General features: G+C 34.0%; 51 protein-coding genes (1 of these 51 running past the window's edge). 17 read left to right on the top strand and 34 right to left on the bottom strand.

Going from position 1 to position 57,671, the window contains the following annotated elements; genetic code table 11:
• A protein-coding gene (locus AC2D8I_RS12545; RefSeq protein ID WP_484706364.1) for a urocanate hydratase crosses the window boundary here: on the top strand, nucleotides 1–1,340 show its 3' portion. 646 nt of this gene lie to the left of the window's left edge; only the last 1,340 of its 1,986 coding nucleotides appear in the window; its start codon lies beyond the left edge, outside the window; it ends in the stop codon at nucleotides 1,338–1,340.
• Nucleotides 1,341–1,386: 46 nt separating this feature from the next.
• The gene (locus AC2D8I_RS12540; protein WP_484706363.1) at nucleotides 1,387–1,926 is read left to right on the top strand and encodes a DUF4136 domain-containing protein; all 540 of its coding nucleotides are present in this window, start codon (nucleotides 1,387–1,389) and stop codon (nucleotides 1,924–1,926) included.
• A gap of 56 nt (nucleotides 1,927–1,982) precedes the next feature.
• Here AC2D8I_RS12540 and AC2D8I_RS12535 read toward each other — a convergent pair whose 3' ends face one another.
• The gene (locus AC2D8I_RS12535) at nucleotides 1,983–3,002 is read right to left on the bottom strand and encodes a cytochrome d ubiquinol oxidase subunit II (protein ID WP_484706362.1); all 1,020 of its coding nucleotides are present in this window, start codon (nucleotides 3,000–3,002) and stop codon (nucleotides 1,983–1,985) included.
• A gap of 5 nt (nucleotides 3,003–3,007) precedes the next feature.
• Nucleotides 3,008–4,309, bottom strand: a complete 1,302-nt coding sequence (locus AC2D8I_RS12530) for a cytochrome ubiquinol oxidase subunit I (RefSeq protein WP_484706361.1) — start codon at nucleotides 4,307–4,309, stop codon at nucleotides 3,008–3,010.
• 281 nt (nucleotides 4,310–4,590) lie between these two features.
• Between AC2D8I_RS12530 and AC2D8I_RS12525 the strand changes: the two genes are divergently transcribed.
• A complete protein-coding gene (locus AC2D8I_RS12525; protein WP_484706360.1) occupies nucleotides 4,591–5,226 on the top strand; it encodes a DUF1906 domain-containing protein in 636 nt (211 codons plus the stop codon).
• Nucleotides 5,227–5,680: 454 nt separating this feature from the next.
• Here the strand turns inward: AC2D8I_RS12525 and AC2D8I_RS12520 are convergent, their stop codons facing one another.
• The 6 genes from AC2D8I_RS12520 to AC2D8I_RS12495 all read right to left on the bottom strand — a co-directional run bounded on the left by AC2D8I_RS12520 (nucleotide 5,681) and on the right by AC2D8I_RS12495 (nucleotide 11,892).
• Nucleotides 5,681–6,172 carry a hypothetical protein gene (locus AC2D8I_RS12520; protein WP_484706359.1) on the bottom strand — a complete coding sequence of 164 codons (492 nt, stop codon included), beginning with the start codon at nucleotides 6,170–6,172 and terminating at the stop codon, nucleotides 5,681–5,683.
• Between the two features lie 233 nt (nucleotides 6,173–6,405).
• Nucleotides 6,406–7,197 (bottom strand): DUF5694 domain-containing protein, encoded by a 792-nt coding sequence (locus AC2D8I_RS12515; protein ID WP_484706358.1) that lies wholly within the window; start codon nucleotides 7,195–7,197, stop codon nucleotides 6,406–6,408.
• Complete coding sequence (locus tag AC2D8I_RS12510; RefSeq protein ID WP_484706357.1) at nucleotides 7,178–9,235, bottom strand: alpha-ketoacid dehydrogenase subunit alpha/beta; 2,058 nt, start codon at nucleotides 9,233–9,235, stop codon at nucleotides 7,178–7,180. Before AC2D8I_RS12510 ends, AC2D8I_RS12515 begins: the two co-directional genes overlap by 20 nt.
• A 27-nt stretch (nucleotides 9,236–9,262) precedes the next feature.
• Entirely contained in the window at nucleotides 9,263–9,427 is a 165-nt protein-coding gene (locus AC2D8I_RS12505; RefSeq protein WP_484706356.1) for a hypothetical protein, read from the bottom strand.
• Complete coding sequence (locus tag AC2D8I_RS12500) at nucleotides 9,414–10,481, bottom strand: branched-chain amino acid aminotransferase (RefSeq protein WP_484706355.1); 1,068 nt, start codon at nucleotides 10,479–10,481, stop codon at nucleotides 9,414–9,416. The genes AC2D8I_RS12505 and AC2D8I_RS12500 overlap by 14 nt, the downstream gene beginning before the upstream one ends.
• Nucleotides 10,482–10,617: 136 nt before the next feature.
• Nucleotides 10,618–11,892 carry a dihydrolipoamide acetyltransferase family protein gene (locus tag AC2D8I_RS12495; protein WP_484706354.1) on the bottom strand — a complete coding sequence of 425 codons (1,275 nt, stop codon included), beginning with the start codon at nucleotides 11,890–11,892 and terminating at the stop codon, nucleotides 10,618–10,620.
• Nucleotides 11,893–12,091: 199 nt separating this feature from the next.
• Between AC2D8I_RS12495 and AC2D8I_RS12490 the strand changes: the two genes are divergently transcribed.
• Nucleotides 12,092–12,574 (top strand): Lrp/AsnC family transcriptional regulator, encoded by a 483-nt coding sequence (locus AC2D8I_RS12490; RefSeq protein WP_484706353.1) that lies wholly within the window; start codon nucleotides 12,092–12,094, stop codon nucleotides 12,572–12,574.
• A gap of 2 nt (nucleotides 12,575–12,576) precedes the next feature.
• Here AC2D8I_RS12490 and AC2D8I_RS12485 read toward each other — a convergent pair whose 3' ends face one another.
• The 14 genes from AC2D8I_RS12485 to AC2D8I_RS12420 all read right to left on the bottom strand — a co-directional run bounded on the left by AC2D8I_RS12485 (nucleotide 12,577) and on the right by AC2D8I_RS12420 (nucleotide 25,541).
• Complete coding sequence (locus tag AC2D8I_RS12485; RefSeq protein ID WP_484706352.1) at nucleotides 12,577–13,173, bottom strand: acyltransferase; 597 nt, start codon at nucleotides 13,171–13,173, stop codon at nucleotides 12,577–12,579.
• A 70-nt stretch (nucleotides 13,174–13,243) separates the two neighbouring features.
• Nucleotides 13,244–13,996: an enoyl-CoA hydratase/isomerase family protein gene (locus tag AC2D8I_RS12480; protein WP_484706351.1), complete on the bottom strand. Its 753-nt coding sequence runs from the start codon at nucleotides 13,994–13,996 to the stop codon at nucleotides 13,244–13,246.
• Nucleotides 13,997–14,095: 99 nt separating this feature from the next.
• Nucleotides 14,096–16,639, bottom strand: coding sequence for a phenylacetic acid degradation bifunctional protein PaaZ (paaZ, locus tag AC2D8I_RS12475; RefSeq protein WP_484706350.1), 2,544 nt, complete (start codon nucleotides 16,637–16,639; stop codon nucleotides 14,096–14,098).
• A 141-nt stretch (nucleotides 16,640–16,780) separates the two neighbouring features.
• Complete coding sequence (pcaF, locus tag AC2D8I_RS12470; protein ID WP_484706349.1) at nucleotides 16,781–17,995, bottom strand: 3-oxoadipyl-CoA thiolase; 1,215 nt, start codon at nucleotides 17,993–17,995, stop codon at nucleotides 16,781–16,783.
• Nucleotides 17,996–18,136: 141 nt separating this feature from the next.
• The gene (locus AC2D8I_RS12465; protein WP_484706348.1) at nucleotides 18,137–18,541 is read right to left on the bottom strand and encodes a PaaI family thioesterase; all 405 of its coding nucleotides are present in this window, start codon (nucleotides 18,539–18,541) and stop codon (nucleotides 18,137–18,139) included.
• Nucleotides 18,542–18,590: 49 nt separating this feature from the next.
• Nucleotides 18,591–19,748, bottom strand: a complete 1,158-nt coding sequence (locus tag AC2D8I_RS12460; protein WP_484706347.1) for a 3-hydroxyacyl-CoA dehydrogenase NAD-binding domain-containing protein — start codon at nucleotides 19,746–19,748, stop codon at nucleotides 18,591–18,593.
• A gap of 3 nt (nucleotides 19,749–19,751) precedes the next feature.
• On the bottom strand, nucleotides 19,752–20,531 hold the full coding sequence (locus tag AC2D8I_RS12455; RefSeq protein WP_484706346.1) for an enoyl-CoA hydratase-related protein: 780 nt from the start codon (nucleotides 20,529–20,531) through the stop codon (nucleotides 19,752–19,754).
• A 3-nt stretch (nucleotides 20,532–20,534) separates the two neighbouring features.
• Nucleotides 20,535–20,921: a VOC family protein gene (locus AC2D8I_RS12450; RefSeq protein WP_484706345.1), complete on the bottom strand. Its 387-nt coding sequence runs from the start codon at nucleotides 20,919–20,921 to the stop codon at nucleotides 20,535–20,537.
• 77 nt (nucleotides 20,922–20,998) lie between these two features.
• On the bottom strand, nucleotides 20,999–21,499 hold the full coding sequence (paaD, locus tag AC2D8I_RS12445; RefSeq protein WP_484706344.1) for a 1,2-phenylacetyl-CoA epoxidase subunit PaaD: 501 nt from the start codon (nucleotides 21,497–21,499) through the stop codon (nucleotides 20,999–21,001).
• 27 nt (nucleotides 21,500–21,526) lie between these two features.
• Nucleotides 21,527–22,282, bottom strand: coding sequence for a 1,2-phenylacetyl-CoA epoxidase subunit PaaC (gene paaC, locus AC2D8I_RS12440; protein WP_484706343.1), 756 nt, complete (start codon nucleotides 22,280–22,282; stop codon nucleotides 21,527–21,529).
• Nucleotides 22,283–22,419: 137 nt separating this feature from the next.
• Nucleotides 22,420–22,710, bottom strand: coding sequence for a 1,2-phenylacetyl-CoA epoxidase subunit PaaB (gene paaB, locus AC2D8I_RS12435; RefSeq protein ID WP_484706342.1), 291 nt, complete (start codon nucleotides 22,708–22,710; stop codon nucleotides 22,420–22,422).
• Between the two features lie 83 nt (nucleotides 22,711–22,793).
• Complete coding sequence (paaA, locus tag AC2D8I_RS12430; RefSeq protein ID WP_484706341.1) at nucleotides 22,794–23,750, bottom strand: 1,2-phenylacetyl-CoA epoxidase subunit PaaA; 957 nt, start codon at nucleotides 23,748–23,750, stop codon at nucleotides 22,794–22,796.
• Nucleotides 23,751–23,838: 88 nt separating this feature from the next.
• Complete coding sequence (paaE, locus tag AC2D8I_RS12425) at nucleotides 23,839–24,912, bottom strand: 1,2-phenylacetyl-CoA epoxidase subunit PaaE (RefSeq protein ID WP_484706340.1); 1,074 nt, start codon at nucleotides 24,910–24,912, stop codon at nucleotides 23,839–23,841.
• A gap of 59 nt (nucleotides 24,913–24,971) precedes the next feature.
• Nucleotides 24,972–25,541: a TetR/AcrR family transcriptional regulator gene (locus tag AC2D8I_RS12420; protein ID WP_484706339.1), complete on the bottom strand. Its 570-nt coding sequence runs from the start codon at nucleotides 25,539–25,541 to the stop codon at nucleotides 24,972–24,974.
• 120 nt (nucleotides 25,542–25,661) lie between these two features.
• Between AC2D8I_RS12420 and AC2D8I_RS12415 the strand changes: the two genes are divergently transcribed.
• Entirely contained in the window at nucleotides 25,662–27,419 is a 1,758-nt protein-coding gene (locus tag AC2D8I_RS12415) for an aromatic amino acid hydroxylase (RefSeq protein WP_484706338.1), read from the top strand.
• Nucleotides 27,420–27,422: 3 nt separating this feature from the next.
• On the top strand, nucleotides 27,423–27,728 hold the full coding sequence (locus AC2D8I_RS12410; RefSeq protein ID WP_484706337.1) for a rhodanese-like domain-containing protein: 306 nt from the start codon (nucleotides 27,423–27,425) through the stop codon (nucleotides 27,726–27,728).
• Here AC2D8I_RS12410 and AC2D8I_RS12405 read toward each other — a convergent pair.
• The 3 genes from AC2D8I_RS12405 to AC2D8I_RS12395 form a co-directional block, all read right to left on the bottom strand.
• A complete protein-coding gene (locus AC2D8I_RS12405; protein ID WP_484706336.1) occupies nucleotides 27,723–30,488 on the bottom strand; it encodes a CHAT domain-containing protein in 2,766 nt (921 codons plus the stop codon). The two genes, AC2D8I_RS12410 and AC2D8I_RS12405, sit on opposite strands and share 6 nt — an antisense overlap.
• Nucleotides 30,489–30,683: 195 nt before the next feature.
• Nucleotides 30,684–31,955, bottom strand: coding sequence for a S8 family serine peptidase (locus AC2D8I_RS12400; RefSeq protein WP_484706335.1), 1,272 nt, complete (start codon nucleotides 31,953–31,955; stop codon nucleotides 30,684–30,686).
• Nucleotides 31,956–32,033: 78 nt separating this feature from the next.
• A complete protein-coding gene (locus AC2D8I_RS12395) occupies nucleotides 32,034–34,067 on the bottom strand; it encodes a T9SS type A sorting domain-containing protein (RefSeq protein WP_484706334.1) in 2,034 nt (677 codons plus the stop codon).
• A gap of 161 nt (nucleotides 34,068–34,228) precedes the next feature.
• Here AC2D8I_RS12395 and AC2D8I_RS12390 point away from each other — a divergent pair, with 161 nt between their 5' ends.
• A complete protein-coding gene (locus AC2D8I_RS12390) occupies nucleotides 34,229–34,780 on the top strand; it encodes an RNA polymerase sigma factor (protein WP_484706333.1) in 552 nt (183 codons plus the stop codon).
• A complete protein-coding gene (locus tag AC2D8I_RS12385) occupies nucleotides 34,781–35,587 on the top strand; it encodes a tetratricopeptide repeat protein (RefSeq protein WP_484706332.1) in 807 nt (268 codons plus the stop codon). It begins immediately after the preceding gene.
• A gap of 138 nt (nucleotides 35,588–35,725) precedes the next feature.
• Here AC2D8I_RS12385 and AC2D8I_RS12380 read toward each other — a convergent pair whose 3' ends face one another.
• Both AC2D8I_RS12380 and alaS read right to left on the bottom strand, forming a co-directional pair.
• Complete coding sequence (locus AC2D8I_RS12380; protein WP_484706331.1) at nucleotides 35,726–36,682, bottom strand: GSCFA domain-containing protein; 957 nt, start codon at nucleotides 36,680–36,682, stop codon at nucleotides 35,726–35,728.
• A gap of 102 nt (nucleotides 36,683–36,784) precedes the next feature.
• Nucleotides 36,785–39,400, bottom strand: a complete 2,616-nt coding sequence (alaS, locus tag AC2D8I_RS12375; RefSeq protein WP_484706330.1) for an alanine--tRNA ligase — start codon at nucleotides 39,398–39,400, stop codon at nucleotides 36,785–36,787.
• Between the two features lie 134 nt (nucleotides 39,401–39,534).
• On the opposite strand from alaS, the gene AC2D8I_RS12370 reads away from it, so the two are divergent.
• The 5 genes from AC2D8I_RS12370 to AC2D8I_RS12350 are packed head-to-tail and all read left to right on the top strand — an operon-like array spanning nucleotide 39,535 to nucleotide 42,773.
• Nucleotides 39,535–40,506: a M23 family metallopeptidase gene (locus tag AC2D8I_RS12370; protein WP_484706329.1), complete on the top strand. Its 972-nt coding sequence runs from the start codon at nucleotides 39,535–39,537 to the stop codon at nucleotides 40,504–40,506.
• Complete coding sequence (locus tag AC2D8I_RS12365) at nucleotides 40,506–40,835, top strand: MerR family transcriptional regulator (RefSeq protein ID WP_484706328.1); 330 nt, start codon at nucleotides 40,506–40,508, stop codon at nucleotides 40,833–40,835. The genes AC2D8I_RS12370 and AC2D8I_RS12365 overlap by 1 nt, the downstream gene beginning before the upstream one ends.
• A 12-nt stretch (nucleotides 40,836–40,847) precedes the next feature.
• Nucleotides 40,848–41,456: a LemA family protein gene (locus AC2D8I_RS12360; RefSeq protein ID WP_484706327.1), complete on the top strand. Its 609-nt coding sequence runs from the start codon at nucleotides 40,848–40,850 to the stop codon at nucleotides 41,454–41,456.
• 5 nt (nucleotides 41,457–41,461) lie between these two features.
• Nucleotides 41,462–41,899, top strand: coding sequence for a TPM domain-containing protein (locus tag AC2D8I_RS12355; protein WP_484706326.1), 438 nt, complete (start codon nucleotides 41,462–41,464; stop codon nucleotides 41,897–41,899).
• A gap of 10 nt (nucleotides 41,900–41,909) precedes the next feature.
• Nucleotides 41,910–42,773 (top strand): TPM domain-containing protein, encoded by an 864-nt coding sequence (locus AC2D8I_RS12350; protein ID WP_484706325.1) that lies wholly within the window; start codon nucleotides 41,910–41,912, stop codon nucleotides 42,771–42,773.
• Between the two features lie 219 nt (nucleotides 42,774–42,992).
• Here the strand turns inward: AC2D8I_RS12350 and AC2D8I_RS12345 are convergent, their stop codons facing one another.
• Entirely contained in the window at nucleotides 42,993–43,259 is a 267-nt protein-coding gene (locus tag AC2D8I_RS12345; RefSeq protein WP_484706324.1) for a transposase, read from the bottom strand.
• Nucleotides 43,260–44,153: 894 nt separating this feature from the next.
• On the opposite strand from AC2D8I_RS12345, the gene AC2D8I_RS12340 reads away from it, so the two are divergent.
• The gene (locus AC2D8I_RS12340; protein ID WP_484706323.1) at nucleotides 44,154–45,545 is read left to right on the top strand and encodes a lactonase family protein; all 1,392 of its coding nucleotides are present in this window, start codon (nucleotides 44,154–44,156) and stop codon (nucleotides 45,543–45,545) included.
• Between the two features lie 139 nt (nucleotides 45,546–45,684).
• Here the strand turns inward: AC2D8I_RS12340 and AC2D8I_RS12335 are convergent, their stop codons facing one another.
• Nucleotides 45,685–48,444 carry an outer membrane beta-barrel protein gene (locus AC2D8I_RS12335; protein WP_484706322.1) on the bottom strand — a complete coding sequence of 920 codons (2,760 nt, stop codon included), beginning with the start codon at nucleotides 48,442–48,444 and terminating at the stop codon, nucleotides 45,685–45,687.
• Between the two features lie 637 nt (nucleotides 48,445–49,081).
• On the opposite strand from AC2D8I_RS12335, the gene AC2D8I_RS12330 reads away from it, so the two are divergent.
• Both AC2D8I_RS12330 and AC2D8I_RS12325 read left to right on the top strand, forming a co-directional pair.
• Entirely contained in the window at nucleotides 49,082–50,002 is a 921-nt protein-coding gene (locus AC2D8I_RS12330; protein ID WP_484706321.1) for a phosphatidylinositol-specific phospholipase C, read from the top strand.
• 39 nt (nucleotides 50,003–50,041) lie between these two features.
• Nucleotides 50,042–50,419 (top strand): hypothetical protein, encoded by a 378-nt coding sequence (locus AC2D8I_RS12325; protein WP_484706320.1) that lies wholly within the window; start codon nucleotides 50,042–50,044, stop codon nucleotides 50,417–50,419.
• Between the two features lie 154 nt (nucleotides 50,420–50,573).
• On the opposite strand, the gene der is transcribed toward AC2D8I_RS12325, so the two are convergent.
• From der to era, 3 genes are all read right to left on the bottom strand, one after another.
• Entirely contained in the window at nucleotides 50,574–51,887 is a 1,314-nt protein-coding gene (gene der, locus AC2D8I_RS12320) for a ribosome biogenesis GTPase Der (protein ID WP_484706319.1), read from the bottom strand.
• Between the two features lie 135 nt (nucleotides 51,888–52,022).
• Entirely contained in the window at nucleotides 52,023–53,537 is a 1,515-nt protein-coding gene (locus AC2D8I_RS12315; RefSeq protein ID WP_484706318.1) for a choice-of-anchor I family protein, read from the bottom strand.
• A gap of 84 nt (nucleotides 53,538–53,621) precedes the next feature.
• Nucleotides 53,622–54,506 (bottom strand): GTPase Era, encoded by an 885-nt coding sequence (gene era, locus AC2D8I_RS12310; RefSeq protein WP_484706317.1) that lies wholly within the window; start codon nucleotides 54,504–54,506, stop codon nucleotides 53,622–53,624.
• Nucleotides 54,507–55,443: 937 nt separating this feature from the next.
• On the opposite strand from era, the gene AC2D8I_RS12305 reads away from it, so the two are divergent.
• Nucleotides 55,444–55,800, top strand: coding sequence for a hypothetical protein (locus AC2D8I_RS12305; protein ID WP_484706316.1), 357 nt, complete (start codon nucleotides 55,444–55,446; stop codon nucleotides 55,798–55,800).
• Between the two features lie 706 nt (nucleotides 55,801–56,506).
• Here AC2D8I_RS12305 and AC2D8I_RS12300 read toward each other — a convergent pair.
• A complete protein-coding gene (locus AC2D8I_RS12300; protein WP_484706315.1) occupies nucleotides 56,507–57,151 on the bottom strand; it encodes a hypothetical protein in 645 nt (214 codons plus the stop codon).
• Nucleotides 57,096–57,617 (bottom strand): hypothetical protein, encoded by a 522-nt coding sequence (locus tag AC2D8I_RS12295; protein WP_484706314.1) that lies wholly within the window; start codon nucleotides 57,615–57,617, stop codon nucleotides 57,096–57,098. Before AC2D8I_RS12295 ends, AC2D8I_RS12300 begins: the two co-directional genes overlap by 56 nt.
• Nucleotides 57,618–57,671 lie beyond the last annotated feature (54 nt).

The raw sequence follows: 57,671 nt of genomic DNA, 5'->3' as shown, positions 1-57,671 counted from the left end.
GCATTGTACATGGCACAACAATTACAGTTTTAAATGGGTTTAGAAAAATTGGAAAATCGCCAAAAGGTCACCTTTTCGTAACTTCTGGTTTAGGAGGAATGTCTGGAGCTCAACCTAAAGCAGGAAATATTGCTGGTTGTATTACCGTTTGCGCCGAGGTTAATCCCAAAATAACACAAGTAAGGCTAGATCAAGGTTGGATTAATGAGAAAATAGAAGATTTAGATGCGCTAGTTGCACGGGTAAAAAAAGCTAAAGAAGCTAAAGAAGTTATTTCTATTGCTTATCTAGGTAATATTGTCGAGGTCTGGGAAAAATTTGACTCCGAAAATATTCATATTGACTTAGGAAGTGATCAAACCTCTCTACATAACCCTTGGGCTGGAGGTTACTACCCTGTCGATCTATCTTTTGAAGAAGCTAATGATATGATGGCCAACAATCCAGAATTATTTAAAACCAAAGTGCAAGCAACCTTACGTCGCCATACAGACGCCATAAACAAACACACAGCTAAAGGCACTTATTTTTTTGATTATGGCAACGCCTTTTTATTAGAGGCATCAAGAGCTGATGCAGATATTATGGCAGACAATGGAATAGATTTTAAGTATCCTAGTTATGTTCAAGATATTATGGGGCCTATGTGCTTTGATTATGGCTTTGGACCATTTCGTTGGGTTTGTGCCTCAGGTAACCCCAATGATCTCGCAAAAACAGATGCTATTGCTTGTGCTGTGTTAGAAGGTATTATGAAGGATTCTCCTAAGGAAATTCAACAGCAAATGGCCGATAATATTCAATGGATAAAAGGAGCACAAGAAAACAAATTAGTTGTAGGGTCGCAAGCAAGAATTCTATATGCAGATGCAGAAGGCCGTGCAAAAATAGCAGAAGCCTTTAATCAGGCTATAGCCAAAGGAGAGATCGATACTGTTATTTTAGGGCGTGACCACCATGACGTTTCAGGAACAGATTCGCCTTATCGTGAAACCTCAAATATTTATGATGGTTCTCGATTTACGGCAGACATGGCAATACAAAACGTTATTGGAGATAGCTTTAGAGGCGCCACCTGGGTAAGCATTCACAATGGCGGAGGCGTAGGCTGGGGAGAAGTGATAAATGGAGGTTTTGGTATGGTTCTTGATGGTAGTAAAGAAGCATCAAAACGTTTAAAATCAATGTTATTCTGGGATGTTAACAATGGCATTTCCAGACGAAGTTGGGCTAGAAATGAAGGTGCCCTCTTTGCTATAAAGAGAGCAATGGAAGTAGAACCCAACCTAAAAGTAACACTCCCTAATAATGTTGATGATGCCATTATAAACACATTATAAGTATTAATTAGGTTTCCCAAATAGGCAAACAAAAAAGCTTTTATCTATGAAAAAATCATTAAAAACATTATCGCTTTTGGTTCTACTCTTAATAGTAAGTTCTTGTACTTCTGTTCGCGTAGTTTCAGATTATGACAAGGACATCAACTTTAAGACATATAAAACCTTTGCTTTTTACAAGACAGGCGTCGATAAAGCGAAGATTAGTGATTTAGACAAACGCAGAATACTTCGTGCTATCGAAACCCAAATGCTAGCCAAAGGTTTCACTAAGTCTGAAACGCCAGATCTCTTGGTTAGTATTTTCACAAAATCTCGCGAAAACATAAACATATACAATAATGGCTTTGGCCCTTATGGTTATGGGTGGGGATGGAGTCCATACTACTCGAATAGCACAGTAAGCACCTCTACTGAAGGAAGTTTATATATAGACCTTATCGACGCTAAGAAAAAAGAATTAGTATGGCAAGGTAAAGGTTCTGGTTATTTAACGTCTTCCAACAGCATAGAAAAAAAGGAAGCCAGAATAAATGAATTTGTTGCCAAAATAATGGAGCAATACCCTCCTGAAGTGAAGCAATAAAAAATAAAAAAAGCAACTTTATAAGTTGCTTTTTTTATTTTTAAACAACAGAACTTCTATTGTTCTAAAATCTTAATCATCTTAAAAGATTTTAAAAGATGAAAAACTCCTGGAAGGATTAACGCCCCTCCAATAATAAGCGAAATCCCCAATACATTTATTGTCGTTTCAGACGCTAATCCATCTAAAATACTAATCTGCTCTTCAGTAGTGATTATAAGGTTTGGGTAATGCGTAATTAATGCTGCAAGCAATATCAGAACAACTTGTATTCCTGCATAAATACGACTAGAAATCTGCTTAGCCTTTCGTATACTAGATAATAAAGGTATTATTAACAGCCCTGAAAGCAAGACTAAACTCATAGCATAAATGTTTTCAATAAAGTCAATAACAAATAAAACATGAGTAAAAAACCCATAACATAAAATAACAAACCCTAATAATACTATAATTAAAGTGGCGATTTTAGATTTCTTTAAATACATATTGTTTTTAAATGCTCTTGCTTCTCCTATTAATAGTACCGAAGATAAAAAGGCACATAAGCCAGCAAAAAAACAACCTACTAAAATAGAAAACATATTTAACCAAGGTTCTACATACAATTCCATAAAACTAAAGTCCTCATATGTCTCTGTAATAATCATCTTTCCAGACACTATCGCTCCAAAGGTCATTCCTAAAAAAATAGGCGTAAACAAACTAGAAATTCTAAACATCCAGTCGTATAAAATCTGTGACTTATCCTTGTACGCATCATAATGCCTAAATACAAAAGCCACACCTCTTAATGTTATTCCTAATAAAATCAAGGTTAGCGGAATGTGCAGATACACCACAAGGATATTGTAAAATTTCGGAAATCCGACCCAAAGAATAACCATTGTTATAATAATCCAAATATGATTAGCTTCCCAAACAGGTCCCATTACCCGATATATTGTTTTCTTAGTTTTTTCTTGATTTTTCTTAGATGAAAATAACTCCACTATTCCCGCTCCAAAATCTGCTCCAGCCAATACCACATATAACAATATTGAAACCGCTAAAAAAAAGAGAACTACATATAACATATCGTTTAAAATTTAGAATTATTCAAAGCCTTTATTTGCCTAATCATTAACCAAGTTACGGCAACAGCTAATATACTGTAAACTACAACATACATATAAAAACTATAAATCATACCTGGCATAGGTGTTACAGCATCTTTGGTTCTCATAATTTTATGAATTATCCAAGGCTGCCTCCCAACTTCCGTTACAACCCAACCTGCTTCTAAGGCTACAAACCCCATAGGAGCCAACAGACTAAACAACAACCAATAGCGCTTATCATTCCACCAGTTTCGTTTCTTTAAACTAATAAAAAACAAGATTCCAACGCCTAACAATACCGTTCCTATACCAACCATAATTTGAAACGCATAATGCACTATAGCGACATTTGGGCGTTCGTCTTCTGGAAAATCATTAAGGCCTTTTACTTCTGCATTAAAATCGCCAAAAGCTAAAAAAGATAAAGCATTAGGGATTTCAATTTTATACTTTACTTCTTGTTTTTCTTGATTCACGATTCCTCCAATGTATAAAGGCGCTCCTTTTTTTGTTTCATAATGCGCTTCCATTGCTGCTAATTTAACTGGTTGGCGTTCTGCAATGTCTTTAGCAGACAAATCCCCACTTAAAGGCTGTAAAATAGCAGCGATAGCTCCAAAAGTAATTGCGATTTTAAAAGCTTTCTTATGCAACTCTGGCTGCCTTCTCTTATATACTTGATAGGCATGTATTCCTGCGACAGCAAAACCTGTTGCTGTAAATGCAGCCAACGTCATATGCAAAGCCTGTGTAAACCATGCAGGGTTCAACAACGCCTGTATAGGGTCTATATTTAAAAATGCACCATTAATATAATCAAAACCGGAAGGTGCATTCATCCATCCATTAGCAGATACAACCAAAATACCAGAAGAAACTCCAGCCACTCCAACTACAACTCCTGTAAACCAATGGAACTTTTCTGAAAGCCTATCCCAACCATAAAGATAAAAGCCAAGAGCTATAGCCTCTACAAAGAAAGCAGCGCCTTCTAAAGAAAATGGCATCCCTATTATAGGTCCAGCATGTTTCATAAATTCAGGCCACAACAAACCCAACTCAAAAGACAAAGCCGTCCCCGAAACCGCCCCTACAACAAAGAAAATAGCAACTCCTTTTTGCCAAGATTTCGTTAACGTAAGATAAATAGGGTTTCTGGTGTTTAACCATTTTTTATGAGACACAATCATAAAAAAAGGCATAACCATACCAATACAAGCAAATATAATATGAAAAATAAGTGTGAATGCCATTTGCAAGCGCGCTGCATCTATATTTTCCATAGTTTATATTGTTAAATTAAGTTATGTAAATATACAACACAGACTGTAAAAATAAGAAGAAGTTCCGCCCTAAATAGCAGAAGGATCTACCTGTTTTTTTTTAAACAATCCTTGATTATACAAAACAGTACTCCCTTTTTAAATATCTAAAAAAACACGTAGTTCTACGGATAGTAACTTTAAGCTTTTACTCTAACTTTCCCATTCCAACGCTAATGAATTACAAACATTAATAAGACAAAAAACATAACTTAAAAAACACAACAATACAAATTCCAAATATGAAAATAATAGACACATCAACAAACACATCAAATCACGTACAATGCATAGCTTCTAACGGCATACAAATCATTTTTAGGTACTATGCAACATCGGTAAACTGGAAAGTAATCACAAATGCCGAAGCACGAGCGATCTCTAGTGCAGGAATGCAAATAGGTGTTGTTTTTGAAGATGGTAATAATATAGACAGTTTTAATCAAAGTAACGGCTACAACAATGCTATTAGTGCCTATAAATACGCAACCGAAACTATAAACCAACCTTTTGGTTCCGCTATTTATTTTGCGATAGACCTAAATGTTACTGACGCACAAATTGAAAGTAATATTGTTCCGTATTTTAAAGGAATTCAAAAAGGATTTGAAGACTCTGGTGCTCTTGAGACAAACTTTAAAGTAGGTGCTTATGGCTGTGGCGCTGCTATAAATACGTTAAAGACATATAATTTATGTAGTTATAGATGGCTATCTAACTCCAATAGCTTTAACGGCAGCAAAGCAGCTCTAGAGCAAGGTCAATATGAGCTAGCGCAACAATTTAAATCTAATGCAGAAATATGTACTATTGGTATTGATCCCGACATCTTAAATGAAGGAGTTACAGATATTGGCGCCTTTACGCTTTTAAGTTAAAACAGATCTCATATTCTTTATTGTAAAAAAAGACTTTTAACGAAATTAGACCATCCAGTAGATTCTATTTTATAGAATTACTCTTTAATAGCGAGTTCCAAGGATACTCGAAATCAATAAAAAAAGGCATTAAGGTTGTATTCCTTAATGCCTTTGCTTTTATATCTATAGCCTACACACTCGTAAACATAACCCCAATAAATCGTTAATTTTTCATCTAAAAACAACTAAATATACTGAGTTAAACTCAGCAAAAAACAACACTTTACCTATTTGATAGGTTCCTATGGACTGGTAATAAAATTCAACAAAACCCACTTACTATAGTTAGCTTTCACCAAATGCTCTCATCCCTTTAAATAACGTCTCATTATTTATAATTCACTGTTCAATTTAATTTTATGTCCTGAAAAAATCGAGTTAATAATGTTAATGTAACATTTATATCCAAGCATTATCTAAAATACAACTGTACCTTTTGTTTATTTAAAAACCTAATTAATATGACTAGCGGAGTAGACCAAAAAAAGGCATTTATAATAGCAAAAACACCAAAGACTCCTACGCCTTCTTGTTTACTAAGAAAAATAGATTCCATTATCATAACGCTCCATATAATTACAATTAAAACGCCTGATAAAAAAGACACTAATTTACTTGCCCAAAGTTGTTGCTTTGCAATAAAGACCCCTCCAATTAAATAAACCCCTCCAAAGATTAACATGATTAGGCATACTTCTATATAATGACCAAACAAAAACGTGATAAAGTCTGCAGCCTGAGATTTATGCATTTTTTTTAAACCAGCCATATCCGTGGCCAACCAAATTAAAACGCCCATACCATTACAAAAAATTATAAAACTTGAAAAAACAGAAACTAAAAACCCAACCGTTTTAATTAATTTTAGCCTTTGGACATCCATTTCAGTTTTGTTGTTTTTCATAACATTAAAACACCTACTATCGTTAGATAATAGGACAATAAAAACAGGGATATTGTTTAATATAAAAATTTAAATGATAGCACACATACTTCTTGAGGCAACCACTAAATCCCAAAACGTTCTTTAGCGACATACACTGCATTCACAGTAGTAAGATACAAAAAGTCGGTACAATTATTCTATTTTTTTCGTATTTCCCTGTCTTTAAAATTTGTTTTACAACAACTTTAAACTTATAGGAATGGCTTCATATCAAGAAGTTTAATATCCTCGCGTTTACGCAATTCTCTTAAAAACCATCCTTTATGCCCAGCACCATATATAATCAAGAAACGCTTGCCTTCGTAACGATGCTTTTCTAAAGCTTTTTCTATTTTCCAATAATGTGCTATATTAATATTCTCCCATCCACCAAGTCCTAGCTCCGTATTAAACAAATGGTTATAAGTCTGCAAACTAATCTCTTGAATACTATCATAAGTATTAGTATGAATAAAATAAGGATCGTTAACTTTCCCTGTTGCTTCGTAAATAGAATCCGAACGTTTGTTAGCTTCTTGATACGCCTTCCACTCCTTTAATCGTGTTGAATCTTTCGCTATAGCTCTTAATTTATCGCGTCGCTCTAACGCCATTGAACGCGTCCAACCTGCTGTAGGGATAATTTTAAAATCCATCGTTTTACTTAAGGGGAATACAACATCTACGTACTCAGGAAAACGCATTACACGAGGCTCAGAGATACTATCGTCTCGTTTAAATCCTTCCATAGCCTTTGCCATTCTATCTGGCGGAATTTCAGCCAGGATATAATCTGGATTAATCTTTTTTATCACCTTTGTTAAATACGAAATATTATAAACACTATCGGTATAATGTGCACTATGTATTGTTCCTAGAACCAAAACCTCATTCTTTTTAAGTCCTGTCTCTTTTTTTACCGATTGATTACAACCAACGCAGATCGTTAAAAACAATAAAACCGTCCCTATACCTACTTTATTTTTAATAATCGAGTAGTTCATTTATTTTGTTTTTCACCTTTTCTGTTGAAGGGATCATGGTTTGCTCTAATGTTGAATTTAATGGGATGGCAGGCATATTTTCACTACCAATTGTCATGACTGGCGCGTCTAAATATTTAAAACATTCTTCTTGAATTTTACCAGATAATGCTCTTGCAAAGCTATTGTTTGAGGGTTCTTCTGTGACAACCAAACACTTCCCTGTTTTTTGTACAGATGCCATTACCGTATCTTCATCTAAAGGATATAGCGTACGTAAATCTATAACTTCTATTTGTTCTTTCATTCCCAATGCTTCTGAAGCATTCATTGCCCAGTGTACCCCCATTCCATAAGTAACAATCGTCAAAGTTTCTTGATTTTCTTGTTTCCAAATTTCTTGTAACACCCATGCTTTTCCAAACGGCAATACATAATCTGCACTAGGTTCTACAGAAGTTGCTCCTTGGGTGCCAGGCACTTTACTCCAATACAATCCTTTGTGCTCTAAAATAACCACTGGGTTTGGGTCATAATATGCAGCCTTCATCAGCCCTTTTAAATCGGCGCCATTGCTTGGATATGCTATTTTAATCCCTCTAATATTAGTAATCACACTTTCTACTGAAGAGGAATGGTATGGTCCTCCACTGCCATAGGCGCCTATAGGTACCCTAAGAATCATACTTACGGGCCATTTTCCATTTGATAAGTAACAGCTTCTACTTACCTCTGTAAATAATTGATTAAGCCCTGGCCAAATATAATCGGCAAATTGCACTTCTACAATTGGTTTTAAGCCTACAGCACTCATCCCTACTGTAGATCCAACAATAAATGCCTCTTGAATAGGCGTATTAAAAACACGATCGTCCCCAAACTTTTGAGCTAAGGTGGCTGCTTCCCTAAAAACACCTCCTAGGCGTCCTCCTACATCTTGCCCATACACTAAACATTCTTGATGCTTTTTCATTAATTCCTCAACTGCAAATAAGGCACAATCTACCATTACTACTTTATCTGCTCCTTTAGGAGAACGCTCTCCTTTCTCTTCGGTAATTGGAGTTGGCGCAAAATCGTTGGTAAACAAATCTTCAGGAGTCGGGTCTTGGGCTTTTAAAGCCTTCTCGAAATCGGATTGCACCTTAGTTTTTGCGGCATCTTCAATACTATTAATTTCTGCTTCGGAAAAACCGGCATCCAGTAATTGTTGTTTTAAAACAGGATAAGGGTCTCTTGATCTTGCTTCTTCTAAATCGTCTCGATACCACTCCATTCTTACACCTGAAGTATGGTGGTTTAATAACGGGACTTTAGCGTGTATCAAAAATGGGCGTCGCTCTTTACGTATTGTGTCTATAACTTTCGTTACAGCTTCATAACTTTCTGTAAAATTAGCTCCATCTATAGATATAGCCTCCAGACCGTTAAACCCTTGTGCATATTCGCATGCATTTTGAGCTCTTGTTTCTGCTGCATTGGCAGAAATATCCCATCCATTATCTTGCACTAGATATAAAATTGGCATTTGTTTTAAGGCCGCCATTTGGAAAGCTTCGGCTATTTCCCCTTCGGTTACAGAAGCATCGCCCAAAGAACAAACCACTAATGGTAACTCCTTAATCTCTTTATCATTTAAACCTTGTAATTCCTTATACTGCATCCCCATAGCCACACCTGTTGCGGGTATAGCTTGCATTCCTGTAGCCGAAGATTGGTGCGGTATTTTTGGTTTGTCATCGTCTTTTAAACTCGGGTGTGAATAATAGGTTCTTCCTCCAGAAAACGGGTCTTCTTTTTTAGCTAATAATTGCAACATTACATCGTATGGTTCTAAACCAAAGGATAACAACATGGCATCGTCTCTATAATATGGGAAGGCGTAATCCTGAGGCAATAATTGTAGCCCTAATGCTATTTGTATAGCTTCGTGTCCTCTTGAGGTCGCATGCACATATTTTGATACTTGTTTAAAGTTAGCTTCATATAACTCTGCCATTGCTTTTGCTGTACAAAGCTTTAAAAATCCTTTTTCTAATATATCTTTCTTCATATTCATTTCCCTACAAAATTGGGAGTCTATTAATTAAAACTTATTCTTATTATGGTAGGCCGAATAGCCATTTGATCTCTGCATTCTATTTTGCGTTAAGGATTGAGGCTTTGTTGGAGCTCCTCGTAGAGAGCGACTGCCGAAAGCCTGACTCCCTTTTTTAGGGAGTAACGCCACGAGATTTCTATACCATTTCATTTTCTACTTTAATCATCCAATTGAACTTATCTTCAATCTTCCCTGTTTTTATTGCATCTAAAGTCGAATTGACCGCATTACCAACAGGGCTTGCACTAGATACGTGAATAACCTCATCTGCGACACCTATTTCCTGTATATAGGCAATACCAACGGCAGTACCTGTTCCAAAGGCTTCTTCTAATGTTCCGTTTTGAGACGCTTCTTTGATTTCATCAATAGTTATTAGTCGCTCAACAACGTCGTATCCTTTATCTTTTAAAATAGCAATAACGCTTAGTCTTGTTATACCATCTAAAATAGAACCATCGCGTTTAGGTGTTATCATTTTCCCTCCTATTTTAAAGAAAATATTCATGGTTCCTACTTCTTGTATGTACTTATGTTCTACTGCATCCAACCACAATACTTGATCGTATCCTTTTGCTTTAGCTAATTCTGTAGGGCGTATTGCCGCAGCATAATTCCCAGCTGCTTTTGCTTCTCCTGTTCCGCCATTGGCTGCTCTTATATATTTTTTTTCTGCCCATAACTTTATACGTTTACTAAAAAATGGTCCTGCTGGAGAGGCCATTATTATAAACTTATAATGTGTTGCGGCACGCATGCCAATAAATGGCTCATCGGCATACATAAAGGGTCTTAAATATAATGCACTTCCATCTGTTGGCGGAATCCAATTGCGCTCTATATCTACCAATTGTTTTAACCCTTCTATAAATAATTCTTTAGGGAAATCTGGCATTCCCATACGGTCTGCACTAAAGTTTAATCGTGCTGCATTTTTATCGGCACGAAATAACATTGGATTTCCTTCTGTATCTACAGTTGCTTTCATCCCTTCAAAAACAGCTTGCCCATAATGTAAAGCCATTGCTGCTGGATGCGTAGGGATTAATTCTAAAGGTTCTATTCTGGGGTTTGTCCACGTTCCATCTTCAAAATCACAAATAAACATGTGGTCTGTAAATGTTGTTCCTAGTGGTATATTATTAAAGTCTAAAGTGCCTACTTTAGATTCTGTTACTTTAGTAATGTTAATGTTATGTGCCATCGTTTTATTTTTTTCGTCTATTCGAATGAAATTACTTTTTTAACAATTTTGTATCGAAAGCTTTTAATGCCTTCGCAATGAGACTGCTTCACTTCTCACAAAGCACTCGAAGTGACGTTCGTTTTATTCATTAATATTAAATTTCTCTATCTGCATCGAATTGCTCAAAATAATCGGCTACTCGACGTACAAAGGAGCCTCCTAAGAACCCATCGACAACTCTATGGTCGAAAGACAATGATAAGTACATCATACTACGTATCGCTATTTCGTCTCCATTTTCGGTTTCTATAACTTCTGCGCGTTTTTTTATAATTCCCAATGCTAGAATCGCTACTTCTGGTTGGTTAATGATTGGTGTTCCCATAACACTACCAAAAGTCCCTACATTAGATATTGTGAATGTGCTTCCTTTTATATCGTCTCCAGCCAGTTTATTTTCACGCGCTTTTCCTGCCAGTTCATTCACATTACTTGCGAGTGCTTCTAAATTTTTAGTATCTGCATTTTTTACTACTGGAACAATTAAGTTTCCACTAGGTAGCGCTGTTGCCATACCAATATTAATAGCTTCTTTTACAATAATGTTTGTCCCCGCTACCGAGGCGTTTATATTAGGAAAGTCTTTTATTGCTTTGGCTACTGCTTCTACAAATAGAGGTGTAAACGTTAAACGTTCTCCATACTTTTCCTGAAAGGCTTTTTTATTAGCATTTCTCCAATTTACCATATTCGTTAAATCGGCTTCTACATAAGCCGTTACGTGTGGTGATGTGTGCTTGGAATACACCATATGATCGGCAATCATTTGTCGCATTCTATCCATTTCTACAATCTTACCTTTGCCTTTATCGAAATTTAATTGTGGAATACGGTAAGCTGTTGGATCTTGTGGTGTTAGTGGTTGTGCAAATTTATATGGTCTGCCTTCTTCTATATATTGAAAGACATCACTCTTTCTTAATCGTCCTTCTGTTCCTGTAGAAGGAATACGTGCTAATTCCTCAAAACTAATGTGATGCTCTTTAGCTATTTTTAAAATTAAAGGGGAAAAGAATGTATTTGTATTTGCGACTGAAAACGAAGCTGAACTAGAACTAGCAGTTGCCTGAACTGGTTTGGGTTGTTTTGGAGCTTTAGCTTTTTCCTTTTTAACTTCAGTAGTTTTTGATCCCTCATTAGCTTTTGTTCCTGTTGCTTCTGAAACTTCTAATAATGCAATCACGGTTCCTACTGCAACGACAGCTTTAGCATTAAAAAACGTTTTAACTAAAGTTCCTGATGCTGGAGCTGGCACTTCATTATCGACCTTATCTGTTGCGACTTCTAATAAAATATCACCTTCTTCAAAACGTTCACCTTCATTAACTAACCAATTGATTATGGTTCCTTCTGTTATACTTTCACCCATTTTGGGCATTTTTAATTCAAAATCTTTCAAGTCTAATCTATTTAATTCAAAGAATTAAAATTAGTTTATTTATCAAAATACAACCGTTAAAATCTTTGATTTTTAACCAATACAGAATAATATTCCGCAAATAAACATTTAAATAGGTGTAAATTCTTTTATGTTTTATATTAGCATTCTAATACATAACATTTTTCTTATGCAAGGTATATTAGATAAAATAGATGCTAAAATTTTGTTTTTGCTTCAACAAAATAGCAATAGGACAACAAAAAGCATTGCTAATGAACTAGGAATGTCTACCACTCCTATTTTTGAACGTATTAAAAAATTAGAAAAACAGGGATATATAAAAAAATATGTTGCCTTATTAAATCATAAAAAGATAGGCTTAAAGCAAACTGTTTTTATTGGCATTACATTACAAGGACACACCAGAAGTTACCTTGAAAAATTTGTAACAGAAATTAACAGCTTCCCTGAAGTTATAGAATGTCATAGGGTTAGTGGTAATTATGACTATTTACTAAAACTCGTTGTTGAAGATATTGAAGCTTATGAAACTTTTATTATTTCGAAATTAACGCTTTTACCATATTTAGGAAATGTACAAAGCCTAATAACATTATCAACAAGTAAAGAAACTAACGAAATTGATATCGCTAGTATTATTAATCATTGATTTTATTTTTTAAACGTATCTCTCAAGGTTTTATAAGCTTCCTCTTGAGTAGGTAAATCTTTAGGCACTTCACGTAAAGGTGCTACTGCTTTTAATGTTTCATGACAATCGGCAGGTAATTGTTGGTATAATTGTGTTCCTTTTGTTTTCCATGCAATCATCTCATCGCTAACCTGTTTAATTATTTTTGCGGGATTCCCAACGACTAAACTTCTATTAGGAATTTTTGCTTCAGCTTTTACAAAAGCCATAGCTCCAACAATACTTTCATCACCAATCTCGGCATCATCCATAATAACGGTATTCATCCCCACTAATACGTTACGACCAATATTCGCTCCATGAATAATTGCTCCGTGGCCTATATGTGCACTTTCCTTAAGTGTTATAGATTTCCCAGGAAACATATGTACAGTACAATTTTCCTGTACGTTAACGCCATCTTCTAAAATAATTTGCCCCCAATCACCACGAATGGCAGCACCGGGACCAATGTAACAATTCTTTCCAATAATAACATTACCTGTTACGGCTGCCAATGGATGCACGAAACTACTTTCGTGAACTACTGGAATATATCCTTTAAATGAATAGATCATAATTTTATAAGTATGTATAAAATGTTGAAGCTGATAGAATAACTCAACCTCAACATTTTATTATTCATTACTATTTAAAGCCTTTTAATTTTTCCTTAGTAAACTCAGACAGCACCAATCTCCCGCTCGTTTGTGCGCGTTCTGCCAATAAGGCATCCCAGTCGTCTGTGCCTTTCCAGAATACTTTTTTCATTTCTAACATTGCTTCTGTATTGTATGTACATAAATGCTCTGCTGTTGCTCTTACAGCTTCATCTAACGCTTCATTGGTTTCAAAAACTTTTGTAAATAAACCTTTTTGCATTGCCCACTCTGCTGGGTAAAATGAATTCGCATCTATAGCTATTTGAGACATCGCGCTTACCCCCATTTTACGTTCTATGGCTGGTCCTACAACAAATGGCCCTATACCAATATTTAATTCACTAAGCTTGATGGCAGCATATTTTGATGCCATACAGTAATCGGTAGCAGCAGCTAAGCCAACGCCGCCGCCTACAGTTTTTCCTTGAATACGTCCAATAATAAACTTTGGACATTTACGCATGGCATTAATAACGTTTGCAAACCCCGAGAAGAATATTTTGCCTTTGGCCGCATCATCTATATTTATTAGCTCTTTAAAGCTTGCTCCAGCACAAAAAGTTCTGTCTTTTCCACTTTTTAAAACAATCACTTTAATAGCATCGTTTTGGCCTGCTTCTATTATTGTTTGCGCTAATTTTGCTAATACATCTCCAGGCAGAGAATTATGTGCAGGATGAAAAAATTCTATATATCCTACTTCGTTTTCTATGTCAATTTTAACGTATGGTTCACTCATCGTTTTAACGGTTCCACTAAAATGGAACTCTATTTTAAGGTTTATTTTTTTACAACTCACATATTATTACATGAGTTCTTTTATAATTTTAAGTTTAGTCTAAAGCAAATTAAATTGCTTGAAGTGATGATTCAAGTGTTTGCGTTCTAACAAATACGATTCGTATTTATTCAACTCTCCAAAAACCAAATTCTTTAAAACGGCATTTGGATTATCTTTAAAAAAAGCGAGATATTTAAATCGTTGTGCAATAAATTTATCTTTTGCCGTTTGTAAATCTGGATGTACTAAAGGGGCCAAACTATCTTTCTCTAATAATGGGAATTTGGAATTCTGTGGAAACGCTTCAAAATCATACAAACTGTCGTGTACTTTTTCTACTATTTTTTCGGGTGTAGCAATTTCAAAATCTTGTATTTCACCGCCAGCTATTTTATACGTATATTCTAAATGCTCTAACATATGTTGCGCTGTCATAATTCCCCATTTAGGTTTACTGTCTTCTTCAAGTTTAGCTAAACACGCTTTTATACTCTCTGAAGTCATTTCTGTAAATACCTCTTGTTTCTTTTCTACCATTGTTAAGATGGTAGCAACACATACTAATGGATCTTCTTTTTCGGCGCCATCTGGTAAAACAGCATTGGCAGCATCTACATTTGCATCAAAAATTTCTACATACCATTTTACAATTCCACTAGGATGTTCTTGCCCTCTACTATCTCTATCTACTTTTTGCTTACATGTTAAACGCACATATAAGGTATCATTATGGTAAATAGGGCGTAAAAACCTAATTTCTTCTAGGCCATAATTTGCAGCTACAGGGCCTTTATTTGGATACACAAATAATCCTGCTGCCATCGAAATAATAAAATACCCGTGTGCTGTTCGTTTTTCAAAAATACTCCCGTCTAAGCTAGTTATATCTGTATGCGCATAAAAATGATCCCATGTAATATTCCCAAAATTAACAATATCTGTATCTGTAATTGTTCGATTATGGGTCTTTAAAGACATTCCTGGTTGGATATCTTCCCAATGGTATGCAAAAGGATGCTTTGGAGATGCTTTATACATTGCTTTTGGCTGATATATTCCCGTTATCTCCGTTAATGTCGTTGGAGAACCTTGAATGGCGGTACGTTGCAAATAATGTTTAATACCACGCATGCCTCCCATTTCTTCGCCTCCACCAGCTCTTCCTGGACCACCGTGCACTAAACTTGGTAATGGAGAACCGTGACCTGTACTTTCTTTAGCCATATCACGATTAATAACCAAAATACGGCCATGGTGACTCGCAGCATTAACCACATAATCTTTAGCTATTTTGTCGTTGTTTGTTGCTATTGAAGACACTAGCGATCCTTTTCCCATTTGCGCTAAAGTAATCGCTTCGTCTAAGCTTTTATATGGCATTATAGTACTCACAGGACCAAAAGCTTCACGTTCATGAATACTTGTATTTTCAAAGGGATGGTCTGCCCTTAGCAATATTGGACTTATAAATGCTCCTTTATTAGCATCGGCTCCAATAGTTTTAATGCTATCAAGGCTTCCATAAACAATTTCTGCTTCTTTCGATAAATCGGTTACAGAGTTTCTTACTGCTTCTACTTGCTGTTTACTAATAAGCGCTCCCATTCTCACTTCTTTTAATCTTGGATCTCCTATAGTTACTTTATCTAATGCTTTCCCTAAAGCTATTTGCACGTCTTCTACACGGTTCTCAGGCACAATAATACGTCTAATTGCTGTACATTTCTGCCCAGCTTTTACTGTCATTTCTTTACGTACCTCTTTTATAAACAAGTTAAATTCAGGTGTTCCAGGTACAGCATCTTCCCCAAGAATAGAAGCATTTAATGAATCGGCTTCCATTGTAAATGGCACCGCTTCTTGTATGAGTCTAGGGTGTGCTTTTAACAAACGCCCCGTTGCAGCAGATCCTGTGAAGGTTACCACATCTTGAGATTCTACTGTATCTAAAATATTACGCACAGTACCGTTAATAATTTGCAATGCCCCTTCTGGTAAAATCCCCGAAGCTATAATTGTTCTTGCAACAGCCTCTGCTAAATAGGATGATGATGGTGCAGGCAATACTACTGCTGGCACACCAGCCATCCAGTTAACCGCACATTTTTCTAACATTCCCCAAACAGGAAAGTTAAAGGCATTAATATGTACTGCAACTCCTTTTTTAGGCACCATGATATGATGTGCCATAAAGCGCCCGCCTCTAGATAAATCTATGGGATCACCTTCTACATGATATGGTTGATTTGGAAATAATTTTCTTAGAGAAGCATTAGCGAATAAGTTGCCAAACCCTCCTTCGATATCTATCCAGCTATCTATTTTTGTAGCACCTGTTCTATAACTTAATTCATAAAAATCATTTTTACGTTTTGTTAAGTATAATGCTAATTTTTTAAGCATATTCCCACGCTCTTGAAAGGTCATTTTACGAAGTACTTCTCCTCCTTTTGTTCTTCCGTAGTTTAAAATTTCAGGAATGTCTAGACCTTCTGTAGCTACGCTTGTGAATGCATCTCCAGTAATCGCATCTAATATCGGAGTCCCTTCTTCTTTTCCTTCTGTCCATTGTCCTTGGACGTAATGTTGTATTTTTTTCATCGATAAATTTATTTATCGTTTCCACCATAGTGGAAATCTATGTTATTACTTCTAGATACAATTTAATTAAGCTCTAGTCTTGGTTGCTTCTGTAAAAATATAACAACACCTCTATTTTATTAACCATTTAAAATGATCTTATTATACGGTTACATTTTCTATAATTGCAGCATACCCTTGTCCAACACCAATACACATTGTAACCAATGCATATTTTTTATTTTGTTCTTGCAACTCTAAAGCTGCGGAGTAAGCAATTCTTGCTCCTGTTACGCCTAATGGATGTCCTATCGCTATTGCCCCTCCATTAGGATTTAATCTTGGATCATCGTCTGCTAATCCCCACGCTCTTGTACAGGCTAAAGCTTGAGCTGCGAATGCTTCGTTTAACTCTATAACATCTATGTCTTCCATTGTTAATCCTGCTTTTTCTAAAGCTTTATTTGAAGCTTGAACTGGTCCTATCCCCATTATTCTTGGTTCAACACCAACCACGGCAGAACTTACTATTCTAGCCAAGGGTTTTAGATTATATTTTTTTACAGCTGCTTCTGAAGCGATAATCGTTGCAGCAGCACCATCATTTAATCCTGAAGCATTTCCTGCGGTTACACTCCCGCCTTCTTTTTTGAAGGCAGCTCTTAATTTTCCTAATATTTCTAATGAGGTATTTGATTTTACAAATTCATCTTTTGAAAATTGGATTGGGTCTTTTTTACGTTGTGGAATTTCAACAGTAATAATTTCTTTTGCTAAACGCCCATTTTCTTGTGCTTTAGAAGCTTTCATCTGACTCCAGTAAGCAAATTTATCTTGATCTTCTCTAGAAATATTATACTTCTCTACTAAGTTTTCTGCCGTCATTCCCATACCATCTGTCCCATAAAGCTTTTGCATTTTAGGGTTTATAAATCGCCATCCAAAAGTAGAGTCATACATTTTAGAATCGCCTCCAAAAGCTGTTGATGGCTTAGCCATAACATACGGACCACGAGTCATATGCTCTACTCCTCCAGCAATAAACAGATCTCCATCTCCTGCTTTAATAGCACGATTTGCATGAATAATGGCCGACAATCCTGAACTACATAAACGGTTTACCGTTTCTCCAGGTACTGTAAATGGCAAGCCCGCTAATAATGACGACATTCTTGCTACGTTACGATTATCTTCTCCTGCCTGATTCGCACAGCCCATAATCACATCATCATAGGCTTCCTTTGGAATGCTAGAGTTCCGTTCTACAACTTCCTTAATTACTAATGCCCCTAAATCGTCTGTTCTAACAGCAGACAATGTTCCTTTGTAATTTCCTATTGGAGTTCTTACTCCATCTATGATATATGCGTCTTTCAAAATGTATTTATTTTTTATTTATTCCACTGTTATTGTTCTCTCATTTATTAGAGCAACAATATGCTCCTATTCTTTATGAACTAATATGGGTTTAACCTCTACTTCAATTTCATTATATAGTTAATATTATAATGATTTATATTATTCCCATTCTTTTTGTGTTCTATAAACGACTCCCTTAAAAAGAGCAACTAATTCCTCTCCTCTTTTTACTTCTATAATATTAAATCCTAGTTTATTATTCACTTTTTCTATTACAGATTCTGCCACGATATAATCTCCTTCATTTAATGCTTCGATATGATTGATACTAGTCTCAATAGAAACCGCATATTTGCCATGTGTATTGGCTGCAAATCCAAAAGCAGTGTCTGCCAACGAATAACTAATACCGCCATGGGCTTTATTCATACTGTTAAGCATTTCTCTACGAATAGTCATTCCTAGTTTACAACGCCCTATTTCACATTCTAAAATTTCTATTCCTAGCCAAGTACTATAGGCATCTTGAGACAGCATTTTATATGGAATTTCTTCACCTTTCATTATCTTTCTTGAAGTTTTATATCTTGTAATGTTACTCGCCTCTCTTTTCTTATAAAAAAAAGGTTTTTCCTTCTCTATTCATTTTACGTAATAATGGACTACAACGATATCTATCTTCATGATACTCATTATACATATCGTCTAATGTACTTACGCACCAACCTATTCCTTTTTCGTCTGCCCAAGCGAGTAATCCTTTCGGATAATTGACGCCTTTTGTCATTGCATTATCAATATCTTCTGCCGACGCTATGTTTAAGAACAATGCATCAGCAGCTTCGTTAATTAACATCACTAATACCCGATTAAAAATTTGTTTTGCCAACTCGTTATCTTTAGTAGGTTCAGGTTTTACCGCCCCTTCTGAATAATCGTAATAACCTTTTCCAGATTTTCTTCCTAAGTATCCTGCCTCCGAAAAACGCTTTTGAGTAAATGCTGGTTTATATCGTGGATCGAAATAAAAAGCTGTAAATACAGTTTCTGTTACTGTATAATTAACATCATTTCCTATAAAATCCATTAATTCAAATGGCCCCATGCGAAAGCCTCCTAAGGTTTTTAAACTATAATCTATAGTAGAAAAATCTGCGATACCTTCTTCATAAATTCGTAATGCTTCTCCGTAAAACGGGCGTGCCACTCTATTGACTATAAATCCTGGCGTATCTTTAGCTACAGCGACTATCTTTTTCCAATCGGAAATTATTTGTATAGATTGCGCTAATACGTCTTGAGATGTTTGAATCGCTGGTATAACCTCTACTAATTTCATTAATGGTGCAGGATTAAAAAAGTGAATTCCTACACAACGTTCTGGTTTCTCTAGAGATGCAGCTATGGATGCGATAGATAAGCTAGACGTATTAGAGGCTATAATACAATCGTCTGCCACATAACTTTCTAATTTTGAAAATACTGTTTTCTTAATTTCAAGATTTTCAATAATAGCTTCTATGGTTAAATTTGAATCTCCTAAATCTTTTAAATCATCTACGTAAGATATATTTTCTTGTATTCTTAATTTTTCACCTTCGTCGATTCTTCCTTTTTCTACAAGTCTAGATAATATTTTTTCTAAAGCCGCTTTCGCTTTATCTAATGCGTTTTGATTCGTGTCGTATAATTTTACTTTACACCCAGAAGTTGCAGCTACTTGTGCAATTCCACTTCCCATTGTTCCCGAACCTATTATTCCTACGTTCATAATTTAGTTTCCTTTAAATTCTGGTTTCCTTTTTTCAATAAAAGCGGCAACACCTTCAGCATAATCATTACTTTGTGCTGCTTCTATTTGTAATTTAGACTCTAAAGCCAATTGTGCCTCTAAATTATTCGTCATAGATTGATTAAATAATTCTTTAATCTTTCCTAATGCTGCGGTTGGCATATTGGCCATTTTTACAGCCAATTTATTTATAGTAGTTTCAAAATCTTCTAAAGCAACATATTTATATATCATCCCCATTTTTTCTGCTTCTTGAGCTGATATTTTATCGCCTAACATTGCCAATGCCAATGCTTTTTGGAATCCTATTAATCTTGGTAAAAAGAATGTTCCTGCACTATCCGGTACTAAGCCGATTAAACTAAACGCCTGTATAAAGCTTACTTTTTCGTGAGCAACTACAACATCGCAAGCTAGAGCGATGTTTGCACCTGCTCCTGCAGCGACACCATTTACTGCTGCTATTATTGGTTTTTTTATAGAACGAATTCTAGTAATTATAGGGTTATAGTGTTCTTCTAATATTTTTTTAAACCCTGGATTTAATTCTGGGTCTGTTACTTCTTTTAAATCTTGACCTGCGCAAAAAGCTTTACCACTACCTGTTAAAACAATTGCGCGAACCTCTGTATTTGTTTCGCAAGCATCTAAAGTATTTTGTAAGCTTAGAGCCATTTCCCTGTTAAAACTATTAAATACTTCAGGTCTATTTAAAGTAACGTATGCAACTTTATTTTCTATTTTTAATTCTATTGAATTCATTTTTTAATCTTCTATTTTAAACTCTGGATTATAAATTAATCCTATAATATTATTCCAAGGATCGTATAGGCTTGCTACCATTATCTCGCCTCCTACGTTATTAGGCTCCTCATGTGCTGTTGCTCCTAAACTAATAAAGTGCTGGTACGCTTTATGTATATCTTCTACGCCCCAATAGGAAAAGACGTTCTCTGTTTTTGTAACATTATCTCTTTGTTCTAGCTGCAATCCTAATTCGTAACCTTTAACATTAAAACCAACATAAAAAGGGGCATTAAAATAGGGTTTAACAAAAAAAGCTTCAGAATACCATTCTGTAGCTTTTTCTATATTATCGACCATATATATAGTGGTACGAAGTCCTAACATAAATGATTTACCTTTACTCATCTTATGTTCCTGCAAATACAGGATATTTATTAATTAAATTCATTTTCACTTAAAAAGCTTCTCTTTTGAGAGTTTGATTATTTTAAACATTTAAAATAATCAAACGGTTCTTGACAATCATCGCACTGAAATTGTGCTTTACATGCTGTTGAACCAAACTGACTTACCAACCTTGTGTTCTTTGATCCACAATTTGTGCATTTTACGATGCGTTTTCCATTTAGCAACACATCTTTATCATGTTCTGCTTCGAGCGGTGCTGCTATTCCATAATCTTCTAATGCTTTCCTGCCTTTTTTTGTAATCCAATCGGTAGTCCAAGCTGGAGCTAGAATCAATTCCACTTCAGAGTCATATCCTGCATCTTTCAGTGCTTTTTTTATATCATCGCCAATAACATCCATTGCAGGACAACCACTGTATGTGGGAGTTATTTGCACTTTTACTATAGTGTTCTCTATGATAGCCGAACGTACTACTCCCATTTCCATAATAGATAATACTGGAATTTCAGGATCTGAAACTTTCTCCAATATAGAGAAGAGTTTGGGGTTTATATTTTGTTCGATTGTCGTCAATATCAGTCTTATTTTATGGTATTTTAATTACCATTCCATATTCGGGTATGTCCGTTGCATGTATTGTAAATCACTTAATAAATACCCTAAATGTTCTGTATGAATTCCTTCTTTTCCTCCTTTTTGAAACCATTTAGATTCTGGCACATCCAGAGTAGCTGTTATTAAAACAGCCTGTACTATTTCGTAATATTTATCTTTAAGAGTTGTAACATTTACACCTATACTCTCGCTAACCATCACTTTATCTGCTTCTGTTTGATGAAACAATTCATCTGTATAGGTCCATAATGCATTGATTGCATCTTGCATTTTCATTTTACTTTCTGCTGTTCCATCGCCTAAACGTTTCACCCAATCTGAAGAAAATCGTTGATGATAACTAACTTCCTTTATTGATTTTTTGGCTATAGCAGACAGCGTTACGTCATGGCTTTTTTGTAGTTCTGTTAAAAATAACAAATGATACACATCAAATAAAAATTGGCGCCCTATAGTATAGGCAAAATCTGTATTTGGTTGTTCTACAAGTAAAACATTCAAGTATTCTCTTTCTTTACGTAAAAAGGCGATATCATCTTCTGTAGTTGCTCCTCCTTTTATTTTTGCTGCATATTGATAATAGCTTCTTACTTGCCCAAACAAATCTAATGAAATGTTTGTACAAGCGATATCTGTCTCTAAACTTGGCCCATGCCCTGTTAAGGCTCCTAACCTTTGTCCAAGAATCAAACTATTGTCTGCAACACCAAGAATATATTTATATAGATTTTCGTTTTTCATATTTCTTTCCTGTACAATATAGGAATTGTATTAAACTCTTTTTTTATTACTTATTAATCTCATCACTCTTCTCTACTAAAAAGCACAAAAGAGTTATTTTAGATTCAATTGATAGCGCTCCTGTTTGTTACAAGAATTTACATATATTTCACCTCATCTGGTAAATCGTAAAATGTTGGATGGCGATAGACCTTATCTTGAGCTGGCTCAAACATTTCACCATTATGTTTTGGATTTGATGCGGTAATGTTTTTAGATTCTACAACCCAGATACTAACACCTTCATTTCGTCTTGTATAGACATCACGTGCATTTTCCAAAGCCATTTCTGCATCTGCAGCATGAAGACTTCCGAAGTGTCTGTGCTCTAATCCATTTTTACTTCTTACAAACACTTCCCAAAGCGGCCAATTTTTTTTTGTTGACATAGTATTGCCCACCAGAGTGGGTATCTTATTAATTAAACGTTTTTCTTTATATAGTTTTCGATTGCACTTAGGCAAACAAATACTTAAACAATATGTTTTTCTTTTCTTTGCTGTTGTTTTTCAGAATAAGCCATAGCCGCATCTCGAACCCATGCGCCACGATCCCATGCACCCACTCTAGCACTCATTCGTTCTTTATTACAGGGGCCATGTCCTTTAACAACTTGCCAGAATTCATCCCAATCGATTTCACCAAAGTCATAACTTTTCCGTTCTTCATTCCATTTTAAATCGGGATCGGGAATTGTTAACCCGATTAAATCGGCTTGTGGGACTGTTTGATCTATAAACTGTTGACGCAAATCATCGTTAGATTTCCGTTTTAATTTCCACTTCATAGATTGCGCTGTATGTACTGATTCTGCATCTGTTGGGCCTAACATCATTAACGATGGCCACCACCAGCGATTTAAGGCATCTTGAGCCATTTCTTTTTGTTCTGGTGAACCTTGCGCTAGTTTCATCATAATTTCAAACCCTTGGCGTTGGTGAAAACTTTCTTCTTTACACACCCGAATCATCGCTCTAGCATAAGGGCCGTAAGATGTGCTACACAAAGGGACTTGATTAATAATCGCTGCACCATCTACTAACCATCCTATTGCTCCCATATCTGCCCATGTAATGGTTGGATAATTAAAAATACTTGAATATTTAGCTTTGCCTGTATGCAACTGCTCATAAAGCTCATCTCGAGAAACGCCTAAAGTTTCACACGCACTGTATAAATACAAACCGTGTCCTGCTTCATCTTGCACTTTAGCCAACAAGGCCACTTTTCGTCTTAAAGACGGCGCTCTAGTAATCCAATTACCTTCTGGTAACATCCCTATAATCTCAGAATGCGCATGCTGAGACATTTGCCTAATATGCGTTTTACGATACTTTTCTGGCATCCAATCTTTAGGCTCGATCTTTTCATCTCGCGCAATACGTTCTTCAAATTGGGCTTCTAAGTTTTTTATTTGTTCTTCACTCATAACTTATACTATTTGGTGAATGGTAATTTATATTTTAATGCATTTAACATAATGACTTCTTCTTTAATAACTCTTAATACCTTAAGCATTAAACATCGAAATCGACCACTACTTTCTTTGATGTTGGTACTGCTTGACAACTTAACACTAAGTTTCTAGCAACTTCTTTTTCATCTAATGCATAGTTTATTTTCATTTCTACTGTGCCGTCTTTCACTTCACATTTACAAGTACTACAAACGCCTCCTTTACATGCGAATGGGAGATCGGCACCTGCCGCCAACGCACCGTCCAAAATATTATCGTGTTCAGCTTCCATAGTAAAATGAAATTCTTTTCCGCCATCTATTATGGTTACTTCTGTCCCCTCGGTTTTATGTTCTAAAACCTCAGCAATATGTTTATTTTCCGCGTCGGTATTGCCAGAGAAAAACAATTCATAATGTATTTTATCTTTTTCTAACCCAGCCTTTTCCAACGCATCGCGAATTAAGAAAATCATTTCCTGCGGGCCACAGATAAAACAACTACTGGTATCATCTATATCGATAAAAGTTTTCGATAAAACTTGGAGTTTTTCTTCATTAAATCTCCCGTTTAACAATGGGATATCGCGTTGTTCTTTTGTTAAAAAATAGAACACCTGAAAACGCCCAAAAAACTGATTTTTAAGCTGTTCTATTTCCTCCTTAAAGATAATCGATTTTACAGTACGGTTCAAGTAAAATAACTTGAATGTACTATTAGGTTCTGCGATTAAGTGTGTTTTTATTATAGATAACATTGGCGTAATACCACTTCCTGCTGCAAAAGCAATATGATTTCTAGAAGATGTTGGCTCTATATCTATATAAAAATGACCAGACGGTTCCGCTATTTCTAGTGTATCGCCTACTTTTAACCTTATGTTTGCATAGGTCGAAAATACGCCTCCTGGTATTTGCTTAATTGCTACTTTCCATTCGTTATCCAATGGACTAGAACACAATGAATACGATCGACGCACATCTGCTCCATCTATTATTTTTCGCAATGTAAGGTGCTGTCCTTGCTTGAATTTAAAAGTTGCTTGTAAATTTTCTGGGATATCAAAAGTAACCACAACACAATCTTTGGTTTCCTTATAGATATCTTTAACGTGTATATTATAAAATTCTGCCATCTGTAAATTTCAACTAACACTTGTTAGTTTGGATAGCAAATATACAAAACTTTTAAGAATTATACTTTCACTCCGTTTATAAGGACTTGAGTCAAGTTTTGCGCCAAATCTTCAGGCTTTAGGTCTTCTTTTTTTGGAATCCACAAATATAGCGATCGCAGTGTAGATAGTATTGAAAATAGCATTACCTCGGGGTTATTATTAATAATCTCTTTATGCTCTATACCGCAGATTATGATGTTTCTAAAGTTATTCTCGTAATCCTCCCTTAGTTTTAAATAGTAGTCTAATTGCTCTTCTAAATGCATCCAATCGTTATTCATTGAAGACATTCCGTATGTATTTTGAATGGTAATATCGACATGAAGTGCAATAATTTTATTTAGTTTTTCAATATTTCCAATATCCGATGTTTTTATTAGTTCCATGCCTCTTGTAAACTCTTCTGCCAAAGAAATGATAATTTCGGTAAGAATATCCTGTTTTGAACTAATATGATTATACAAACTTGATGCTTTAATCCCCAATACTCTTGCAATATCCCGCATTGTCACAGCACTATACCCTTTTTCTTTAAAAAGTGCTGCTGCTATTTTAATAATCTGTTGCTTACGTGTTTCTTGTTTCATCGTCTACTAATATACTCATTCAAATTTTATTATAAAAATGACATTACAGATGCTTAAAAACACAATATATTAATTCATAACTTTGTGGTATGCTATCGTTAAATAATTCAAGCATTTTTTATGAATACAACAATAGAGACCAACCCTTTAATAGATAGGCTACCTCCGCATCTAAAGCAATTTATAAAGCCTCAAAATTACAATGATTATTCTTCTATTAATCAAGCTGTTTGGCGTTATGTAATGCGCAAAAATGTGTCGTATTTAAGTAATGTTGCTCACGAATCGTATTTAAAAGGTTTAAATATGACAGGAATCTCTATAAATTCTATACCGAGTATGTATGGCATGAATCGTATTCTTAAAGACATTGGATGGGCTGCTGTAGCTGTAGATGGTTTTATTCCTCCTAATGCTTTTATGGAATTTCAAGCGTATAAGGTTTTAGTAATTGCATCAGATATTCGTCAATTAGAAAATATGGAGTACACGCCTGCTCCCGATATTATTCATGAAGCAGCAGGACATGCCCCTATTATAGCAAATCCAGACTACGCAGAGTACTTAAGACGTTTTGGAGAGATTGGTTCTAAAGCTATTTTATCTGCTCACGATAATGATATTTATGAGGCTGTAAGAGCTTTATCTATTTTAAAAGAAGCTCCAGACTCTTCCCAAAATGCTATTATAGCAGCTGAAAACCTGGTAAATACCTTACAAAATAAAAAGGTGCCGCTTTCAGAGATGGCAAAAATTAGAAATTTACACTGGTGGACCGTTGAATACGGCTTAATAGGTAATTTGGATGCGCCTAAAATTTACGGTGCAGGTCTATTATCTTCCATAGGAGAAAGCAAATGGTGTATGACCAATGCTGTTGAAAAAAAACGCTACAGTATTGCTGCTGCCGAAATAGAATTTGACATCACCAAACCTCAACCTCAATTATTTGTTACTCCAGATTTTGCTTATTTAATGGAAGTCTTAGAGGAATTTTCCAATACAATGGCAATGCGAAAAGGCGGTTTTAGAGGGTTACAGAAACTTATAGATTCTAAAAAAATTGGAAGCATAGAACTTAACACAGGCTTACAAATTTCTGGAGTTTTCACCAAAATGATTACAGACGAAGATAATAACGTTGTGTTTTTTAAAACAGAAGGCCCTACAGCTATTGCCAACAGAGAAAAAGAACTTATTGGCCATGGTAAAGATGCGAATCCTAACGGGTTTAGTTCTCCTATAGGCAAACTAAAAGGCATTAGTCTTGCTATTGAAGATATGGGCCCTCGCGATTTAAAAGCCTATAACTTCTATGATGGAAAACGTATAGCCATTGAATACGAAAGTGGTATTACCATTGAAGGACTAAACATTACTGGGATACGAAATGTTTATGGCAAACTAATCCTTATTGAATTTGAAGACTGCACGGTTACTTACAAGAACAGCATCTTATTTTCTCCAGATCAAGGAATGTTTCGACTCGCTGTAGGCTCATCTATTTCTTCTGCTTTTGCTGGTTCAGCAGATTTTAGATCATTTAATAACTTATACCATGTGTCGTCCACAAAAACGATAAAACAGAACAAAGACAGTAATACACTCGAATTAGAGACCCTCTACAAGAAAGTTGCACTTTTAAGAGATTCTAAAAACACTGATAGCAAACTAATTAAAACTATTATTTCTACTTTACAAGAAAACCACCCTAAAGATTGGCTATTATTATTAGAGTTATACGAGCTTTTAGACTCTGAAAATACGTTAAGAGCAATCGCACGTAAGCATTTAAAAAACATAGAAACAAAACGGCCAGAAATTGCACATTTAATTACAGATGGACTGTCATTAATAGATGAATATGTAACACATTAAATTATGGGATTTTTAAATTTTATATTTGGAGTAAAAAACCGACAACTTAAAGCTTTTATAGATAGAGGCGCTATCATTTTAGATGTTAGAACCCAGAGAGAGTATGATAAAGGCGCTATTAAAGGTGCCAAACACATTCCTTTACAAGAACTACATAAACATACTGCAAAGCTAAAACAATTAAACAAACCCTTTATAGTTTATTGCCAGAGCGGTATTCGTTCTGCTAAAGCAGCAAAATACTTAACCCTAAACAACATAGAAGCTATTAATGGTGGCGGACTCGCTAAACTTTCAAAACTACTATAACAATCTTATATTAAGTCGCTTTTTCTTTCTTTTTCGGTAAACATAAAAAAGAAGAATTGGCAGCAATAAAAACAATAATCTATAGGTCTTACTTTGTTTTTTAAAGATTGGTTTTTCGTTCCCTATTAATGTAATTGCACTCCAATAATAAGGAGAAACTTCACTTGTATTTTTATGGTTATTAATGTAATCTTGTTTTGCATTACCCAATGCTTCTGTTTTAGTAAATCCTTTATTTAAATACTTATAAAACGCATATATTATTTCATTATTAGATTTTTGATTTACATCCCAAAGAGAAGCTAAAACACTTTGAGCACCTGCATTTACAAATCCTCGTGCCACACTCATAACTCCTTCTCCTTTTTTTAATTCTCCTTGAGAAGTTTTACAAGCACTTAAAACAACCAAGTCTGTATATTGGTTTGCAAAGCACATCTCATCTAACATTAATTTTTCGTCATAAAATGCTAACCATGGTTTTTCCTGAGACACACCACCACTATGGGTAGACAGGTGTATTATTTGATGCTTCCCATAAGCCTCTGCAAATTTTTGCTTTGTTGCCTTTTGATTTGTTAAAACTGTTGTTTGTAATTCTTCTTCAAGCGCCTTGACTTCGTCATTATATACAACCAAAGGGGCTAGTGATGGGTCTTTAAAATAAGTTGGGCTCATTGCAAAGTAACGACTAACATACTCTCTTTTAAGGGTTTTAGAACTCATTAAGCATGAAAACGAATAAGCATATCTTATTTTACAGATATTAATTAGATACGACTCATTTATTGGCTGATTATTTTTCATGGTTATTAATGGCTCAAAAGGTATATTTTGTAAAACGCCATCTGAGATAATCAACAATTCTTTTCCTTTTAAAATATTAGGATTAGCTTCTAAAAAAGGGAACAGTTGCTTATAGAGTTCAAAGGCTAAAGTTTTATAATGCTTTTCATCATTTTCATTTACAAATGGCGTTCTCAAATATTCTTGAAACTTTTGCAAATTTTGAGCTAAAAGCTTTCGCTCTTTTATTTTAAAAAGCCCCACTGTATTTTTAGACAGTAAAGAGACATAGGCGTTATCATCTCCTATTTTATATTGTAAAACCAACTGTTTTTCATTCAAGTGTTTTTGTGCCATAGTGGCATCATAAATTTGTATTCCTTTTTTAAAGTTATGATAGTTCGGAAAAGCTCCTTCTAAAGAATCTATAAACTTAGAATAGGCTTCTTTTCTTGAAAAAAACTCAATCTTAAAATGTTCTTCTTGCAATACATTTTGATCTTGTGTTGCTAATGCCTCTTGCCTAGAATGATTAATTTCCTGAAGTAACTTTATTTCTCGTTCAATAATCTCATGAGGCAATTTTGATAAAATCTTGGCTTTTAAATTGGTTACATTCTCCAACAACAATAGCGCTTTACTTTTTTCAATAAAATAAAACGCTTTTTGCATTTCCTTAAGCTTATAGCATACTGCTGTAGCTTTTAAATATAAATCTGATGCTTTTTCTCTCCAAAAAAGTTTTGATACATCTTCTCTGCTTTCAAAATAAATAAGATTAACAAGGGCATCTGCCAATTCTAATGTCCTTAATGCATTACGTAAATACGCTTCATTCTTTTCTTTTTTATCAAATTCAATCCAAGCATTTGCCTTATCCTCAAGATAGTCTAACACATCTCTTTTATTTAGAGATAACTCAATATCTTGAAAACTTGGCAATGTCTGGTAATCACTCCTTGTATTATTTACCGTTAAGCAGAGGGCTCTTTGGTAATATTCTAGCGCTTCCACATATTTATTCTCTGCAATACAAACATCCCCCAAATTATTATAGATGCTAGCCTCTTGGATTGGCCTTTTATATGCATAGCCTAAGGCTGCACTAAAATGCATTTTCGCTTTAATTATATCACGATCTTTCTTATGAGCAACTCCAAGATTATTATGGCTTTTAGAAATAAACATTGAGTCTTTTAATTTAATGCTCAACTCTAAAGCTTTTTGATATGCTGTAATACTAAGATTGTATTCTTCAAGTGTATCATAAAAATGACCTTGATTAATTTTCAGTCCGATTAAATCTTTTTCAGGAATATCGAAATTATCGCTTAAGGCTTCTATTTTCTTATTTTTACTAAAAAAATCCTCTTTATATTTAACATCACTATAATAATCTGCATAAATCGCTAATATATTTTTATAAACTCGTAACAGGTTTTTACTATCCTTTTTGTTTAGGTATATTGATTCACTAATACCATAACAATCTAAAGCGTTCTTAAAATCACCTCTAGCCTCATAAACCCTAGCTTTCAACCAATTAACTTTCGCTGTTCTCTTTTCTGTTTTACTACAAAAACCTAATAAACGATTACAGGATTGCAATGCTTCTGAATACGCCCCATTTTCATATTGAAATTTCGCATAATTATTAAAACTGGCCTTAAAAAGTGAAGGGTATTCTTTGACGTATTTTTCTCTTATTGAAACTGCTTTACTAGCATAATCGATAGATTTATCCATATCCATCTGTTTCAAATAAATATACTTGGCTAATTCATGATAAATCTTAGATAATTTTAACTCATCAACAACACAACTATCTATTAATGACTCGACAGCCAACACCTTTTGGATATTTGTTAATGCTGTTTTATTTAATATAGAATCAAATTCTTTAAGAGATTCCTGTTGAGCGTAAACACTCCATTTAACGAGTATTAATAATACAACAAGGCCTTTTTTACGCATTATTTAAAAGTTAATTTAGGGTTCATTTTACTGTACTATTTTTAAAACACAGTACACATCCCCCTAAATTAATCAATTAAAACTAACTTTTTAACGTAAAATGTTTATGATTTTAACCTAACAACCATACTTATCTGTTTTTTAAACAAGGCTCACAAACACCTCTAATTGTAATTTAATAAAGCAACCTAATTTTTATGGTAATAATGCTGATTTATATTTTATATTATATAATCCAGATGAAAAAAGCGTACTACTACTAATCACTATATTTTTCAAACTTATTGGAGGTATCCCATTTACATACAATTCTGCTGCCTTATAACTTGTAAATGCACATGCAAATGACGTCCCTGAAACTACTGTATTTTGACCGTTAATAGTAAACGCATAATCATCTCCTGGTGCTGCTATATCAACACTAGACAATCCATAATTAGAATACGACGACAAAAGAGTACCGCTAGTATTATAATTCCCTTCTGGATCAATATCAAATACTGTTAAATCCTGTAAGGCTGCAACCGCTAACAGATGCTCTGCATTATAAGACGATGGGTAATGCGGTATATCATCATTGTTATTAGAGTCATTTCCTGCTGAGACGACAACTAATACTTGTTCTTCTGAATCATTAATAAACCTTTCGAATAACTCTTGATATTTATAACTCCCAAAACTCATATTAACAAGCTTTACTTCAGGTTTACTTAAGGCATATTTATAGCCACATAAAATAGTAAAAGTATCACTACGCCCTTCTTTATCAAATACTTTAATAGGCAAAATCTGATGACTCACACCTTTATCTCTTAAATTATCACTTATAATTCTTGATATTATTGTCCCATGATTATTATCATCAAAAGGATCATTGTCGTCATTAACAAAATCCCACCCAAACACATCTTTAGCAATAGCCTGCTCGCAATGTTCGTTATTAATATTATTATACAAAAAAGGCTGAGTAAAACCACCTTCTATATAATTTACGCCAGTATCTAGAACAGCAATAGTTATATTTTTATTCGTGGCGACTTGCATATTAATAGCCGCATTTAAATCGCCATTTAACGGCGGAGGTGCAGAATTACTATCTCCTAATTCTACATTATCATTAAAATCAACCCCATCTAAATCTGGATCATCACTAACCGTATTCTTCTTCTCTTCAATAGCTTCTTGTGTTATATTTTCAGAAAAATACCATAATTCTAATCCATCATCAACACAAGCACATTGTTTATAGTTTTCTACTTCATAATTATTCCTAATACCTGCCTTTTCTTCCTCCGTTATCCCTGTATTATATTTTACAATAAGCCCTTTTGCATTCCTATCTACATCTCTTCGCCCTTCTATTGTATCTCTTGTAGTTTTTTGTACATCATCCTCCACAACATTCTCACTACAACAAGTTATTATTAATGCCACAAACAATAGCCAGATTATTTTTATTTTTTTCATACTATTCAATTTAAGATTTAGGATTTAAAAAAACAGTTTCAATCAAAACAAATGCTTGATTAAAACTGTTCATAACTGCTATTCTATGATTACTTTTTTATTTATAGTTTGTTTCCCCGTAGTAAATGAGAAAAGATAAAGCCCTTTAGTTAATGCTGATTTTAAATTTAGATTTAAATTCAAAACCCCATCTACAGCCTTACGGTTTTTAATTGTTTTAATTAAAGTACCATCAAATCTAAATATATTTAACACGACTTCCGCATCACTATCCATTTCAACTTTGATTTTCATTATTCCATCATTAGGATTAGGAGATATAGAGATATTTTTATTCCCTTTTCCTCGTTCACTTCCATAACAAGCTTGTGAAGATATTGGTGATTGCGCTCCATTCTCACAAATGGCTGTTACTTGCCATATAAAACACCTATTCACTAAAGCTCCTGATAGTGTATAACTATTCGTCCCTACTGTTATTGGCGCTAAAGAGATCCCATTCGAACCACAATTGCAATCGATTTGCAAGTCACCGCCGCCTGGAGAGCTAATTACATAACTTACAGCTCCTGGTACTGGATCCCATGTTAAGGCGGTTCCCATCACTTGTAAATTTGTTGGCGCTGTTAATTCACACTCACTTTTTATATCGGGATTATAACATGCTTGTGAAGATATTGGTGATTTTTCTCCATTCTCACAAATGGCTATCACTTGCCATATAAAACATCTATTCACTAAAGCTCCTGATAGTGTATAACTATTCGTTCCTACTGTTATTGGCGCTAAAGAGATCCCATTCGAATCACAATTACAATCGATTTGCAAGTCGCCACCACCTGGGGAACTAATTACATAACTTACAGCTCCTGGTACTGGATCCCATGTTAAGGTAGTCCCTAACACTTGTAAATTTGTTGGCGCTGTTAATTCACATTCCCCTTTTATATCGGGATTATAACATGCTTGTGTAGATATTGGTGATTTTTCTCCATTCTCACAAATAGCAGTCACTTGCCATATAAAACATCTATTCACTAAAGATCCTGATAGTGTATAACTATTCGTTCCTACTGTTATTGGAGCTAAAGAGATCCCATTCGAATTACAATTACAATCGATTTGCAAGTCGCCGCCACCTGGGGAACTAATTACATAACTTACAGCTCCTGGTACAGGATCCCATGTTAAAGTGGTCCCTAACACTTGTAAATTTGTTGGTGCTGTTAATTCACATTCCCCTTTTATATCGGGATTATAACATGCTTGTGTGGATATTGGTGATTTTTCTCCATTCTCACAAATGGCTGTCACTTGCCATATAAAACATCTATTCACTAAAGATCCTGATAGTGTATAACTATTCGTTCCTACTGTTATTGGCGCTAAAGAGATCCCATTCGAGCCACAATTACAATCGATTTGCAAGTCGCCGCCACCTGGGGAACTAATTACATAACTTACAGCTCCTGGTACAGGATCCCATGTTAAGGTGGTCCCTAACACTTGTAAATTTGTTGGTGCTGTTAATTCACATTTAAACTCTACGTCCTTACATATCGTTAACTTAGACATTCTAACTTCGACTTGAGGATTTGGAACCGATGGGTTTGAAGGATAGAACCAAATATTTTTAAAATCTTGGTTTGCCGTAAAATTAAATGTATAGGTTTGACTATTTGCTCCATTTGCCCAAATATTTTGCCCCATTATCATCTGGTTAGGGTTTGGTGTTGAAGGCACAGGATCGCCAGCCCCTCCTTGTACTCCATTTATTGGATTCTCTGTTAAGAAAACCTTCATCATAGAGTTTACATTAGGAATTTGCCCAGTATTAGTAGTCGCATCTAATCTAAATGAGATACAATATTGCTCCCCTTTAACAAAATTAAATCCAGAATAATTTACACCTTCTCCTTTTATACTTCCTGCTCCATTACTATAATAAGACCACATCCACACAGAGTTACTTCCCCATGATGGTGTACCATGAGAATTACTCCATTGATCTCCTTTAACAATCTTAATGCTTTGACAACTCCCTTGATTACATTGCGCCTTAACTGTAAGACAACTCATAACCGCTAAGAAAAAAAACATCATTTTTTTCATAATTTTAAATGTATTTGGTTGATTAGCTCCTACTCTATTTTAAGGTTTTTCGGATACCACCTACTTATTTTTATTCATCAATAAGAGGCGCTTCTTATTTTTTGTTACCCCATAATTTTAAACTATATTGAAAAGCAAATTAATCACAGATTAGAATCTATATGAAGAACGATGATTTTGTTCGTCAATTTTTAGAAGGAAACACAGAGCTATTAACCAATATTTACAAGAAATCTTTTAAATATGTAGCGCACTATATTACAAGTAGAGGCGGTTCTAAAAAAGATGCCGAAGACATTTTTCACAACGCTTTACTCTTACTGTATGTAAAATTAAAAGCCAATAAAATACACATACAATCTTTTGACAAGTATCTATTTACAGTATGCAAAAACTTATGGAAACGTAAAAAAGCAAAAGAACGGGTAACAAAAACCAACGTAACCCCTCTAGTTAGTGAAGAACTAGATAAAGCTGCTTTCTATTTAGAACAAAATCAATGGGAATTATATGTAGAAAAATTTGAAATGCTAACGACTCAATGCAAAGAAATATTAAAAATGGTTTTTGAAAAAAAATCATATTCAGAAATTGTTAAAAGGTATTCTTATGCTTCCCAATCCGTTGCTAGACAACGTGTTTTTAAATGCAAGTCTAAGCTTACAAAATTAATAAAAGAAGACCTTAGGTTTTCTAAACTCAAGCACAAGTAAATGGCCATAGACAAGGATACATATCAAAAAATAAAGGCTTATCTCGATAATGAAATGACTCCTGAAGCGTATTTAAACTTTGAAAAAGCAATAGAAAATGATAAAGAGTTAGCTGATGCTGTGTCCATACTTAAAAAAATGGATATTGTGTACAGCACCAATGATTGGCAATTATATGATGGGTCCCTTTCAGATCTAAAAGAGACTGCTAATTTATTTGATAATGATGAGGTTAAAGCCTTTTCAGATCACATTAAAACTGTAAAAACAAACATTAATAGCAATAATAAAAAAGGCATTAAACGCTTCATTACTTACAGCGCTTCAATTGCTGCTGCTCTCCTTCTTTTTACAGGATATTTCTTTTCTCAAAAAGAAGTCGCAACAATAGACTTATACAACGATTATTATAATTTAAAAGACCTACCTTCCTTTACTACTAAAAGTGAAATATCGAATATGCTGGCCAAAGCAGAAAACCTGTTTAAATTGCAAAAATATGCTGAAGCACTAACAGTATTTAAAGCTGTAGAAAACAAACAGCACAACATTTTTAATCCAAATCTCATATTATATATTGCTGCTTGCCATTTAGAATTAAACCAATATCAATTAGCGCATAAAAGACTAGAAACCTTATTAAAAAGCAATACCATAGATCATCATAAAGCATATTGGTTTGACGCCTTAACCTATTTAAAAGCAGGTAATAAAGTTAAAACGATTACTGTTTTAGAACGATTAATACAAAATGAGCGCAACTTTAACTATGAAAAAGCTAAAAGCCTTTTAAAAGCGCTAAAATAAATCCCGTTTAAATGGCTTGTTTCCTCAAAAACACAACCTTAAATCTTTCTAGAAACTCTTATGCCTTTGATTTCAAATATTCTAAAGACGACACATCTTACTTCGTTTTATCTTGCTTAAACCTTATACGTTTCCCTCCTAAAAAGACATATAGGGAAACGCCAATTGTAGTTCCTTTTTTTTATTTTCCAGATTTTTAATAAATTTTAAATGCGCTTCAGACTCGGAATTAAAGGGTTTGTGAGCCATTCCTTTTTGAATAAATGCCACCGCTTCCATTATACTTTCTGCCTCTTCTTTAATCCAAACGCGTTTAAACTTCTCCCATATATATTCTATAGCAGTTTCATTAGGATGTAACATGTCTGATTTATAAAAACGATAATCCCGAAGTTCATCAAGCATAATTTCATACGACGGAAAATAACGCCCTTTTCGCAACTCTAATTTAGAGGCTAAAAAAGTATGAATCCCACTAATTAAATGCGCCTTACTTTGTGTATTCTCAATAAAACCATCTTTAATATGACGTACAGGAGACACTGTAAAAAGGATAGAAACAGCTTTATTTACAGATTGAATTTGACTATATATATATTGCAGACTAGAAGCAACAGCTGCAACAGAAAGTAACTTTTTATCAAACTGTTTTTGAGGTACCTTATGGCAATTGGCCACTGTTTGATTTGTTGCTATCAAATCATAAACCCATGCTGTACCTAATGTTATTATAATATGCGTTGCCTCTTGAATTTGTTGCAATGTAATTTCCAAACGGCTATTTAATGTATCTATTAACGCTTCCTTTGACACATTACTTAGCTTAGAATGCGCATCATAACTATGCCACATTCCATTATAAAGAAAAACATCCTTTTCAGAATACTGCTTTTGCATTACTGCTCTAGAAATTAACATTTCAATAGCCTTGGGATGGAATAGAATTCCAAAGGGGTTTTGTACCGATTGAAACTTATAATAACGAAATTGTTCCCCTATATTTTCTGCAAAACACGATCCCAAAAGCAAGAGCTTAGAATTATAGTCTATCTGTAACTCTTGCTTTTTTAAAGGTATTTGTGTTTGTAGTTTCATCGTATAATACTATTCAATTTAACAGGCTATCTAAACTTTATAAAAAAGATATGATTCGCACATTTATATTATTGTATCACAACTTTATAGCTTATAATAAAACTATTCTATATAACTTTTTGCTTTATCTAAAGCACTTTGTATGCCTGCCGGGTTTTTACCTCCCGCAGTTGCATAGAACGCTTGGCCACCGCCACCACCATGGATAAGTTTCCCTAACTCCCTTACCACGGTTCCTGCATTTAATCCTCGTGCTTCCACCAATTCTTTGGAAATATAACAGGTTAGCATTGCCTTTTCTCCAACGGCCGTTCCAAATAACAAAAACAAATTTTTATGTTTTTCTCCCATTCCAAAAGCAATATCCTTAATTCCAGAAGCCTCTAAATCTACTTTCTGAGCTAAAAATTGAATGCCATTTATTTCGGTTAAAGCGCTTACCAATTCACCTTTCATATTCTTAGCTTTATCTTTCAATAATCCTTCTATTTGCTTCTTCAAACTCGCATTTTCATCTTTTAAAGAAACCAAAGCCTTTACAGGTTCTTTGGCATTGTTAAGCAAGGTTTTCATTTCAAGATACGCACGATTACTATCAAAATAAAAGTCTTTTACAGCATCATTTGTTATCGCCTCAATACGACGAATTCCCGATGCTACTGCGCTTTCTGATACAATTTTAAAATGCCAAATATCACCTGTATTTTTCACATGAGTTCCCCCACAAAGTTCCATCGATTGTCCAAAACGAATCGTTCGTACAGCATCCCCATACTTTTCTCCAAATAGCGCCATTGCACCATCGGCAAGGGCTTTTTCCATTGGCACGCTTCTATTTTCTTCCAATGGCAACTTCCCTTCTATTCTTGCGTTTACAAAATTCTCAACATCTCGTAATTGCTCGGTCGTTACTTTTGAAAAATGTGAGAAATCAAATCGTAAATATTTAGAATGTACGGCACTTCCTTTTTGTTCTACATGCGTCCCTAAAACCTCTCTAAGCGCTTGATGCAATAAGTGTGTTGCAGTATGATTACATTCTGTTCTATAACGTTGTTTCCCATCGACTACTGCTTTTAAGGTTTCTCCTAAATGCTTTGGTAAATTTTTTGAAAAATGAATAATAACATTGTTCTCTTTTTTGGTATCTAGAATGTAAATAACATCTCCATTAGGCACTTCTAAATACCCTTTATCACCAACTTGTCCTCCGCCTTCTGGGTAAAACGGCGTTAAATTAAATACCAACTGATACATTTCACCATCTTTTTTAGAGACTACTTTTCGGTATCGCGTTAGCTTTACATCTGCTTCTAATGTATCATATCCTACAAATTCTTCTTCGCTATCATCAATTAAAACTGTCCAATCGTCTGTAGACATCTCACTTGCTGCGCGAGAACGTTGTTTTTGTTTTTCTAATTCTACTTCAAAACCAGCTTCATCCAGGCGCAGTCCTTTTTCACTTAATATAAGTGCTGTTAAATCTATAGGAAACCCGTATGTATCATATAATTCAAACGCCTTTTGGCCAGAAACCTGTTTTTCTTTGGTCGTTTCTATAATACGATCTAGTAATAACAACCCTTGATCTAGAGTTCTTAAAAAAGAGGTTTCTTCTTCTTTAATAACATTTTCAATCAATTGCTTTTGTGTTTTCAATTCAGGAAAAGCGCCTCCCATTTTCTTACTTAACACATCTACTAACCTGTATATAAATGGTTCTTTCTTATTTAGAAATGTAAACCCATAACGCACAGCACGACGCAAAATACGTCTAATAACGTAGCCTGCACCATTATTACTTGGCAATTGTCCGTCTGCTATAGAAAAGGCAACTGCACGCACATGATCACTAATTACGCGAATAGCAATATCTATTTTTTCATCTTGGCCATACGCTCTATCTGTTATTGTTTCAATCTCACGAATAATCGGTGTAAAAACATCGGTATCATAATTAGACTTTACACCTTGTAAAACCATACACAAACGCTCAAACCCCATTCCGGTATCGATATGTTTGTTTGGCAAAACCTCTAATGACTTATCGGCTTTACGGTTATATTGCATAAAAACAAGATTCCAAATTTCCACAACCTGTGGATGGTCCATATTTACAAGCGATTTACCAGAAACTTTTGCTTTTTCTTCGGCCGAACGAATGTCCACATGGATTTCGCTGCATGGTCCACAAGGGCCTTGTGCCCCCATTTCCCAAAAATTGTCCTTTTTATTTCCTTTTAAAATGCGATCTTCAGGAATAATTTCTTTCCAAAGATTGTAAGCTTCTTCATCCATTCCTAAGTTATCGGCATCATCACTCCCTTCAAAAACGGTAACATAAAGAATATCGGGATCAATCCCATAAACATCTACTAGCAACTCCCAAGCCCAGGCTATAGCTTCTTTTTTAAAATAATCGCCAAAACTCCAGTTGCCTAACATTTCAAATAAGGTATGGTGATAGGTATCGTATCCAACTTCCTCCAAATCATTATGTTTCCCTGAAACGCGCAAACATTTTTGTGAATCTGAAAGCCGTGTATTCTTTGGTTTTTTATTCCCTAAAAAATATTCTTTAAAGGGAGCCATTCCAGAATTCACAAACATTAACGTAGGATCATTCTTTAAAACCATTGGTGCCGATGGGACTATACTGTGTTTTTTTTCTTCGAAAAAACTTAAAAATTTAGAGCGTATCTCTTGAGAATTCATATAACTATGTTAATAATCTTGTTTATGCTTACCTTTGGTATTGCAAAACAATTTATATATTTGTTCGTTAACTATTTTAAATTCAGCCTAATTTTTAGACCAATAACAATTGCAAAAATAGTATAAATTAGATAATGAGTAAGGTAAAATATTATTATGATTCCGAGACACTGTCTTATCGCAAGATAAGACGCAAAAAAAGCAGAACATTTAAATACGCTTTAGGGTTTCTATCATCGGCAGCTTTATTTGGGCTGTTGTTCATGTTTCTGGCTACTTTATATATAGAATCGCCAAAAGAAAAAACATTAAAACGCGAATTGATAAATATGGAATTACAATTCGATTTGCTTAATAAAAAAATGTCTGAAGCAGAAATTGTTTTAGCCAATATTGAAGATAGAGACAATAATATATACCGTTTGTACTTTGAAGCAAACCCAATTCCCCAAGAGCAACGAAAAGCGGGTTTTGGAGGGATAAACCGTTATAAGGCGTTTGAAGGATTTGATAATTCAAAACTTATTATTGAAAGTAACAAACGTATAGATAAGCTCCAAAAACAAATTGTGGTACAGTCTAAATCTTTAGATGAAATAAAAATTCTTGCTGAAGAAAAAGAAAAATTCCTAGCAACAATCCCTGCCATACAACCCGTTACAAATGAAGACTTAACGCGTATGGCTTCTGGTTTTGGTATGCGAACAGATCCTTTTACCAAGGCAAGAAAAAAACATTGGGGAATGGATTTTACGGCGCCTCGTGGCACGCCTGTTTATGCCTCTGGAGATGGAGTCGTTACACGTGCAGACAGTAATTCTTCGGGCTATGGGAAACACATTAGGATAAACCATGGTTATGGCTACTTATCGTTATATGCGCATTTGTATAAATATAATGTAAAGAAAAACCAAAAGGTAAAACGAGGGGATTTAATAGGTTTTGTAGGAAGTACAGGAAGGTCGGAAGCACCGCACCTCCATTACGAAGTGTTTAAGGATGGGACACGTATTAACCCCATTAACTTTTACTATGGGAGTTTAACTGCTGAAGAATTTAGTAAATTACTAGACCGAGCTTCTTTAGAAAACCAATCGTTAGACTAATGCAAATACACCTTCCTGAGAAACGCTATTATTCCATTGGAGAAGTCGCCAAAGCATTTGGAGTAAACACCTCTTTAATTCGTTTTTGGGAAAAAGAATTTGATGTTTTAAAACCTAAAAAAAATGCAAAAGGCAATCGTAAATTTACTCCCGAAGACATAAAGCATTTAAAATTTATATACCATTTAGTAAAAGAGCGCGGGTTTACTTTGGAAGGCGCAAAAACACACTTAAAAGAAGAAAAGCAGAAAACACTTACAAATTTCGAAATTATTAGTAAATTAGAGGGTGTAAAAAATCAGCTCATCAAACTAAAAAATCAACTTTAAAATTATAATATTATGAAAAAATGGCTCATTCCTTTAATTGTTATTGGACTTTTTATTGGACTTAGCATATTCGCTATTTTTATGTGGGGAATAGGGATTAACAATAAAATTATAGAACAAGAAGGCCTTGCGAAAGCACAATGGGCAAATGTAGAGAGTTCATACCAGCGTAGAGCAGACTTAATACCTAATTTAGTAGCCACTGTAAAAGGCTATGCAGATCATGAAAAAGAAACTCTAGAAGCCGTTATTAAAGCGAGAGCCGAAGCTACCAAACCCCAAATAAACATTGGAGAAGGTGCCTTTACACCTGAGAATATGGCACAATACCAACAGGCTCAACAAGGGTTAAGTGGAGCGTTATCAAAACTGCTTGTATCTGTAGAGCGTTATCCGGAGCTTAAAGCCGACAGAAGCTTTTTAGAACTACAAAGCCAACTGGAAGGGACTGAAAACCGTATTAATGTAGAGCGTAATAAATTTAACAAACAGGCTGGAGCATACAATATTTTTATTGCTAAATTCCCTACTAGCTTTATAGCAGGTTTCATTAATAAGACACCGCTTACTTTATTTAAAGGAGCTACAGGCAGTGAAAATGCTCCTAAAGTTGATTTTTAATCCTTATGCAAAATAAAGAAGCTTTTTTAACGACGATAGAAGAACAAGAAGTTATAGACGCCATTCAAAAGGCAGAGTTAAATACTTCTGGAGAAATTCGTGTACATATTGAAAAAACCTCCAATGGTGCAGTTGATGCGCGTGCCTTGGAAGTGTTTTCAATTTTAAAAATGCAGAATACCAAACGACAAAACGGTGTTTTAATCTATATCTCTACACAAGAAAAAGCATTCGCTATTTATGGCGATAAAGGGATTAACGATATTGTTTCGAATACATTTTGGGATGATACAATTCAAATAATGCAATCTCATTTTAAAAACGGGCATTTTAAACAAGGCTTGGTTGATGGCATTTTAAAAGCAGGACAAGAATTACAATCTCACTTCCCATGGGACCACACTGATGAAAACGAACTTCCAAACGCCATTTCTAAAGGTTAATCTTATACGTATGCAACACGCTGTTCTCTGTAAACAATATTTGGTAGTTAAAAAAGGAAATTCTTTATTCAAAAAAAAGGCAGCTCTGCTTTTTACCTTTGTTTTATTTTTAAGTTTTCATTTTTCATTTGCGCAATACGAAATACCAGAAAAACCAAAAAAAACAGAGCAACAAACAAGTGTTTATGATTATATAAATTTATTATCTCCGAGTAACAACAAAGCTTTAGAACAAAAACTTATAAAATATTCCGATACCACCTCTACACAAATCGTTGTTGCCATTATAAGCTCTACAAAGGGAGAATATATTAATTTATTAGGCGCAAAATGGGCTGATGAATGGGGTATTGGTCAAGCAAACAAAGACAATGGCATATTTATACTCTTGGCTAAAGATGATAGAAAGGTTAACATTAGTACAGGTTACGGCGTAGAACATTTATTAACAGATGCAATGTCTCGCCGTATCATAGAGCAAGACATTATCCCCTACTTTAAAAAAGGAAATTTCTACGGCGGATTAAATAAAGGCGTAGAATCTATTTTTAAGGTAATGACCGGTGAATACAAAGGTTCTAGACCATCTGCATCTAGTAAAAAATCGCCTTTTGGTTTTATGGCTTTTCTTTTTATTGCATTTATAATCATTTTAATTTCCATAGCAAAAAACCGAAGAGGTGGTGGTGGTCGTGGTGGCCATAGAAATTCTACCGCTGGCAGCCTTCTTGATATTATTATACTAAGTAGTTTAGGACGCGGTGGCTTTGGTAGCGGGGGCGGCGGTTTTGGTGGTAGCTCTGGTAGTGGTGGCTTTGGCGGTGGCTTTGGTGGTGGTGGTTTTGGCGGTGGTGGTGCATCGGGAGGCTGGTAAAGTATCCCTAATTACAAAACACGCTGTTAGAATAAACTCGGATTTAGCTTTTTAGATAGTTGTTATAATTAATTGACTTAGGCATTTAGTTACTAATATTTTTGATAAAACATGGTTCAGTATTCACCATTCTGTTCAGCAGGTCGTCAAAAATATTTTCTTTTATGAAGCTTCTATTAAAACGATAACAATATTCATCCAAATAATCTTGTAGATCATTTACATGATGTGATGCACTCCTCTTAGCCATGCCTTGATATTCATAATAGCTCGGTGTAATTCAAGAAAGTTATCACCTTTCTTTCCAGAATATGTTTGTGCTAGATTGACCAAATCCTTTTTCAAAGCTTGATAAGCTGTACATTTATCAGTTGTAACTTTAGTTTCAGTATCAATATGACCTTTCATAAAAGTTCCAAGATTTTCTGCTTTAGCTTTTACAATCACTCTAGCACAGATTCTACTAATTCCTTTTTTTCTTTTCATTGCCTACCCAGCACTAGCTTTTTGTTGTGATTCAATCTTCCTCTAACTTCTGTTTCTTGCCTTCAAAATAGCTTTATTAACTTCTGCTTTACTTGTAACAGGATAGTTATCTGACCTTTTCATAACCTTCGTTACTTTACGTTTAAAAGACCAGTAAGTTTTTTGTCTTAAATTTAGCTTACGACTCAATTCGGTAGAAGTAATTCTCTTCTCATTAATACTTACAAAATAGACAATGTAAAATGCTTTGAATAGATCAAACTTAACTTGATAAAATAAAGTATTAGCTGTAGAAGGCTCAACATAACAACAAGATATACATTGACGTGAATGCAAAGCTTTTCCTAAACAACTATGATAATCTCCACATTTTTTTCAGCTAAATCAATTTTCCATTTAAGCACTGAGAGGTACAACAAGTTATCTTCTGTATTTGAAAAACGCTCTTGAAATTCGAATAAGGATAGACTTTTCAATCTTTGCTCCATAATTTTATGTATTAATCATTTCGAATTTACTCATAGTATTAATATTTACAAAACACCTAAGTCAATTAATGTCCAAGTGGCTTGTATCAATAATCCGATCTTATAGCTTGAATAAAAACTATCCAACTGCTAAATTAATCTTAAAATTAGCTACACCACAGCACTCAGACCCCCCTTATTAATAAAACACTTGTTTATGTACACACTTCCACTTTACACAAAAACAGATAAACAAAAAACTCATTTACAACGATTTAACAGAAACTCAAAATTACAAAACCTCAAAAAGCAAAGCATCATTCTATTACACGCGATGTAGCTCTTAATTAATTTTACCCATAATTAACAAAGTAAGCTCCACAAAGCTTTATCGACCTACCGCTTAATTAATATTTAACACTATACAATGATGAAACACATAGGATTAAACAAACTGGCAATCTTGCTCGTTTTTACGGTCGCTTTTACAGCATGCAGCAATGATGATGATGACAATGTCAACACTACATCGGAGCCAGAAAAAACCTTAGCAGGGTTTTTATACACGACAACTAATGGCGAGGGTACAAACCAAGTATTAAAACTTGACCGCTTTAGTGATGGCTCTGTAGGAAATGAAATTGCTTATTCTACAAACAGTAATGGAGGCGCTAATACAAATGCGGGAGGAGATGCTAGAGGTGATTTTGATTCCCAAGGAGCAATACAAATCATAGACGACTATTTATTAAACGTAAATGCGGGAGGAAATACAATTTCTATTTTTTCTATAGATAAACCTACTGGAGCATTAACTTTAAAGGATAATATAAATTCTGGAGGCACAAGACCAACAAGTATTTCTTACACTCTAAAATCTGGCAGCTCTAATGAGTATTGGGTTGTAGTAGGAAACCAATGGAATAATCCTAACATACAAAAGGACGGGGCAGCTATAGAACGCTACCCAAATGATGCCTTTTATGCAGAAGACTTAACGCAGCCCGATGCGACTGATGCAGAAAGAAATATTACACTATTTAGCTTTAACGCCACTACAGGTACACTTACATTAAATCAGCAATTGGATACCTATGTAAGGGAAAACGGAGGCCCTACCACTGTATCTTTTAGTAACGACGGAAGCAAATTAGCAGTATCTACATGGGGAATTGCACATTTTAATACTGAAAACACCGCTTTAAATGAACAACATCCTAGTAGGGTTTATGTGTATGATTTTACAAATGGTATAATCTCCGGAAAACGTTGGTTTGAAGAAGAAGGTATTGCAGGAAGTATAGGATTTAATTGGGCGCAAAACAACAATGCTATTTTACAGGTTTCTAATTTTAACCTAATTCCTTCTAAAAGAAATAACAGCCTTACTATTTTAAATGATAATGGTACTTCTGTAACAAAAACAGGAAACTACAATACAGCAGAAACAGATGATATTGATGAGGCTTGCTGGACTATATTAAACCCTAGTGGTAATGTTTTATATGTTTCTAGTTTTGGAGCTAATACAATTTCTCCTTTTAATGTAAATAATGATGGTACCATCGCATCTGTAGGTGATTTTGAAACCAGAGGAGGCCTTGCCCCTACTGGAGACACAAAAGATATGTATATTACTCCTGACAATAAATACTTGTATAACACAGGTGCTTTTCAGTCGTTTTCTATTAATACATTTAATATTTCTGACTCTAATGCCCTTTCGTACAGGTCACAATATACCTATGATACGACTGCTGCTGCTGTTGGAAGTGCTGGAACTTATAATTTCCTAGGACTTATTGGGTATGACTTATAATAAATTCGTGCTTTCACTCTCTTAATGGGTAAAAGTATTTAAAAAAAAGCACGTACTTTTTAGTATGTGCTTTTTTAACCTTTAATGATACGTTAATAAGAGAATCACCCCCTCAAAAACAAACCCTGAGCTTTTTTTATTAGAAATAAAATACGCCATTATCGTTTACTTCTCCTTTAGCCCCTAAGCTATTAAATTTCCAACTAAAGCTTAACATAAAATACTGTTGTAACACGGTACTTTGCGCATCCTCAATATAATCTTGAGTTGCGGTTCGCCTCGCGTTTGTATTTTGATTTAATAAATCGTAGACTTTCAAATTTATAGAGCCTTTATCTTTTAAGATGGAATATCCTAATGTTGAGTTCCAAAACCAAGCGCTTTTTTGAAAGCCTTCTGCTATATTGGGATTGTAATTATAATTAATATCGTTACGCCATTCAAACTTCTTTGGTAAAAATGTTGCTGTTCCTAATTTTACGGTATGATTTGCAAAGTTTCTATCTTCAAAAGCATCAATATCGTACTTATTTGTAGTAAATGAGACATAATAAGCAGGGGTAAATTCCATAACCTTGTCCCATACAAACTCAAAACCTACACTAGGAGTTATTGTATTTACTTTACTTGCATATTTTATATCATTATTAAAATTAATATTTTTTGAAATATTGGTATTTGCGCCTATTCTTACTTTTAAACTTCTAAGAGAATCTATTTTAAATTCCTTACTATAATTTGCACCGCCGTAGCCGCTATAATTTCCATTTACGTTGGTATATGTTGTACTTCTTTTTAAAGTTTCTGGATCTACTGTAGTTATAGAAACCACATTATTATCGACAAAATTCATTCCTGAATAAAAATAGAAACCAGTTCTTTTTTTCCAATCGAAAGCATTATAACCTAAATAAACATTGTGTCTATTTGAAGGTTCTAAATTAGGATTACCAACAATAGTATTTAATGGGTCGGACACATCTTCAAAAGCCTGTAATTGCCTTAAAGCAGGCGGCCTGTTAGTTAACCTGTAATTGGCATATATTGATGATTTTGGGCTAAAGCGATAGTTAAATCTTGAATTTAACTCTAAAGCCTCAAAGTCACGCGCTACATTAAATTGAGATCTTAATAAGTCTTGATTTTCTAATGTTCTAAATACATAATTGGCGCCCACTCTTATAGAATATTTTTCTTTTTTATAACGCAATTTTAAACCTGGTGCATTTTTTGTATCTATATATTCAAAATCGGTACTTAACCCTTCGTTAAAATCTTCGAATTCTTGAGTTGTCGCGTTTTTATCGAAAGTACTTTCTCTGTTTTCATCTTTATCTTTAGAATATTCATACTCAAAATTTAAAAATAACGTTTTAGAAAGAAGCGGCAAACTATAGGTTAATTCTGCCGAGACACCGCTACTTTTATTAAGACCATCTGTAAATTGATCTCTATTTATTGTTTCTGGATCTGTGCCATAAATTTCTGTATTGGATTCTAAAAAATCTTCACTTTCTCCTTTACTTAATCTATTATTTAACTCAAACTTTAAAAACGATCCTTCACTAGCGAAGCGTTTGGTTACACTTAGGTCGTTTCTAAAACCTTTTGTTTCTCTCTCGTTTATAGAGTTTACTGTAGATTCGTTTGTTAGCACTCTATTTTCATCAAAAGTTTGATCGCCGCTATCGTTTTGCGTTTTAGTTGTTGAATAATTAAATGAGGGTCTAATATTTATTAAAAGTGTAGAGTCTAACTTAATCTCAAAATCGAGATTTGCTCTATGACTATCGGTATCATTAATTGAACGCGATATTGAGTTTGAAAAAAAGTGAGAGTCGGACAAAATCGTTTCTCGTTGTGATGACGATTCATTTTCTGAATCACTTGAGGTATAAAAATAATCTCCAGAAATATCTGCTTTCTCGCTTAGTTTATCGGCATAGTTTAATCCTGCATTTTTAGATGTTACAATACCTTCTGCGCCAAAATACCCTATACTTTCTGCGATATCATAACTGCTGCTTCTTCCAAACATTTTAGAGATCTCTCCAAAACTAAATCCTGGAGAGTTTGTGTTATTACCACCAGCCAGCACACTTATTCTTTGGTCGTTATCAAAAACATTTAACATTCCCGCTAATTCATAACGTTCATCTGTTCCACCACCGCCAGACACGCGACCAAAAACACCTTTATTATTTTCTTCTTTAATGGTTAGATTTATGGTTTTATTTTCACCATCACCACTCTCTCCTGAAAAAGCTTCTGATTTTGTTTTAGTATCTACAACTTGTATTTTTTCTATAATATCTTTAGTTAAATTCTTTGTTGTTATGGTAGGATCATTTCCAAAAAAAGGCTTCCCATTAACTAAGATTTTATTCACCTCTTTTCCATTAATTTTAATCTTCCCTTCGGCATCGACCTCTACTCCTGGCAATTGTTTTAATAAGTCTTCAACATTTGCATCTTTTTTGGTTTTAAATGACTTTACATTAAATTCTAATGTATCCTTTTTAATGGTTACTGGTGCGCTTGATTTAATAAGTACTTCATCCAAAGAAGTTGAATTTTCTTCCATAGCTATTGTTCCCATATCAATTTTTTCCTGATTTAATTTTATGTTCTTAAAATAAGTTTTGTAACCTACATAAGAAATGTATAAATTTAAACTAGGGTCTCCCACTTCATCCTCTAGGCTAAAAACGCCATTTTTATCGGTAATGGTATAAGTTACTAACGAACTGTCCTTAACGTGTTGTAAATAGACTGTTGCTGCTTCTAAAGCAAATTGGTCGTCTGCTGCTATTAGTTTTCCTGTAATTTGAAATGATTTAGATTGTGAAAATGAGAATAAGGCACATAAGAGTGCTGCGAATAGTGTTAGGGTACGCATAATTTTAAAAATAATTGATTGATTAACTTTTATTTAAGGAAACGAATATAGTAGCCAAACCGTATGTATTTTCTTAAAAGAATCCCAAAATTTAAGCTCGAATGACTATAAATGAAGACTCTAGATTGAAAACATATCATTAGAAAACCTAGTAAGCCTTTTAAAACATAGAATTAAAACCTGTTATCTATTATATTACAGAAGCATCAACAGAAAAGCTTCTTTATAAGAATTAACACGCAATTAACATAAAAAGTTAATTATATATTAATTTAATTTTAAAAAACAAAGGAATGCATTGTAAACTTAACATTGCGCAAAGCTATTAAATACAGACAATGAAGGCAAATTATCAATTTATGATATATCCGTTTTTGGCAAATAAAATTGATGTGATCTATGTAACATAGCAATATAGATGACTCCATAATCAATTAAAGGCTGTATCTTTGTTCGATTCTTTTTATAAAAACCATTTCACAAAACAACTATAGACTCTTTATTAATAAAAAATTAAACCTAAATCAGCTTTTATAGAACGAGAAAACTTTTCACAAGAAAGTAAAACCGACCTTCTAACATATCTTTTTTAGCACCCCTTAACCAAGATTTCCTTTTAATCCAAAAACACCCCTTTATGAAAACAAAACTAATAGTATTATTTAGTAGCCTTGTTTTAAATTTTGTTAACGCTCAATCCGCTTCAAGTAAACCCTTTTATAATACGAGTAGTTCTACAGAATCAAATCATTCTAGATGGATGACAGACTTAAGAGATGATTATAAATTAACACGACTATCTATTCCAGGCACTCATGATAGTGCTTCATTATATGGAGGGGATTTTGTTGAAACCCAATCTATGAGTATTTCTGAGCAACTAAAAGCTGGGATAAGATTTCTAGATATTCGTTGTAGGTATTTTGAAGGAGCACTATCAATTCACCACGGTGCTTTTTATCAAAATATATCGCTTGCAGGAATACTTAATCAAGTAAATACATTTCTTACTAATAATCCTGGTGAGACCGTATTAGTAAAAATCCAACAAGAATACTCCTCTGCATCGAATGCCGATTTTATTAGTTTATACGATACTTATGTAGCGAATTTAAGGTCACAAGGACGCATATACGAAAGCTCGAATTACAATGTAACTCTTGGGGATTTACGTGGTAAAATAGCGATTGTTTCTAGGGTTTCTGGGCTTCCCGGAATACTATGGAATGATTTAAGAATACAAGACGATTATAGTGTTCCTACTATTTTTCATAGGCCCTCAAAATCAAGAAAAGTTATAACTCATATGCGCGATGCTAGAGCAGATTCCACTAAGCTATATCTTAATTTTTCTAGCGGCACAGGTGCTGGTGCATACCCTTATACCGTTGCGTATTATGTAAATCGTGTTGTTTTCGCAGAGTTAGAAAATTTAATTACAGAAGCTGTAGCACCTAACACAACGGGGATTATCGCTATGGATTATCCTGGAGATAAATTAATTAGCAACATTATCCAACTAAATGCTATAACGCAAAATGTTTTATTCCCTAATTAGAAATAAATTTACGGCTTAACACTTTTAAATAATTATATTATGAAACTCACTTATAAACCCTCATTAATAGTATTGCTTTTAATCATGTTTTCGTCTTGCGAAAATGACAATGAACTCATACAATCGGAGGAAATAAATACTACTAATTATAATAATCAGGATTTTATTTCGTTTATTAATGGATATCAAAAAAACACAACACAAACACAACGTAATAAAAATATGTTTACAGATGTAGGAGCACATCTTTATGAGCAAAATCATAATTTATCGCAAGAATCATTATTGAATATAGCTCAACATGTGTATTTCGCTGCAGATGCATACTACCCAACTATAGAAGAAGGTTTTATATTACAGGAAAAAGACGAGACTCTTTTTTTTATATTGGTAGATTATCTGAAAGAAAATTATTAGCCTCAAATTTATTAGAATTCGTCTTACTATTATCCCTATCCATAATTAATTGCTAATAATCGACACTAAATAAAGACAACTCATACATTAAAAAGCCTCAATATTTTAAAATATTGAGGCTTTGTTTTTTTAGAGTATCACTTTGATGTGATCTTTATTTTTTTCGCATATACACACTAATTGGAACCCCTTTAAAGTCGTATATTTCTCTTAATTTGTTTTCTAAAAAGCGTTTATAAGGCTCTCTTACATATTGTGGTAAATTACAAAAGAATGCGAATTGCGGCTGTGGTGTTGGCAACTGCATGATATATTTTATTTTCACAAACTTACCCTTGTATGCTGGCGGAGGGTAACGATCTATTATGGGTAATAATGTATCATTAAGCTCACTGGTTTTTATTTTCTTAGTCCTGTTATTATAAACTTCTACAGCTGTCTCAATAGCTTTATAGATACGTTGTTTTGTTAATACAGAGATAAATACAACAGGGACATCTGTAAACGGTTCCATTTGTCGTCGTATAACTTTTTCGAATTCCTTGGTTGTTTTATGATCCTTTTCTACTAGATCCCATTTATTTACTAAAACAACAATTCCTTTTCTATTACGCTCTGCCAGCCAAAATATATTCTGTACTTGACCATCAAATCCACGCGTTGCGTCTAAAACTAAAAGACAGACATCGCAATGTTCTATTGCACGTACACTTCGCATAACAGAATAGAACTCTAAATCTTCTTTTACTTTCGATTTTTTACGGATTCCTGCTGTGTCGACTAAATTAAAATCGAATCCAAAACGATTGTATTTGGTATCTATAGCGTCTCTTGTTGTACCAGCTATATCTGTTACAATGTAACGTTCTTCACCTATAAGTGCATTTATAAATGAGGATTTTCCTGCATTTGGGCGTCCTACTACAGCAAAACGAGGCAAGGTATCGCCCTCTTCTACAACGTCTTTTTCCTTTTCTGGTAATGCTGCTACTAAAGCGTCTAACAAGTCTCCAGTACCACTTCCATTTATACTTGCTATGGTATAATAATCTCCTAAGCCTAATGAGTAGAACTCTACAGCATCTTCTTCTCGCTTTCCGTTATCTACTTTATTTACGACTAAGAATACAGGTTTTTTTACTTTACGTAACAAAATAGCAACATCTTCATCCATTCCTGTAACTCCAGATTCTACATCTACCATAAAAATAATAGCATCGGCTTCATCTATAGCGAGTTCTACTTGCTTATCTATTTCTTCCTCAAAAACATCATCACTTCCTTTAACGTACCCTCCGGTATCTATTAAAGAAAACTCTTTTCCATTCCAATCGCTTTTCCCATAATGGCGGTCTCTTGTAACCCCACTTACGGCATCTACAATGGCTTCTCGTCGTTGTATTAAACGGTTAAAAAAAGTAGATTTCCCTACATTTGGTCTTCCTACTATAGCTACTATATTACTCATAATCTTCGTTTTTATCTGCATTACATATCCTGTAAGCGCCTGCAAAGGTAATGTTTACAATGAGAATAAAGATACAAATGCCTCATCAAATTAACAGTTCCTTTTTTTTTATATTTTTCAGCAATCTACTATTGTCTAATTTTCATAAAAACTTACTGTCCCGCTTCCTTCATTGGTAACGACTAACAGGTCTTTAGCTGTAGGGCTTTCGCTTGCTGGAATTACTAATATTCCTTCAGGAGCTTCATCACCACTATGAGACAATATGTTTAAAAACTGTGGTGCTAAAGGATTCGTGATATCATACATCATAACTTGATCTGTACGTTCTAACCCTACAAAAAGTATATGGCGCTGGTTATTTAGGTTTAACACGGCTACACTTTCTGGTTCTGCACCTTTATCGTCGCTGCGTTTGTCTTGATCGTTAAAGCGCTCTGGACTTACTGCTAATATTTCTTTTGCTATACTACTTCCACTATCGTAAATTAAAGTACCGTTAGTAGACCAAATACTAAAGGAACGCCCTCCATAGCTATAAATTTGATCGGTATCATTATCGTCATCGGTATCTCCTAATAGGTTTGTTGTTTTTAATCTTCCGAGATGTATTTCACTTTGAAAATCTCCAGAGATAGGATATTCTATGGGATCTAATGTAAGATCTTCTACTCGCTTTTCTTCACTAAATCCATCATAATCTCTTGCGTCACCTTCATTAGCAGATATTATGTATTCTACACCTTCAATTTTCACTAATACGATGGCATCTGGTTGGTAAATTCCTTTTACATTCCAGCTTTTTAAAGTTGTTTCGAAATCTTTATCGCTAGCATCCATCTCATTACCAGGTAGATTATGGTCTTTATAGCCTAATGGGTATATAGCTTCTACAACTTTATTTATTAAATTAATTTTAGCGAGGCCATTATTCTCTTGTAATGACACCCATGCGGTTTGTGAATCTTCAGATATTGCGATATACTCTGGTTCGACATCTTTTGCTAAATTAGCATTAGGGCCAAAAACACGAAACCCCTGAGATTCTAAAGTAGCTTCTTGAGAATTAAAAGCTTCAAATCCTAAGGTACTAACCGTATTATCTGTTAAATTTACAATACTAACACTTCCAACAGGATCTATAGTGTACGCATCATTGGGTTCACCTTCATTTGCAGAAACGATTAAATTCCCATTTTTAAAAAATGTTACCATATCGGGTAAAGCTCCAACTTCGTATGTATTTAACAGTGTTAAACTTGAGGTGTCGTAAACCAAAATTTTCCCTGGATTTTGTTTCACGATAGCTTCTACTGCTATTGCCAATTTTCCGTTATACACAGCAACACTATTGGGATTTCCAAATGCACTTAAAGCAATTGAAGGTGCTTGTACTGGAGCCGATACGTTTTCAATATTATATACTGAAATTTCATTGGTCTCTGAATTGGTAACAAACAGGTTTTTTGAAACACTATCATAAGCCGAAATCTCTGCTGCACCCTCACCTCCAACCTTTATGGTCGATATATATTGAAAATTCACAACGCCATCATCAGATGGTATTTCTGTAGAGTCGTCGTCATTTTGACAACCATAGATTAGCATTAAAGACAATGCTATTATTCCCTTTCGTGTAACATTTTTCATAATTAGGTTTTTTAATATCCCTAAATATAAAACCTTAAATTCACTCTAATGTTAACTTATTAAAAAGAAACGATTAGCTTTCTTTTACTTTTGATTGTAACCAAAACGCTTCAATTGCTTTTGGTCACTTCTCCAATTTTTATTCACTTTAACATACAATTCCAAATGTACTTGTTTACCAAAAAACTTCTCTAAATCTTTTCTAGACTCTACGCCTACTCGTTTTAAAGCACTCCCTTTATGTCCTATAATAATTCCTTTTTGCGTTTCTCGCTCCACCATAATCACTGCTCGCATACGAATAATTTTTTCTTCTTCGAAAAATTCCTCTGTATCAACTTCTACCGCATAGGGAATCTCTTTTTTGTAATGCATTAAAATCTTCTCGCGAATATTCTCATTTACAAAAAAACGCTCTGGTTTATCTGTTAATTGATCTTTAGGGTAAAAGGCTGGCGATTCTGGAAGTAATTCTATTATTTTATCGAAGACTTCTTTTACATTAAATCCTTCTAAAGCAGAAATAGGAATAATCTCAGCATTCGGCACTTTTCCTGCCCAAAGTTGTACTTGTTCTTCCAGTTGTTTTTGATTTGAAGTATCAATCTTATTTAGCAACAACAACACAGGTATTTTTGCATTTGTTATTTTATTAAAAAAAGCTTCATCTTTTAGTTCTTTTTCGCCTATTTCAACCATATAAATCAAAAGGTCTGCATCTTCGAAAGCCGATTTTACAAAATCCATCATAGAGGCTTGTAATTCGTAGGCTGGTTTTATAATACCTGGTGTATCCGATAAGATAACCTGAAAATCTGCTCCGTTTACAATACCTAAAATACGATGACGTGTTGTTTGCGCCTTAGACGTTATTATTGATAATTTTTCTCCTATAAAGGCATTCATAAGTGTAGACTTCCCAACGTTAGGATTACCTATAATATTTACAAAACCCGCTTTATGACTCATTTGATTGTTCTTTAATATTTTGCAAAGTTACAACCTTGATTTGTTTATTTGGCTTTTATCTCCTATAATACTTAGTGTTTCGTTTATATTTCCTCTTTTTCTCTGCAAAAAAGAAGAAATTCTCATTTTTGTTTACTCTCAACACAAAAATGTTTGTATCTTAACAATACAAATAATAAGATATACACACGGTTTTGCTTTCCCTAGGAGCTAACGCTCGTAAAACAAATTACGATGAGATTAAGAGCTATGCTACGAATCGCCATATTAGGGAAAAATATAAGACTGAGACTGTCCTTGTTTAATCAGGTTAGTACCACTACCTCCTTTCTAGCCGCTCTATTTAGAGCTAACAAAAGTACATTTATCAATACTTTTCTATCAATAATATTTACAAGGTTCCCTCTTACTAATTCTAGTAAAAATATTGATAGTAAATTTCTCTGGTTTAAAATTTCACCCCTCTACACTCAAGAGGATTGTGCTAAACGCGTATATAACTATCTAACACATAAAAGCAGACCGATTAAACATCTTAGCGCTCTAAACTCTAATACCTTTTTTAATCTCTTACATTTCGTTTTATTGTTGTTTATAACTATAGAAAAGTTCTTTTTATTAAAACCCTCAACCAATACCTTTTAAATTGAGTAATAATTTTTGGCTAGAATTACTTTTATCGCTTACTACAATCACCGCTTTTACAGGCGTAATTGTTGGCAGCATATTTTTTAAAAACTTAGGTACTATCAGTCGGCTTATTTTTTGCTATTTAACTCTCGCCTTTATTACCGATTTAGCAAGCAGATTCGCGCTTCTTTCAACTACACAAACTCTTATTCTTGTATCGGTATTTGGGTTTCTAGAATTACTACTTTTTGCTATAATATACTATAAGTTAGCCTTTAATAATAGTCGCTTTTTTAAACCTATAATTATGTTACTTCTTATTATAATTTTTATCGATATTATTATGAGTAGCACTTCTACTCTTGAGCATTTTCAATCCTATGGTAGGGTATTAGATGGTTTTTGTATTATTTTCTTTAGTCTTTATTTTTACTGGAAAGTCCTAAACATTGATACTTTTGAGAATATAGAAATGCTAAGACTTAATGCTGGGGTTTTTCTATTTTTCTTATTAAATAGCTTTTGGCTTTTAATAGCTAACTTTTTAGCAAATACGCCTTATAACGTAATTTTTACCATTTGGCTCGTCAATATTATTACGACGCCTCTATTTTATGCTTTCTTGGCTTTTCATTTATGGCAAAATGGTAAAACGATGCGGTGATAACACTTAAAATTTTAGTTATGTTTTAAACCGCTTCATAAAAAAATGATTACTGAAAGCTTTTTAAGATAGCCTCGTTACTTTAAAACACCATGGTTTATCGATTTTATAGTATTGTTTTGTTATCGCTACTACACTAATTATTCTATTTTTTAATGAAATCATTGAGGCTTAATTGTAAGTAGAACGAGGTGAAATTTCGCTATAACTATTCCCATTAAAATAGAATAGTTAGAAATATGAAGCTTTTATTTAGAATTATTTAAACCCTCTTTTATTCTCAATTTGAGAGACAACAGCATAGGCTAACTCTTTAGATACCTTAAGATTAACTAAAGAATTTGTAGTGCATTTTGCATCTAAATACCCCAAGTTTTAACTACTATTTTTCATCATTGTTTTAGGTCGTATTTTTCCCATTTATATATTCCATAATTTCCATTTGATAGCGGACTAACTATAAAGCTAAAACCATTATTGTTTGCCAATACATAAATAAATATTACAATTGCTAAAAATGGAATCGTATTAGAAGTAGCTATATTAAAAAAAGTCTAATTTTTGAAATAAATAAACTAAAATTAAACAGGCTAGCACTGATGAAAAATTTTACTGAGTAGATTAAAACTCTTTATGCTAAATATTGTCATAGTGATAATTATTAATTTCAGTTATTCTTATTATATATTTCCCCTAGTTGCTTCTGCTACCTTGTAGTTAACTGTGCTTTTCGATGCATAAAACCATCAATTGATTGTTCATAAATTATTAACCATTTTTGTTTGACTTTACTTAAGAAATAAATTGTTTTTTTTCTATAACCTCTTATAAAAAAATGTTTAAAAAGAATAGCTTTATCTTTAGCTAAGTTATACACTGGTTTAGAAATATGAACATTCGCTTTTTCGGGGATTCTCTTTTGAATAAATTTATGCTTAAGCTTTTTATCTAAATTCCATTTTTTTATGCTTTCATCTTTATAATTAAAAGAGTCTTTTAGAAAGTTTTCAGCAATTTCACTTATTCCTTTTCCGTCAAATATATAACGGTTAGTTTTTATGGGTAATTCAATCTTTATTACAGAATCGACTTGACGAAATCCAGAGTCACTAGGTTTAAGGATTTGATCTTCATTAAAAAAGATTTTTATTACTATATTTTTCTTCTTACGAGATTTAAAAAAACTAATAACTTCTTTATTTGTACCTGTCGGGTTAAAATAAGTGGAGTCCTTAATATTGTAATTCTTTTTATTAAGAATAACATTTAAAATCTCCTTATCATTTGCTAATGTTTTACAAGATACTATACAAGTAAGAAGTAGGAAACTTATTATAGTTATAACAATCATCTCCCTGTGCATCGGTAGTATTATTCATTCCTGCGTTTTCTGCATATTTGAATAATGAATAAGACATAGTTCCAATAAAATCAACCATGGCTATATGCATAGCATCATTTAAAAACAAACCATTTATTTCAGTTCTATTATCTATAAAATTATCCATTGCATTTTTTAAATAGCCATAATTGGGATGATCTGTTAATAATGTGTTATGTAAATATTTGTACATTAATAAGGCGTGAGTCATTTCATGAATAGTGGCTAAAGCAATGTGAAGTTTGGTAGGATTAGAGTTTAAATAAGCGTTATCGAAAGTAATCTGTAACTTATATATTCCATTAGCAATGTTTTCGTTTTCATCAAAATCTGTTGCTGCATTTAGAGTAGAGTTTATAGGATCTTCATTAAAAACCAGTGTAGCTACAAAGAGTAAAATTATAGTTTTGGTTAGTTGTTTAAGTTTGTTCAGCAAAATTTACAGCTGTTTCAAATTAGGGATTTATTTTTAGATTCGCTGCAAAAGTAG

Source organism: Lacinutrix sp. YIN62 (assembly GCF_057219185.1).
This window is presented reverse-complemented; position numbering and strand designations above follow the sequence as displayed.

What these genes read in the sequence shown, in the direction of transcription:
- AC2D8I_RS12540 (WP_484706363.1), top strand. Translation starts at nt 1,387, where the DNA reads ATGAAAAAATCATTAAAAACATTATCGCTTTTGGTTCTACTCTTAATA.
- AC2D8I_RS12535 (WP_484706362.1), bottom strand. Translation starts at nt 3,002, where the DNA reads ATGTTATATGTAGTTCTCTTTTTTTTAGCGGTTTCAATATTGTTATAT.
- AC2D8I_RS12530 (WP_484706361.1), bottom strand. Translation starts at nt 4,309, where the DNA reads ATGGAAAATATAGATGCAGCGCGCTTGCAAATGGCATTCACACTTATT.
- AC2D8I_RS12525 (WP_484706360.1), top strand. Translation starts at nt 4,591, where the DNA reads ATGAAAATAATAGACACATCAACAAACACATCAAATCACGTACAATGC.
- AC2D8I_RS12520 (WP_484706359.1), bottom strand. Translation starts at nt 6,172, where the DNA reads ATGAAAAACAACAAAACTGAAATGGATGTCCAAAGGCTAAAATTAATT.
- AC2D8I_RS12515 (WP_484706358.1), bottom strand. Translation starts at nt 7,197, where the DNA reads ATGAACTACTCGATTATTAAAAATAAAGTAGGTATAGGGACGGTTTTA.
- AC2D8I_RS12510 (WP_484706357.1), bottom strand. Translation starts at nt 9,235, where the DNA reads ATGAATATGAAGAAAGATATATTAGAAAAAGGATTTTTAAAGCTTTGT.
- AC2D8I_RS12505 (WP_484706356.1), bottom strand. Translation starts at nt 9,427, where the DNA reads ATGAAATGGTATAGAAATCTCGTGGCGTTACTCCCTAAAAAAGGGAGT.
- AC2D8I_RS12500 (WP_484706355.1), bottom strand. Translation starts at nt 10,481, where the DNA reads ATGGCACATAACATTAACATTACTAAAGTAACAGAATCTAAAGTAGGC.
- AC2D8I_RS12495 (WP_484706354.1), bottom strand. Translation starts at nt 11,892, where the DNA reads ATGGGTGAAAGTATAACAGAAGGAACCATAATCAATTGGTTAGTTAAT.
- AC2D8I_RS12490 (WP_484706353.1), top strand. Translation starts at nt 12,092, where the DNA reads ATGCAAGGTATATTAGATAAAATAGATGCTAAAATTTTGTTTTTGCTT.
- AC2D8I_RS12485 (WP_484706352.1), bottom strand. Translation starts at nt 13,173, where the DNA reads ATGATCTATTCATTTAAAGGATATATTCCAGTAGTTCACGAAAGTAGT.
- AC2D8I_RS12480 (WP_484706351.1), bottom strand. Translation starts at nt 13,996, where the DNA reads ATGAGTGAACCATACGTTAAAATTGACATAGAAAACGAAGTAGGATAT.
- paaZ (WP_484706350.1), bottom strand. Translation starts at nt 16,639, where the DNA reads ATGAAAAAAATACAACATTACGTCCAAGGACAATGGACAGAAGGAAAA.
- AC2D8I_RS12465 (WP_484706348.1), bottom strand. Translation starts at nt 18,541, where the DNA reads ATGAAAGGTGAAGAAATTCCATATAAAATGCTGTCTCAAGATGCCTAT.
- AC2D8I_RS12460 (WP_484706347.1), bottom strand. Translation starts at nt 19,748, where the DNA reads ATGAACGTAGGAATAATAGGTTCGGGAACAATGGGAAGTGGAATTGCA.
- AC2D8I_RS12455 (WP_484706346.1), bottom strand. Translation starts at nt 20,531, where the DNA reads ATGAATTCAATAGAATTAAAAATAGAAAATAAAGTTGCATACGTTACT.
- AC2D8I_RS12450 (WP_484706345.1), bottom strand. Translation starts at nt 20,921, where the DNA reads ATGAGTAAAGGTAAATCATTTATGTTAGGACTTCGTACCACTATATAT.
- paaC (WP_484706343.1), bottom strand. Translation starts at nt 22,282, where the DNA reads ATGAAAAACGAAAATCTATATAAATATATTCTTGGTGTTGCAGACAAT.
- paaB (WP_484706342.1), bottom strand. Translation starts at nt 22,710, where the DNA reads ATGTCAACAAAAAAAAATTGGCCGCTTTGGGAAGTGTTTGTAAGAAGT.
- paaA (WP_484706341.1), bottom strand. Translation starts at nt 23,750, where the DNA reads ATGAGTGAAGAACAAATAAAAAACTTAGAAGCCCAATTTGAAGAACGT.
- paaE (WP_484706340.1), bottom strand. Translation starts at nt 24,912, where the DNA reads ATGGCAGAATTTTATAATATACACGTTAAAGATATCTATAAGGAAACC.
- AC2D8I_RS12420 (WP_484706339.1), bottom strand. Translation starts at nt 25,541, where the DNA reads ATGAAACAAGAAACACGTAAGCAACAGATTATTAAAATAGCAGCAGCA.
- AC2D8I_RS12415 (WP_484706338.1), top strand. Translation starts at nt 25,662, where the DNA reads ATGAATACAACAATAGAGACCAACCCTTTAATAGATAGGCTACCTCCG.
- AC2D8I_RS12410 (WP_484706337.1), top strand. Translation starts at nt 27,423, where the DNA reads ATGGGATTTTTAAATTTTATATTTGGAGTAAAAAACCGACAACTTAAA.
- AC2D8I_RS12405 (WP_484706336.1), bottom strand. Translation starts at nt 30,488, where the DNA reads ATGCGTAAAAAAGGCCTTGTTGTATTATTAATACTCGTTAAATGGAGT.
- AC2D8I_RS12400 (WP_484706335.1), bottom strand. Translation starts at nt 31,955, where the DNA reads ATGAAAAAAATAAAAATAATCTGGCTATTGTTTGTGGCATTAATAATA.
- AC2D8I_RS12395 (WP_484706334.1), bottom strand. Translation starts at nt 34,067, where the DNA reads ATGAAAAAAATGATGTTTTTTTTCTTAGCGGTTATGAGTTGTCTTACA.
- AC2D8I_RS12390 (WP_484706333.1), top strand. Translation starts at nt 34,229, where the DNA reads ATGAAGAACGATGATTTTGTTCGTCAATTTTTAGAAGGAAACACAGAG.
- AC2D8I_RS12385 (WP_484706332.1), top strand. Translation starts at nt 34,781, where the DNA reads ATGGCCATAGACAAGGATACATATCAAAAAATAAAGGCTTATCTCGAT.
- AC2D8I_RS12380 (WP_484706331.1), bottom strand. Translation starts at nt 36,682, where the DNA reads ATGAAACTACAAACACAAATACCTTTAAAAAAGCAAGAGTTACAGATA.
- alaS (WP_484706330.1), bottom strand. Translation starts at nt 39,400, where the DNA reads ATGAATTCTCAAGAGATACGCTCTAAATTTTTAAGTTTTTTCGAAGAA.
- AC2D8I_RS12370 (WP_484706329.1), top strand. Translation starts at nt 39,535, where the DNA reads ATGAGTAAGGTAAAATATTATTATGATTCCGAGACACTGTCTTATCGC.
- AC2D8I_RS12365 (WP_484706328.1), top strand. Translation starts at nt 40,506, where the DNA reads ATGCAAATACACCTTCCTGAGAAACGCTATTATTCCATTGGAGAAGTC.
- AC2D8I_RS12360 (WP_484706327.1), top strand. Translation starts at nt 40,848, where the DNA reads ATGAAAAAATGGCTCATTCCTTTAATTGTTATTGGACTTTTTATTGGA.
- AC2D8I_RS12355 (WP_484706326.1), top strand. Translation starts at nt 41,462, where the DNA reads ATGCAAAATAAAGAAGCTTTTTTAACGACGATAGAAGAACAAGAAGTT.
- AC2D8I_RS12350 (WP_484706325.1), top strand. Translation starts at nt 41,910, where the DNA reads ATGCAACACGCTGTTCTCTGTAAACAATATTTGGTAGTTAAAAAAGGA.
- AC2D8I_RS12345 (WP_484706324.1), bottom strand. Translation starts at nt 43,259, where the DNA reads ATGAAAAGAAAAAAAGGAATTAGTAGAATCTGTGCTAGAGTGATTGTA.
- AC2D8I_RS12340 (WP_484706323.1), top strand. Translation starts at nt 44,154, where the DNA reads ATGATGAAACACATAGGATTAAACAAACTGGCAATCTTGCTCGTTTTT.
- AC2D8I_RS12335 (WP_484706322.1), bottom strand. Translation starts at nt 48,444, where the DNA reads ATGCGTACCCTAACACTATTCGCAGCACTCTTATGTGCCTTATTCTCA.
- AC2D8I_RS12330 (WP_484706321.1), top strand. Translation starts at nt 49,082, where the DNA reads ATGAAAACAAAACTAATAGTATTATTTAGTAGCCTTGTTTTAAATTTT.
- AC2D8I_RS12325 (WP_484706320.1), top strand. Translation starts at nt 50,042, where the DNA reads ATGAAACTCACTTATAAACCCTCATTAATAGTATTGCTTTTAATCATG.
- der (WP_484706319.1), bottom strand. Translation starts at nt 51,887, where the DNA reads ATGAGTAATATAGTAGCTATAGTAGGAAGACCAAATGTAGGGAAATCT.
- AC2D8I_RS12315 (WP_484706318.1), bottom strand. Translation starts at nt 53,537, where the DNA reads ATGAAAAATGTTACACGAAAGGGAATAATAGCATTGTCTTTAATGCTA.
- era (WP_484706317.1), bottom strand. Translation starts at nt 54,506, where the DNA reads ATGAGTCATAAAGCGGGTTTTGTAAATATTATAGGTAATCCTAACGTT.
- AC2D8I_RS12305 (WP_484706316.1), top strand. Translation starts at nt 55,444, where the DNA reads ATGTTACTTCTTATTATAATTTTTATCGATATTATTATGAGTAGCACT.
- AC2D8I_RS12300 (WP_484706315.1), bottom strand. Translation starts at nt 57,151, where the DNA reads ATGATTGTTATAACTATAATAAGTTTCCTACTTCTTACTTGTATAGTA.